Annotated in this window: 59 protein-coding genes, 2 tRNA genes and 1 riboswitch (2 of these 62 cut by a window edge); of the genes, 25 read left to right on the top strand and 36 right to left on the bottom strand. The window is 62.4% G+C overall.

Annotated features, from left to right (window positions below; genetic code table 11):
* Both DS839_RS28850 and DS839_RS28845 read right to left on the bottom strand, forming a co-directional pair.
* On the bottom strand, nt 1-552 hold the 5' portion of the coding sequence (locus tag DS839_RS28850) for an ABC transporter ATP-binding protein (protein ID WP_368911977.1). Its footprint begins 168 nt before the window's first position; 552 of the gene's 720 nt are visible here — the first part of the coding sequence; the start codon lies at nt 550-552; the stop codon falls past the left edge of the window.
* A gap of 33 nt (nt 553-585) precedes the next feature.
* The gene (locus DS839_RS28845) at nt 586-1,755 is read right to left on the bottom strand and encodes an ABC transporter substrate-binding protein (RefSeq protein WP_119273973.1); all 1,170 of its coding nucleotides are present in this window, start codon (nt 1,753-1,755) and stop codon (nt 586-588) included.
* A 207-nt stretch (nt 1,756-1,962) separates the two neighbouring features.
* Here DS839_RS28845 and DS839_RS28840 point away from each other — a divergent pair, with 207 nt between their 5' ends.
* From DS839_RS28840 to DS839_RS28820, 4 genes are all read left to right on the top strand, one after another.
* Nucleotides 1,963-2,430, top strand: coding sequence for a hypothetical protein (locus tag DS839_RS28840; RefSeq protein ID WP_119273972.1), 468 nt, complete (start codon nt 1,963-1,965; stop codon nt 2,428-2,430).
* 8 nt (nt 2,431-2,438) lie between these two features.
* Nucleotides 2,439-2,945 carry a GNAT family N-acetyltransferase gene (locus DS839_RS28835; protein ID WP_119273971.1) on the top strand — a complete coding sequence of 169 codons (507 nt, stop codon included), beginning with the start codon at nt 2,439-2,441 and terminating at the stop codon, nt 2,943-2,945.
* Nucleotides 2,946-3,016: 71 nt separating this feature from the next.
* Nucleotides 3,017-3,090 (top strand) — tRNA-Gln (locus tag DS839_RS28830).
* 1,569 nt (nt 3,091-4,659) lie between these two features.
* The gene (locus tag DS839_RS28820; protein WP_119273969.1) at nt 4,660-5,166 is read left to right on the top strand and encodes a hypothetical protein; all 507 of its coding nucleotides are present in this window, start codon (nt 4,660-4,662) and stop codon (nt 5,164-5,166) included.
* A 251-nt stretch (nt 5,167-5,417) separates the two neighbouring features.
* Here the strand turns inward: DS839_RS28820 and minE are convergent, their stop codons facing one another.
* The 4 genes from minE to DS839_RS28800 form a co-directional block, all read right to left on the bottom strand.
* On the bottom strand, nt 5,418-5,690 hold the full coding sequence (gene minE / locus DS839_RS28815; RefSeq protein WP_119273968.1) for a cell division topological specificity factor MinE: 273 nt from the start codon (nt 5,688-5,690) through the stop codon (nt 5,418-5,420).
* A complete protein-coding gene (gene minD / locus DS839_RS28810; RefSeq protein WP_119273967.1) occupies nt 5,687-6,502 on the bottom strand; it encodes a septum site-determining protein MinD in 816 nt (271 codons plus the stop codon). Before minD ends, minE begins: the two co-directional genes overlap by 4 nt.
* A 21-nt stretch (nt 6,503-6,523) precedes the next feature.
* Nucleotides 6,524-7,183 carry a septum site-determining protein MinC gene (gene minC / locus DS839_RS28805; RefSeq protein WP_368911976.1) on the bottom strand — a complete coding sequence of 220 codons (660 nt, stop codon included), beginning with the start codon at nt 7,181-7,183 and terminating at the stop codon, nt 6,524-6,526.
* A 195-nt stretch (nt 7,184-7,378) separates the two neighbouring features.
* Nucleotides 7,379-7,765 carry a cupin domain-containing protein gene (locus tag DS839_RS28800; protein ID WP_368911975.1) on the bottom strand — a complete coding sequence of 129 codons (387 nt, stop codon included), beginning with the start codon at nt 7,763-7,765 and terminating at the stop codon, nt 7,379-7,381.
* A gap of 271 nt (nt 7,766-8,036) precedes the next feature.
* Here DS839_RS28800 and DS839_RS28795 point away from each other — a divergent pair, with 271 nt between their 5' ends.
* Nucleotides 8,037-8,726, top strand: coding sequence for an MT-A70 family methyltransferase (locus DS839_RS28795; protein ID WP_119274049.1), 690 nt, complete (start codon nt 8,037-8,039; stop codon nt 8,724-8,726).
* Here the strand turns inward: DS839_RS28795 and DS839_RS28790 are convergent.
* Nucleotides 8,704-9,498, bottom strand: coding sequence for a BglII/BstYI family type II restriction endonuclease (locus DS839_RS28790; RefSeq protein WP_119273965.1), 795 nt, complete (start codon nt 9,496-9,498; stop codon nt 8,704-8,706). The genes DS839_RS28795 and DS839_RS28790 overlap by 23 nt on opposite strands.
* A gap of 124 nt (nt 9,499-9,622) precedes the next feature.
* Nucleotides 9,623-9,707 (bottom strand) — tRNA-Leu (locus DS839_RS28785).
* 101 nt (nt 9,708-9,808) lie between these two features.
* Between DS839_RS28785 and lipB the strand changes: the two genes are divergently transcribed.
* Nucleotides 9,809-10,486, top strand: a complete 678-nt coding sequence (gene lipB / locus DS839_RS28780) for a lipoyl(octanoyl) transferase LipB (protein WP_119273964.1) — start codon at nt 9,809-9,811, stop codon at nt 10,484-10,486.
* A 170-nt stretch (nt 10,487-10,656) separates the two neighbouring features.
* On the opposite strand, the gene DS839_RS28775 is transcribed toward lipB, so the two are convergent.
* Together DS839_RS28775 and DS839_RS28770 are read right to left on the bottom strand one after the other, a co-directional pair.
* Nucleotides 10,657-10,935: an acylphosphatase gene (locus DS839_RS28775; protein WP_119273963.1), complete on the bottom strand. Its 279-nt coding sequence runs from the start codon at nt 10,933-10,935 to the stop codon at nt 10,657-10,659.
* Nucleotides 10,932-12,929, bottom strand: a complete 1,998-nt coding sequence (locus DS839_RS28770; RefSeq protein ID WP_119273962.1) for an acetyl-CoA carboxylase biotin carboxylase subunit — start codon at nt 12,927-12,929, stop codon at nt 10,932-10,934. Before DS839_RS28770 ends, DS839_RS28775 begins: the two co-directional genes overlap by 4 nt.
* Nucleotides 12,930-13,049: 120 nt before the next feature.
* On the opposite strand from DS839_RS28770, the gene trmFO reads away from it, so the two are divergent.
* A complete protein-coding gene (trmFO, locus tag DS839_RS28765) occupies nt 13,050-14,459 on the top strand; it encodes a methylenetetrahydrofolate--tRNA-(uracil(54)-C(5))-methyltransferase (FADH(2)-oxidizing) TrmFO (protein ID WP_119273961.1) in 1,410 nt (469 codons plus the stop codon).
* Here trmFO and DS839_RS28760 read toward each other — a convergent pair.
* From DS839_RS28760 to yajC, 7 genes are all read right to left on the bottom strand, one after another.
* Nucleotides 14,443-16,203, bottom strand: coding sequence for a DUF4153 domain-containing protein (locus DS839_RS28760; protein ID WP_119273960.1), 1,761 nt, complete (start codon nt 16,201-16,203; stop codon nt 14,443-14,445). The genes trmFO and DS839_RS28760 overlap by 17 nt on opposite strands.
* 49 nt (nt 16,204-16,252) lie before the next feature.
* Entirely contained in the window at nt 16,253-17,086 is an 834-nt protein-coding gene (locus DS839_RS28755) for a phytoene/squalene synthase family protein (RefSeq protein ID WP_119273959.1), read from the bottom strand.
* Nucleotides 17,083-17,490: an Mth938-like domain-containing protein gene (locus tag DS839_RS28750; protein WP_119273958.1), complete on the bottom strand. Its 408-nt coding sequence runs from the start codon at nt 17,488-17,490 to the stop codon at nt 17,083-17,085. Before DS839_RS28750 ends, DS839_RS28755 begins: the two co-directional genes overlap by 4 nt.
* Entirely contained in the window at nt 17,490-18,449 is a 960-nt protein-coding gene (gene secF, locus DS839_RS28745) for a protein translocase subunit SecF (RefSeq protein WP_119273957.1), read from the bottom strand. Before secF ends, DS839_RS28750 begins: the two co-directional genes overlap by 1 nt.
* A 12-nt stretch (nt 18,450-18,461) precedes the next feature.
* A complete protein-coding gene (gene secD, locus DS839_RS28740; protein ID WP_162918871.1) occupies nt 18,462-20,066 on the bottom strand; it encodes a protein translocase subunit SecD in 1,605 nt (534 codons plus the stop codon).
* A gap of 1 nt (nt 20,067) precedes the next feature.
* Nucleotides 20,068-20,976, bottom strand: a complete 909-nt coding sequence (locus tag DS839_RS28735) for a preprotein translocase subunit SecD (protein ID WP_162918870.1) — start codon at nt 20,974-20,976, stop codon at nt 20,068-20,070.
* A 132-nt stretch (nt 20,977-21,108) separates the two neighbouring features.
* Nucleotides 21,109-21,453 (bottom strand): preprotein translocase subunit YajC, encoded by a 345-nt coding sequence (gene yajC / locus DS839_RS28730; RefSeq protein ID WP_119273954.1) that lies wholly within the window; start codon nt 21,451-21,453, stop codon nt 21,109-21,111.
* 160 nt (nt 21,454-21,613) lie between these two features.
* Here yajC and DS839_RS28725 point away from each other — a divergent pair, with 160 nt between their 5' ends.
* Nucleotides 21,614-22,489: an ATP-binding protein gene (locus tag DS839_RS28725; protein ID WP_119273953.1), complete on the top strand. Its 876-nt coding sequence runs from the start codon at nt 21,614-21,616 to the stop codon at nt 22,487-22,489.
* Nucleotides 22,490-22,508: 19 nt separating this feature from the next.
* On the opposite strand, the gene DS839_RS28720 is transcribed toward DS839_RS28725, so the two are convergent.
* From DS839_RS28720 to DS839_RS28705, 4 genes are all read right to left on the bottom strand, one after another.
* On the bottom strand, nt 22,509-23,219 hold the full coding sequence (locus tag DS839_RS28720) for a HEAT repeat domain-containing protein (protein ID WP_119273952.1): 711 nt from the start codon (nt 23,217-23,219) through the stop codon (nt 22,509-22,511).
* 12 nt (nt 23,220-23,231) lie between these two features.
* Nucleotides 23,232-23,894 carry a glutathione S-transferase family protein gene (locus DS839_RS28715; RefSeq protein WP_162918869.1) on the bottom strand — a complete coding sequence of 221 codons (663 nt, stop codon included), beginning with the start codon at nt 23,892-23,894 and terminating at the stop codon, nt 23,232-23,234.
* Nucleotides 23,895-24,125: 231 nt separating this feature from the next.
* Entirely contained in the window at nt 24,126-25,499 is a 1,374-nt protein-coding gene (locus DS839_RS28710) for a peptidoglycan DD-metalloendopeptidase family protein (RefSeq protein ID WP_119273950.1), read from the bottom strand.
* Between the two features lie 132 nt (nt 25,500-25,631).
* Nucleotides 25,632-25,889: a hypothetical protein gene (locus DS839_RS28705; protein ID WP_162918868.1), complete on the bottom strand. Its 258-nt coding sequence runs from the start codon at nt 25,887-25,889 to the stop codon at nt 25,632-25,634.
* A gap of 140 nt (nt 25,890-26,029) precedes the next feature.
* Between DS839_RS28705 and DS839_RS28700 the strand changes: the two genes are divergently transcribed.
* The gene (locus DS839_RS28700) at nt 26,030-27,460 is read left to right on the top strand and encodes a homospermidine synthase (protein ID WP_119273948.1); all 1,431 of its coding nucleotides are present in this window, start codon (nt 26,030-26,032) and stop codon (nt 27,458-27,460) included.
* Nucleotides 27,461-27,533: 73 nt separating this feature from the next.
* Here DS839_RS28700 and DS839_RS28695 read toward each other — a convergent pair whose 3' ends face one another.
* The 8 genes from DS839_RS28695 to DS839_RS28660 form a co-directional block, all read right to left on the bottom strand.
* Entirely contained in the window at nt 27,534-27,869 is a 336-nt protein-coding gene (locus DS839_RS28695; protein WP_162918867.1) for a hypothetical protein, read from the bottom strand.
* Between the two features lie 76 nt (nt 27,870-27,945).
* Nucleotides 27,946-28,221, bottom strand: coding sequence for a cupin domain-containing protein (locus tag DS839_RS28690; RefSeq protein WP_368911983.1), 276 nt, complete (start codon nt 28,219-28,221; stop codon nt 27,946-27,948).
* Between the two features lie 98 nt (nt 28,222-28,319).
* A complete protein-coding gene (locus DS839_RS28685; protein WP_119273945.1) occupies nt 28,320-28,685 on the bottom strand; it encodes a cupin domain-containing protein in 366 nt (121 codons plus the stop codon).
* A complete protein-coding gene (locus DS839_RS28680) occupies nt 28,685-30,064 on the bottom strand; it encodes a glycosyltransferase (protein ID WP_119273944.1) in 1,380 nt (459 codons plus the stop codon). Before DS839_RS28680 ends, DS839_RS28685 begins: the two co-directional genes overlap by 1 nt.
* Before the next feature lie 35 nt (nt 30,065-30,099).
* Nucleotides 30,100-30,864 carry an ABC transporter permease gene (locus DS839_RS28675; RefSeq protein WP_119273943.1) on the bottom strand — a complete coding sequence of 255 codons (765 nt, stop codon included), beginning with the start codon at nt 30,862-30,864 and terminating at the stop codon, nt 30,100-30,102.
* Nucleotides 30,857-31,687: an ABC transporter permease gene (locus DS839_RS28670; RefSeq protein WP_119274048.1), complete on the bottom strand. Its 831-nt coding sequence runs from the start codon at nt 31,685-31,687 to the stop codon at nt 30,857-30,859. Before DS839_RS28670 ends, DS839_RS28675 begins: the two co-directional genes overlap by 8 nt.
* A gap of 88 nt (nt 31,688-31,775) precedes the next feature.
* Nucleotides 31,776-32,822 carry a polyamine ABC transporter substrate-binding protein gene (locus tag DS839_RS28665; protein ID WP_162918866.1) on the bottom strand — a complete coding sequence of 349 codons (1,047 nt, stop codon included), beginning with the start codon at nt 32,820-32,822 and terminating at the stop codon, nt 31,776-31,778.
* Between the two features lie 88 nt (nt 32,823-32,910).
* A complete protein-coding gene (locus DS839_RS28660; RefSeq protein WP_119273941.1) occupies nt 32,911-34,119 on the bottom strand; it encodes an aromatic ring-hydroxylating oxygenase subunit alpha in 1,209 nt (402 codons plus the stop codon).
* Between the two features lie 139 nt (nt 34,120-34,258).
* A riboswitch (cobalamin riboswitch) is annotated at nt 34,259-34,443 on the top strand.
* Nucleotides 34,444-34,499: 56 nt separating this feature from the next.
* Here DS839_RS28660 and DS839_RS28655 point away from each other — a divergent pair.
* From DS839_RS28655 to cobO, 5 genes are read left to right on the top strand one after another with little or no spacing between them, the layout of a single operon-like run.
* On the top strand, nt 34,500-34,676 hold the full coding sequence (locus tag DS839_RS28655) for a CbtB domain-containing protein (RefSeq protein ID WP_119273940.1): 177 nt from the start codon (nt 34,500-34,502) through the stop codon (nt 34,674-34,676).
* A gap of 17 nt (nt 34,677-34,693) precedes the next feature.
* On the top strand, nt 34,694-35,419 hold the full coding sequence (locus DS839_RS28650; RefSeq protein WP_119273939.1) for a CbtA family protein: 726 nt from the start codon (nt 34,694-34,696) through the stop codon (nt 35,417-35,419).
* Between the two features lie 2 nt (nt 35,420-35,421).
* On the top strand, nt 35,422-36,459 hold the full coding sequence (gene cobW, locus DS839_RS28645; protein ID WP_119273938.1) for a cobalamin biosynthesis protein CobW: 1,038 nt from the start codon (nt 35,422-35,424) through the stop codon (nt 36,457-36,459).
* A complete protein-coding gene (cobN, locus tag DS839_RS28640) occupies nt 36,459-40,175 on the top strand; it encodes a cobaltochelatase subunit CobN (RefSeq protein WP_119273937.1) in 3,717 nt (1,238 codons plus the stop codon). Before cobW ends, cobN begins: the two co-directional genes overlap by 1 nt.
* On the top strand, nt 40,172-40,777 hold the full coding sequence (gene cobO, locus DS839_RS28635; RefSeq protein ID WP_119273936.1) for a cob(I)yrinic acid a,c-diamide adenosyltransferase: 606 nt from the start codon (nt 40,172-40,174) through the stop codon (nt 40,775-40,777). Before cobN ends, cobO begins: the two co-directional genes overlap by 4 nt.
* On the opposite strand, the gene DS839_RS28630 is transcribed toward cobO, so the two are convergent.
* Nucleotides 40,778-41,767 (bottom strand): methyltransferase, encoded by a 990-nt coding sequence (locus DS839_RS28630; RefSeq protein ID WP_119273935.1) that lies wholly within the window; start codon nt 41,765-41,767, stop codon nt 40,778-40,780.
* Between the two features lie 321 nt (nt 41,768-42,088).
* Between DS839_RS28630 and DS839_RS28625 the strand changes: the two genes are divergently transcribed.
* The gene (locus DS839_RS28625) at nt 42,089-42,562 is read left to right on the top strand and encodes a hypothetical protein (protein WP_119273934.1); all 474 of its coding nucleotides are present in this window, start codon (nt 42,089-42,091) and stop codon (nt 42,560-42,562) included.
* A gap of 74 nt (nt 42,563-42,636) precedes the next feature.
* Here the strand turns inward: DS839_RS28625 and nthB are convergent, their stop codons facing one another.
* From nthB to DS839_RS28605, 4 genes are read right to left on the bottom strand one after another with little or no spacing between them, the layout of a single operon-like run.
* Complete coding sequence (gene nthB / locus DS839_RS28620) at nt 42,637-43,272, bottom strand: nitrile hydratase subunit beta (protein ID WP_119273933.1); 636 nt, start codon at nt 43,270-43,272, stop codon at nt 42,637-42,639.
* Nucleotides 43,269-43,895, bottom strand: coding sequence for a nitrile hydratase subunit alpha (gene nthA / locus DS839_RS28615; RefSeq protein WP_119273932.1), 627 nt, complete (start codon nt 43,893-43,895; stop codon nt 43,269-43,271). Before nthA ends, nthB begins: the two co-directional genes overlap by 4 nt.
* A gap of 33 nt (nt 43,896-43,928) precedes the next feature.
* Nucleotides 43,929-44,426: a hypothetical protein gene (locus DS839_RS28610; protein WP_119273931.1), complete on the bottom strand. Its 498-nt coding sequence runs from the start codon at nt 44,424-44,426 to the stop codon at nt 43,929-43,931.
* Nucleotides 44,427-45,239: a hypothetical protein gene (locus tag DS839_RS28605; protein WP_119273930.1), complete on the bottom strand. Its 813-nt coding sequence runs from the start codon at nt 45,237-45,239 to the stop codon at nt 44,427-44,429.
* Nucleotides 45,240-45,540: 301 nt separating this feature from the next.
* Here DS839_RS28605 and DS839_RS28600 point away from each other — a divergent pair, with 301 nt between their 5' ends.
* The 10 genes from DS839_RS28600 (at nt 45,541) to DS839_RS28555 (ending at nt 53,915) form a co-directional block, all read left to right on the top strand.
* Complete coding sequence (locus tag DS839_RS28600; RefSeq protein WP_119273929.1) at nt 45,541-46,605, top strand: sirohydrochlorin chelatase; 1,065 nt, start codon at nt 45,541-45,543, stop codon at nt 46,603-46,605.
* Nucleotides 46,602-47,231: a precorrin-8X methylmutase gene (locus DS839_RS28595; protein ID WP_119273928.1), complete on the top strand. Its 630-nt coding sequence runs from the start codon at nt 46,602-46,604 to the stop codon at nt 47,229-47,231. Before DS839_RS28600 ends, DS839_RS28595 begins: the two co-directional genes overlap by 4 nt.
* Nucleotides 47,228-48,433, top strand: a complete 1,206-nt coding sequence (gene cbiE / locus DS839_RS28590) for a precorrin-6y C5,15-methyltransferase (decarboxylating) subunit CbiE (RefSeq protein WP_119273927.1) — start codon at nt 47,228-47,230, stop codon at nt 48,431-48,433. Before DS839_RS28595 ends, cbiE begins: the two co-directional genes overlap by 4 nt.
* Nucleotides 48,430-49,131: a precorrin-2 C(20)-methyltransferase gene (gene cobI, locus DS839_RS28585; RefSeq protein ID WP_368911973.1), complete on the top strand. Its 702-nt coding sequence runs from the start codon at nt 48,430-48,432 to the stop codon at nt 49,129-49,131. Before cbiE ends, cobI begins: the two co-directional genes overlap by 4 nt.
* Entirely contained in the window at nt 49,125-50,894 is a 1,770-nt protein-coding gene (cobJ, locus tag DS839_RS28580) for a precorrin-3B C(17)-methyltransferase (protein WP_119273925.1), read from the top strand. The genes cobI and cobJ overlap by 7 nt, the downstream gene beginning before the upstream one ends.
* Nucleotides 50,891-51,664 (top strand): precorrin-4 C(11)-methyltransferase, encoded by a 774-nt coding sequence (gene cobM / locus DS839_RS28575; protein ID WP_119273924.1) that lies wholly within the window; start codon nt 50,891-50,893, stop codon nt 51,662-51,664. Before cobJ ends, cobM begins: the two co-directional genes overlap by 4 nt.
* Nucleotides 51,665-51,784: 120 nt before the next feature.
* On the top strand, nt 51,785-52,063 hold the full coding sequence (locus DS839_RS28570; RefSeq protein WP_162918865.1) for a hypothetical protein: 279 nt from the start codon (nt 51,785-51,787) through the stop codon (nt 52,061-52,063).
* A 15-nt stretch (nt 52,064-52,078) separates the two neighbouring features.
* On the top strand, nt 52,079-52,495 hold the full coding sequence (locus tag DS839_RS28565; RefSeq protein WP_162918864.1) for a hypothetical protein: 417 nt from the start codon (nt 52,079-52,081) through the stop codon (nt 52,493-52,495).
* A gap of 231 nt (nt 52,496-52,726) precedes the next feature.
* Nucleotides 52,727-53,020 carry a hypothetical protein gene (locus tag DS839_RS28560; protein WP_119273921.1) on the top strand — a complete coding sequence of 98 codons (294 nt, stop codon included), beginning with the start codon at nt 52,727-52,729 and terminating at the stop codon, nt 53,018-53,020.
* Nucleotides 53,021-53,219: 199 nt separating this feature from the next.
* Nucleotides 53,220-53,915, top strand: a complete 696-nt coding sequence (locus DS839_RS28555) for a Crp/Fnr family transcriptional regulator (protein WP_119273920.1) — start codon at nt 53,220-53,222, stop codon at nt 53,913-53,915.
* 9 nt (nt 53,916-53,924) lie between these two features.
* On the opposite strand, the gene DS839_RS28550 is transcribed toward DS839_RS28555, so the two are convergent.
* Together DS839_RS28550 and DS839_RS28545 are read right to left on the bottom strand one after the other, a co-directional pair.
* The gene (locus DS839_RS28550) at nt 53,925-54,473 is read right to left on the bottom strand and encodes a methylated-DNA--[protein]-cysteine S-methyltransferase (RefSeq protein WP_119273919.1); all 549 of its coding nucleotides are present in this window, start codon (nt 54,471-54,473) and stop codon (nt 53,925-53,927) included.
* A gap of 70 nt (nt 54,474-54,543) precedes the next feature.
* A protein-coding gene (locus DS839_RS28545; RefSeq protein WP_119273918.1) for a protein-L-isoaspartate(D-aspartate) O-methyltransferase crosses the window boundary here: on the bottom strand, nt 54,544-54,920 show its 3' portion. The gene runs 265 nt beyond the window's last position; the window shows 377 of its 642 coding nt (coding positions 266-642); the start codon falls outside the window, past its right edge; the stop codon is at nt 54,544-54,546.

Below are 54,920 nucleotides of genomic sequence, written 5' to 3'. Positions count from 1 at the left end.
ACGGTCGCGGATCGCGATGATCGAGCGCTTCAGCTTCTCGGCCTCGGCACTGGCCAGTCCGGCCGCCGGCTCGTCCAGCAGCAGGAAGCGCGGCTCGAGGGCAAGGGCGCGCGCCAGTCCGACGCGCCGCTCCTCGCCATAGCTCAAGGCGCTCGCCGTCAGAGCGGCACAGTGCTGGAGCTCGAGATCGGCCAGCATCGCAAGGGCCTCCCGCCTCGCTGCAGTACGGCGCATGCCCCGCGCTACCAGGCCGACCTCGACATTCTCGGCGACCGTAAGCCTTGGGAACAACCGCACCGCCTGGAAGGTGCGCACGATGCCGGCTTGCGCGAAGGCCGCCGGCTTGAGCCCGGTCATGTCGCGTCCGGCGAGTCTGACCGAGCCCGCATGCGGGCGCTGGAATCCCGACAGGATGTTGACCAGCGTGGTCTTGCCCGCGCCATTGGGCCCGATGAGGCCCAGGACTTCGCCTGGCGCCACGGCGAGCGACACGTCCTCATTCGCCATCAGGCCGCCGAAGCGGACCGAAACACGCTCGGCCGCGAGGTCCAAGACGCTACCTCCCCTTGAGCCGTGTGCCGCCGGTCAGAATTTCGGGAACTTCTCGACCGAGAAGCGCCCTTCGGCGGCGAATTTGCCGCCCTGGACCCCGATGATCGCCATCGGACGAGTGGTCGCAATATGGAGATCGCTCGTAAAGGTCGTCGGTCCGATCGCCAGCGGCTCCTTGTCGAAGGTGTTGAGCACCGCCGCCACCTTGTCGCCGTCGAGCGAGCCCGCCTTGTTGGCCGCCTTGGCCCAGGCCTGAACGGCGGAATAGCCGCGCAGGCCATAGGAGACGTCGGCCTTCTTACCGTATTTCTTCTCGAAGCGCTCGAAGAAGGCATTCACTTCCGGATCCGGATCGTCGCCATATTTGGAGCCGTAATTCACGACGTAGAAATTGCTCAAGCCCGGCACGCTGCCGATCCAGTAGTCGCCATCCATCGATTCGCCGGTGAGCACGGCGGCCTCGATGCCGGCGGCGCGCATCTGGCGGATCGCGCTTGGCCCACCCGGCGCATAGGAGCAGAGAAAGACGAGGTCGGGCTTTTCGGCGAGCCCCGTGATGCGCGACACCTGTGCCGTGATCGAGGCGTCGCCGTTGAGGAAGGTGTCATCGCCGAGGAGAGCATCGGCGCCGGCGATTTCCTTCCAGCGCTCGGCGAAGCTGCCGCACAGCGACTTGGTGTAGGAGATCGTGTTGTCGAGCAGCACATAGGCTTTCTTCCAGCCCTTTTTGTTGTAGGCCCATTCGGCCATCAAGGCGCCCTGCGCCTGGCCGGCATTGGAGATCGAATAGGCCAAGGGGCCTACGCCCTGGACGCCGAATTTCGGATCGGACGCCGCCGAGAAGGCAATGACGTTCTTCTGCTGGGCGACGAAGGCGCCCGGCGCGCCGAAGTCGAAATCCGACGGGAAGAGGATCGCCTTGGCGCCCTTGGCTATCACATCGATCGCGCCATCGGCGCCGAGCGGCGGCTCCGACTTGTTGTCGAACTCGACGAGCTCGATCGGCTGGCCGAGCACGCCGCCTGCCGCGTTGATGTCATCGACCGCGAGCTTGGCGCCGGCAATGGTGTCGGCATCGATCGGCTGGAACCAGCCGCTGAAGGACATGACCAGTCCGAAGACCGGCTTGTCCTGTGCCCATGCCGAAACTGAAAACAACGATAGCGCGACCATGCCGGCCGCGAGCAGACCCTGCCTTCCCATGCTGAGCTCCCTTTATCCCCAGTGTTTCTTCCTGTTGGACCCGAAAGTGGCGTCTTGGTTTGCCCCGGATCAAAACGGAATGGTATTCACTTTTGGGCGGACTGCAAGTCTGTTTTCGCGCGTAGTCATGTTGTCGGTCGTCCGCCGTTGCACTCTCTTGCTTTGCCGCCATGTCGGGCGCACCATCCCCATCGAGGGGAAAAGGGGTTGGCGGAGATGGCGAATATCTTGCGGGTCGTCGGTGCGGTCGCAATCGCAGTGGCGCTCATTCTCGTAGCTTTGGCGCTGATGCCGCTCGTGACAGGAGAATCGTTTTCGTTCTCCGCGTCGTTCTTTCTGAACCTGGCGGTCGCCGCGATCGTGATCGGCATCCTTGCCCTGGGGTTCGGACAGCTCATCGCCGTCAATCAGCGCGTGGCCGACAACATCGAAGGTCTCGCCGCCTATATCAGGGACCAGGATGAACAAGGCGCGCCCGCAGCCGGCTCTCAGCGTGACATCTTCGCCAATGTCCCCGATTACAGTCCGCGCCGCGATCCTCCGATCGTCAAGGAAGGGACCTACCGCGACCACACCGTCCTCACCCTTGAAGACGGGACTGTGGCGATCCAGACGACCTCGGGCTGGAAGCGGTTTCGCCGGATCCGCGATTTCGATCGTCTGCTGCCGGCCTGAGCGCGGCGTTGAGAGTCCGCACGGCCTCGCTTGATGATGCAGCCGAGATCGGCAGGCTTCTGAAGCGGGCCTTTCCCACATTGATGGCTTCGGCCTACGGTCCGGAAAGCCTGGCCGCGGCCCTGCCGGTCGTGACCAAGGTCAACACCGACTTGCTGAAGTCCGGCACCTACTATGTCGCGGAAGAGGAAGGCTCGGGCTGCATGCTCGGATGCGGCGGCTGGACGCTCGAACGCCCCGGCACGACGGAGATCACACCCGGCCTGGCTCACCTGAGGCATTTCGCGACCGACCCGGCCTTTGCGCGCAAGGGGGTCGGGCGCGCCATCTTTGGTGAATGCGCGCGGGCGGCGGCGAAAGCCGGAGCCAAGATGTTCCAGGCCTATTCGAGCTTCAACGCAGAGCCGTTCTATAAGGGCATCGGATTGGTTCCGGTGGGCTGGATCGAGCTTCCGCTCGCCCCGGACATCTCATTGCCTGCGGTCGTGATGGAAGGACCGATACGGACGGGATGAGGCAAGCGCCCGCAATTTCCTGCCGGCGATTGACGATGGCTTGCCGGTGGCCCATTTACAGCCCGGCTCCTTGGGAGATCGTCTAACGGTAGGACAGCGGACTTTGACTCCGTCAATCTAGGTTCGATTCCTAGTCTCCCAGCCATCCTGCTTCGCGCTGCGCGCTTCGCAGGATTGGCGATCCTCTTCCTACGAAGCAGGATGCCCTCCGAAGCTTTAGCGAAGGAGGGCCTTTCACAGTCTCCAGCGATCCTGCCTCGCGCTGCGCGCTTCGCAGGATTGGCGATTTTCTCCCACGAAGCAGGGTGCCCTCCGACCACCCTTCGCCCCGACGGGCTTCGGGTGCCGAGCCGTGCCCTCCGAAGCCTTTGGCGAAGGAGGGAGCTTTAGCGAAGGAGGGCTGGTTCAGACACTGCCTTAAGTTGCGCTACGCAATAGTGTATTCGATTGACCGACAGACACGCCGAAGCAAACTGTAGCAATCATTGGGTCTGCCGGCAGAAATGAAAAGCCCGCATGGGCTGGCCATGCGGGCCTTCAACTTGTTGTCGATCCGTCAGCAAATTCCGATACACAGTGGCGGCCAGATACGTATGCCTACATAGGACCCGCGATAGTGCCGATGATACCGGCGATAGTGCCTATGCTTATACTTCCTATAATGAACCTGAGCCAGATTGCCGTTGATTGTCGCATCGATCTTTACCGGCGCAGCCTGGGGCATGGCCTGGCTTGGCGCTGGCATAGCAAAAACGACACCTGCCGAAACGGCTGTGGCCACGGCTAATACTTTGATGTTAAACACGATAGATCCTCCTTTTTTCATTGAGGAGTCAGGCGCCCGGCCCACGCCGGCGCATCACCGGATACATGGCGCCTCGACAAAACCAACGTTCGGCGGGAAGGATCGTTCCTAGATCCAGCGGGTCTTGCCTTCTTTCGCTAAAACTCAGATGGCCTGATCAAAGACACATCATTGGACCTAGCGCGTATCCCGGCGAAGTGGAATCACTTCGCCGAAAAGGATTCGCAGCAAATCAATATCCTGGAGCAAATCCTTATCGCCAAAGTCTTCAACTTTGGCGGGATTTGCTCTAGGGGCACTGCCTATCGCAATCAGGGTGCGGACATGCCAAACTGCCCTGGACTTGCCCTAGCGAGGAGGCCCCTTGCCGTGATCAACTTCAGGATATTGGCCATCGCCGCCGCTGTTTTGATCAGCGCTGTTTTTACCGTCCCAACCTCGAGCCAGGCCATGCCACAAACCGGACCGGTGAAGATCGATGCCGCAAGCAACGGCAATCTTGTCCAGGTCCACTACCGGCGCTATTGCCGGGACGGTCGCTGCGAGGCCCGATACCGACGCTACCGCGAGCACCTTCGGTCGTCCTACCCTTGTCCACCCTACTATGGATATTATCTGCCCCGTTACGGCTCTGATCGGCCCTGTAAGAGCACCTATCGGCCGTATTACCGCTCATCTCCTTATTCCGGACATTACAAACGGTGGTGGCTCTTCGACTGACGCTCTGCCGGCATGTGCCCGGGCAATCCGCCTCGCCGCTCGATCCCGCTTGGCAATCGCCGGCCATTGGCGCAACACTGCGGCTTATGGCGACGAAGGCGACGATCACGCGGCCGGGCTTGCGGCGGCATTCGTGAAAAATCGCGTTGATCCCGAAAGAATTGAGACACGAATAACGAGGGGCTCGAAATGCGCAAACTCCTGGCCTTGATGGTGTTGTTCTGCGGCACGGCAGGCGCTGACGCCGCCGAGACGCTGAAATGGTGTTCGGAAGGCGCGCAGTTGTTGCTCTCTCAGGGGGATGACAGCTGGATATTGAGGGTCGAGGGCAAGCCCGATGAACGCCTGACTGACCGGCGTGACATAACCGGTGTCGACTTGATCCTCTACGACGACAGTACCGAACAACGCCAAAACGATCTGGTCTACACGCGGGGCCGAATCTTTCGGCCCTGCAAAGCAAAAACGAGCGCCCCTGAGAAAGGAAGCGAGCGCGAGGCCGAGCTGGAGGCGGCCATCGAAAAAACCCGCGCGGACACTTCGAAGCTCGAAGCGGCCATCGAAAAAGCCCGCGCGGAGACTGCGAAGCTTGAGGCGGCCATCGAAAAAATCCGCGCGGAGACTGCAAAGCAGAAGCAGACATTGCCGAAGCTGCGCCGCGCCATTACGCTCATCCTGCAGGACGTGAAACGCTAGTCCAGGATGAGTTTAGATCCGCCTCACAACCCTCACCCTGAGGTGGCCGCGAAGCGGCCCTCGAAGGGTGGCAAGCGGCAAGATCGTCGTCCCTGGATCATGCTTCGAGGCTCCCCCGGCTCAAGGCCGGGGTCGCGCCTCAGCATGAGGGTGTTTCGGCGGGCCGACTCTTTTTCAAGTCATCACGCACTAACGCCGCGGTGGCGACACCTGCAAACCCAAGGATCTGGTAGCGAGGTTCGAGGATACCCCTAAGCGGCTCCCATCTTCGGCAGGTCGAACTTGTTGGGGATCTCGATATCCACCTCGAGGACCGAGACGGGGTCGCCGCGATCCATCCTGATCTGCACCCTGTCCGGCTCGAGCGAGACATGCTTGGCAACGACGGCGAGGATTTCCTCGCGCAGGACGTTGAGCAAGTCGGGCTGGTTCGACGCCTTGCGTTCGTGGGCGAGCAGGATCTGCAGACGCTCGCGCGCCACCGGCGCCGAACCGCCTCTGCGAAAGAACTTGAACACGTTCATGCGGCCCTCCGTCCGAAGAGTTTGTCGAACAGTCCCCGTTTTTGGGAGGGAACGGTCATCGAGACGCTTTCGCCCTGGAGCCGTCTCGCGGCCTCCATATAGGCGCGGGCGGGCGCGCTCAGCCGGCTGCTGAGGGTGACCGGCGAGCCGACATTGGAGGCGCGCAGCACATCCTGGCTCTCCGGGATGATGCCGAGCAGCGGGGTCGAGAGAATTTCGAGCACATCGTCGATCGAGAGCATCTCGCCTCGCGCCGCGCGCGCCGAGTCATAGCGCGTGATGAGCAGATGCTTGTCGATGCGCTCGCCGCTTTCGGCCCGCATGGTCTTCGAATCGAGCATCCCGATGATGCGGTCGGAATCGCGAACCGACGATACTTCCGGATTGGTGACGATGACGGCGGCATCGGCATAGCGCATCGCCAGGATGGCGCCGCGCTCGATGCCGGCCGGGCTGTCGCAGATCACCCAGTCGAATTTCTCCTTGAGCTCGCCGATGACGCGCCCTACCCCTTCCTCGGTCAGCGCGTCCTTGTCGCGCGTCTGCGAGGCGGGCAGCAGCCACAGGCTCTCGAGCCGCTTGTCGCGAATGAGCGCCTGCGACAGCTTGGCGACGCCCTGGATGACGTTGATCAGGTCGAAGACGACGCGCCGTTCGGCGCCCATGACCAGGTCAAGGTTGCGAAGCCCCACGTCGAAATCGACGACGACGACCGTTTCACCCGTCTGCGCAAGCGCGGCGCCAAGTGACGCCGTCGTGGTGGTCTTTCCCACGCCCCCCTTGCCAGACGTCACGACCAGGACTTTTCCCATTCTAACTCCTCCTAAAAACCCTCAATTCAGCGCCGTGATCATCATCACATTGTCGTTCAGCCAGGCCTGCATCGGCCGGCCGCGGAGGCCGGCGTCGATTTCCTCGGCAGTGCGGTAATAGCCGTTGATCGCCAGGAGCTCGGCTTCGATCTTCTGGCAGAAGATGCGCGCGCGGGCGTTGCCCATATGACCCGCCATGGCGCGGCCGCGCAGCGTCCCGTAAATGTGGATCGACCCGCCGGCCACGACCTCGGCGCCCGATCCGACCGAGCCCAGCACGCTCACATCCCCTTCCGGGAAGATGATCGACTGGCCGGAGCGCACCGGACGATCGATCAGCAACGATGCGACTTGTGGTTTCGGAGCCGGCACCGGTGCCTTCGTCGGCTCGGGCCGCGACAGCGCAATGACCTCATGGCCGTTTACGGGACGGCCGGAAAGGAGCGGCGGCAGATCGGGTCCAAGCTGCGCCGGATCGGCGCTTTCGAGGCCGATGACGCGGATGTCGCGCTCGAGCAGACAGGAGACCAGATGAGCTATGCCCGGCCTGTGCAGCTTCACATTCGCCAGGTCGAGCACGACCGGCCGGCCGCCGAAGAATCCGGGCTGGCGCGCCAGCCAGCCATCCAGCTGCGCGAGCCAGTCGATGAGGGGTTCTTCGGGAGTAAAAACGAACGCCATGTATGATCGCCCAAGAAAGCGCATCGTGCGTTGGTTTGCGATCGGCATGGCGAGTACAATTCCTGCGTCGTTCAGATTTCATTAACCTGTATCGATATGGTTAATGGAGCCTTAACGATCGCGCGTTGTCCTCGCACAAATTTTGAATCGTGCAGCAGAAGCCCAAAGGGCGAAGGTGGGCCTGTTTTCCGCCATCTACGACTCGGCAAGCCAGTGCCGCACTGGCGCATCCACGCCTTCGACCGAGGCTTCGAAGATCGGCGACGACAGCACGGCATGCATATGCAAGATGCCAGTGCCGGCATTGCGGAAGCCATGCTTTCTGTGCGCCGGGATCAACAAGGACTGGCCGGCTTTCAAGACGGCATGCTGGTCGTCGATCCACATGGCGGCCTCGCCCACGAGAACGGTCAGCACCTCCTCCACCGGATGGGAATGAACAGGTGTTCCCTTGGTCGGTGCCACCCATTGCTCGAAGATGCACAGTTGCGTCGCGCCGGTCAGGGCCGAGACCAGCATCCTGGTTTCGACGCCAGGGCGCCATTCTTCGCGCGGCTGAACGTCGGCGGTGACGACCTGCATGGCTACGATCTCCTCATGCCCCCAGGTGGGTGTTATTTCGAGCCCGACGTACGAAGCCGTTCAAAGCCTGCCAATTAATCTATTTAAGGTAGCGTCATCGCATACATGCTATTGACAGTAGTTGCGACATCACATAGAACATACACGGAACATGTGAGTCGCCATAGTCGAGGTTCCTACGAATAAACAGGAACGTGGATAGCGTCCATCTATGCCTATGTGGCGGGAGAACCGTATGCTTGAATCTGAGAGAATCAATTGGAATGCGTCAATGACGAAAGCAACGCCGGACCCGTCAGTTGGACAAAGTTTGCTACAGGCGGTTGGAGATTTGCGGTTTGGCACTATATTGGCCGATCCGCCGTGGCAATTTCAAAACAAGACAGGCAAGGTTGCACCGGAACATCGCCGGCTTAATCGTTACTCGACGATGACGTTGCAGGAGATATGCGACATACCGGTCTCTCAGATTGCGGCACCACGGTCACACCTCTATCTGTGGGTCCCGAACGCCCTATTGCCTGAAGGTTTGGCGGTAATGAAAGCCTGGGGCTTTGCGTATAAGAGCAACATCGTATGGCATAAAGTCCGCAAGGATGGTGGCTCTGACGGGCGCGGCGTTGGTTTCTACTTCCGCAATGTAACGGAACTGCTCTTATTTGGGGTGAAGGGCAAGAACGCCAGAACACTCCGACCAGGTCGCCGACAAGTCAACTTCCTGAAGAACGGCCAAGAGGATCATGATGAGTTGTTCGCTACTCGCAAACGGGAGCATAGCCGAAAGCCGGATGAACAATACCAGATTATAGAAGGTTGCTCTTGGGGGCCTTACTTAGAAATGTTCGCTAGGGGTACCCGGCCAGATTGGGTCGTATGGGGTAATCAGGCAGACGACACCTATCGACCGACCTGGGACACCTACGCCCATCATTCCCAGGCTAATCGGATTCCTGCTGAGTAGCTTCGGCTTCGGCTATCAATTCCTTTATAGCTTCGGCGGGCTCTCCAAAGGTCACGGTGGAGTCGGGCAATCCTACGAGGACAAGCGGACAAGGATTCCCGACGCCGCGCTGGACACGGTCTTCCAACTTTCTCCAATGGGTAGTTGATGCGCCGTATTTATCGGAAACGAACAAGTCAGCCCAAGCCTCACCAAAAACTGCGCCGCGCTTAACCCTGCCTAGGATTGCCGCTACTTGCCGGCTTGTAGGATTCAATCCGACATTCCTCAAATGATCAATGTCACCAAGTTTCCTATCGCCCGCAAAACGCCGCACCAGCGGCCGCATATTATCTTGGAGCGACAGTCCCCGCGTTACGATGATGCCGACCGAGATTGCGCCCTCGGCGTGGAGTCGTTTGAAGTTCTCCAGGTCCCGGTCAAAGAACGGGTCCTTGTTATTCCACTCGATTTCAAGAGCGACAATGCCTTTGTCGAAGCGCTTCACGTGATCGATTTCGTGCGACTGTGATTCCTTCTTCTCGCCGTCCACGATCTTTTCAATCACAAAATTATGCTTTAGCCAGCCGTGTTCGGCCAAGGCTTTTCGCAATCTTTGCGTCCCTTTCGTTTCACCACCTCCTGATCCGACTATTTCCTCAATCGGAATGGTGACGTTAGCCAACACCGCCTCTAGCTGGCCCGATGCATCGGGAAAGTCACCGCTGAGAATGGCTTGCGCGTGGGAGTGAAACTCAACCTGAAAGCCCTTTTTTGTGAGCGCTTCAAACATCGAATCCTCGCCTTAGCTAGCAATCTGCGAAGGGGCGCGTTCGGCTTTTTCAGCCTACACAATGAAGCTAAACAAGCAACTCCGTTACTCGTCTAACCTCCTGAAATGTATTGATTTTACTGCATGGTGCGGCCGAGAGGACTCGAACCTCCACGATGTTACTCGCTAGCACCTCAAGCTAGTGCGTCTACCAATTCCGCCACGGCCGCAAATCATTGGAAGCGGGCGGTGTGTATCAGGCAGATTTGGCGAAATCAACCCCCGTGAACGGGCCCTTTTCTCGAGGTCGCCCGGGGACTATCTAAGGCCCATGCGCCCGCGCTCGAGCCTCGCTTTAGCCCTCAAAACAGGCCTCCCGGCACGCTGGGAAACCTCATCCGGGCTCGTGTCTTACGAGGACGCCTTGGCCCGCATGGAGCGTGAGACGCTGGCCATCGCCAAAAGCGAGGCGCCCGAGCTCGTCTGGCTGCTCGAGCACCCGCCCCTCTATACCGCCGGCACCAGCGCCAAGGACGGCGATCTCGTGGCCCCCGACCGCTTCCCGGTCCATAAAACGGGCCGTGGCGGGCAATATACCTATCATGGCCCCGGCCAGCGGGTCGCCTATGTGATGCTCGACCTGCGCCAGCGCGGCCATGACGTCAGGGCCTTCGTCGCCGGCCTCGAAAGCTGGATCATCGCCACGCTCGCCGCCTTCAATGTCAAAGGCGAGCGCCGCGAGGACCGGGTCGGAGTGTGGGTCAGGCGGCCCGAGAAAGGTCCCGGCATCGAGGACAAGATCGCCGCCATCGGGATCAGGGTGCGCCACGGCGTGAGCTTCCATGGCATCAGCCTCAATGTCGATCCGGACCTCAGCCACTTCTCCGGCATCGTCCCTTGCGGCGTCCGCGACCATGGTGTCACCAGCCTGGTCGATCTCGGTCTCCCGGTCACGATGGAAGATGCCGATCTGGCGCTCCATGGCGCCTATCGCGACATTTTCGGCTGATATTCCCTGCGCCAGTATCTGAAGGGATTCCCCTAAATTATTGATATTGCTTGGTGAGTGTCCCGTTTCGCGGCGTTTTGATCCCGCTTTTCGAGATTTACCCTGTAACTTCCCTGTATTTTCAGGGAGCCACCGACAATGGCCGGCCGGGGCAACCAGCAAGATTTCTCTCAAGCCGTCGGCAATACTGAAAAATCTTTCCAGCCTTCATCGGCGATGGCGGTGGCGACGACATTGTCCACCTTGGCCCCTCTCGGCCCCCGCCAGCATTCGTCCAGCATGCGGACCACCGCGTCCTCTTGGCCCTTGAACACCGCCTCGACTGTGCCGTCGTGCCGGTTGCGCACCCAGCCCGCGAGACCCAACCTTTCCGCCTCGGAGGCCGCCCAGGCGCGATAGCCCACTCCCTGCACCCGCCCGGTGATCTGGGCATGCAGGACCTTGGTCATGCGAATTCCATGATGACCGCATCGACGGCGAGGCTGTCACCCTTCTTGACATGGATCTTCTTGACCAGCGCATCGCGCTCGGCCCGGAGAATATTCTCCATCTTCATCGCTTCGACGATGGCGAGCGGCTCGCCCGCCTTGATCTCCTGGCCCTCGGTGACCGCGATCGAGACCACGAGGCCCGGCATCGGGCACAAGAGCTTCTTCGAGGTGTCCGCCGCCTTCTTCACCGGCATCAGCCGGGCAAGCTCCGCCTCCTTGCCGTTGAACACGAAAGCATCGACGGTGACGCCCTTATGTGACAGGCGATAGCCATTGAGGATGCGGCGCACGAGGACCGAGACGGGCTTGCCGTCGATCTCGCCGCGCCAGATCGGGTTGCCGGGCGTCCATTGACTGCGCACGAAACCGGCCTTGCCATTGTTGAGCGTGACCCCTTTCTCGTCCTCGCTGACAATACTGACGGGCAGCCAGTCATTGCCGAGACGCACCACTCTCTCAGGGCTGAACGTCACTGCCTTGCCGTCGATCTGGCCGCCGATGCGGCGCTTGCGCCGGTTCTCGATATTGTCGACGGTGACGGCGACGGCCGACAGAGTAGCCTTGAGGTCGGGTGTGAGCGCGTTGCTGGCAAAACCTTGCGGGAATTCCTCGGCGATGAAGCCGGTCGAGAGCTGGCCCGACTTCCAGCGCTCATTCTCCATGATCGCGGCGAGGAAGGGGATATTGTGCCCTATCCCCTCGACATAGAATTCATCGAGGGCGGCGCTCATGGCGGCGATGGCGGAAGCGCGGTCGGGCCCATGAGTGCAGAGCTTGGCGATCATCGGGTCGTAATAGATCGAGATCTCGCCGCCCTCGAAGACGCCGGTGTCGTTGCGCACCGTGATCCCGTCCTCAGCACTCTCCTTGGGCGGGCGATATTTGATGAGCCGGCCGGTCGAGGGGAGGAAATTGCGATAGGGATCCTCCGCATAGACGCGCGATTCCACTGCCCAGCCTTTGAGCTTCACGTCCTTCTGGGCGAGCTCGAGCCTCTCGCCCGCTGCAACCCTGATCATCTGCTCGACGAGATCGATGCCGGTGACCAGCTCGGTCACCGGATGCTCGACCTGGAGCCTGGTATTCATCTCGAGGAAATAGAAGGAGCGGTCCTGGCCGGCGACGAATTCGACGGTGCCGGCAGAATCGTAGTTCACCGCCTTGGCGAGCGCCACCGCCTGCTCGCCCATGGCTTTGCGCGTCTTCTCGTCGAGCAGCGGGGACGGCGCTTCTTCGATGACCTTCTGGTTGCGCCGCTGGATCGAGCATTCGCGCTCGCCCAGATAAATGACATTGCCATGCTTGTCGCCCAGGACCTGGATCTCGACATGGCGCGGATTGACGATGAATTTCTCGATGAAGACGCGGTCGTCGCCGAAGGATGATTTCGCTTCCGAGCGCGAGCGCGCGAAGCCGTCCTTCACTTCCGCATCCGATTGCGCGACGCGCATGCCCTTGCCGCCGCCGCCGGCCGAGGCCTTGATCATCACCGGATAGCCGATCTTCTTTGCGATCTTCACCGCCTCGGCTTCGTCCTCGATGACGCCGAGATGGCCCGGAACGGTCGACACCTTGGCCGCGGCGGCCGCCTTCTTGGATTCGATCTTGTCGCCCATGGCATCGATCGCCTGCGGATTGGGACCGATGAAGGTGATGCCGGCCTCGGCCAGAGCCTTGGGGAAAGCCGATCTCTCAGAGAGGAAGCCATAGCCCGGATGGACGGCTTGCGAGCCGGTCTTCCTGCAGGCCTCCACGATCTTCTCGATGACGAGATAGGACTGGGCCGCGGCCGGTGGGCCGATGAGGACCTTCTCATCCGCCATCTCGACATGAAGGGACGCCGCGTCAGCTTCGGAATAGACAGCGACGGTCTTGATGCCCATGCGGCGTGCCGTCTTGATGACCCGGCAGGCTATTTCGCCCCGGTTGGCGATCAGGATCTTCTTGAACATTCATCCTCCCACAGACAGTCGTCATAGCGGCTCGGGACGTGCACGTAAACGCCATGATGCCGGGGCCCATCAAACATGCTAGGTTGGAGTTTCGAGGCTCGGTGTGATAGGTCCCCGGCCATGACGATTAAGCCCATTCATATCATCGGCGGCGGCCTGGCCGGCAGCGAGGCCGCCTGGCAGGCGGCGGAAGCCCAGGTGCCGGTCGTGCTCCATGAAATGCGCCCGGTCCGGATGACCGATGCGCACAAGACCGAGGGCCTTGCCGAGCTCGTCTGCTCCAATTCCTTCCGTTCCGACGATGTCGCCACCAATGCGGTCGGCCTCCTGCATGAGGAGATGCGGCGCGCCTCATCGCTCATCATGCGCATGGGCGATCGCCACAAGGTGCCGGCGGGCGGCGCCCTTGCCGTCGATCGCGACGGCTTCTCGGCCGCCATCACCGAGACGCTCGAGCGCCATCCGCTCATCACCATCGCGCGCGGCGAAGTTGCGGGTCTGCCGCCCGAAGAGTGGGACAATGTCATCATCGCGACCGGGCCGTTGACCTCCCCTGCCCTCGCCGAGGCCATCCAGGCCCTCACCGGCGATGCGGGGCTTGCCTTCTTCGATGCCATAGCCCCCATCGTCCATCGCGACACGATCGACATGGATATCGCTTGGTACCAGTCGCGCTATGACAAGCCGGGTCCCGGCGGCACCGGCAAGGATTACATCAACTGCCCGATGACGCGCGAGCAGTATGAGGTTTTCATCCGTGCGCTGATCGAGGGCGACAAGGCCGATTTCAAGGAATGGGAGAAGTCGACGCCCTATTTCGACGGCTGCCTGCCGATCGAGGTGATGGCCGAGCGCGGCCCCGAAACCTTGCGCCATGGGCCGATGAAGCCGCGCGGCCTCACCAATGCGCATCAGCCGACCGTCAAGCCCTATGCCGTCGTGCAATTGCGCCAGGACAACAAGCTCGGCACGCTCTACAACATCGTCGGCTTCCAGACGAAGCTCAAGCATGGCGAGCAGCTGCGCGTCTTCCGCACCATTCCCGGCCTCGAGACGGCGGACTTCGCCAGGCTCGGCGGCCTCCACCGCAACACCTTCCTCAACAGCCCCAAGGTCCTCGATACGGGCTTGCGGTTGAAAGCTTGCCCGCGCCTGCGCTTCGCCGGTCAGATCACCGGCGTCGAAGGCTATGTGGAAAGTGCCGCCATGGGGCTCATGGCCGGACGCATGGCGGCCGCGGAACGGCTCGAGCGAAGCTTCGTCCCGCCGCCCGCCACCACCGCCCATGGCGCGCTCATCAACCACATCACCGGCGGCCATATCGAGACGACCGACAACAATTCAGGCTCGTTCCAGCCGATGAATGTCAATTTCGGCCTGTTCCCGCCGGTCGAGATCCCGAAAGGGACCGACGGCAAGAAGCCGCGCGGCAAGGACAAGCAGATCGCCCGCAAGCACGCCTACACCTCGCGCGCCTTGCGCGATTTCGACCAGTGGCTCGGCGCCAAGCCGGCTATTGCTGCAGAATGACCCAGAAGCCCATGCTGAGATAGGCCTGCTTGTCGTTGAGCGTGCCTTGCGTCTGGATGATGACGAGCCGTACACCGGGCTCGACGTCGTAGATGATGGGGCGCTGCTGATACATTGGAACCTGCGAGGATTTGGCGAGCTCGGCTTTGATGTGTTCCAGCAGGACCCGCACCGGGATCGACCATTTTCTTTCGCCGATCGTGATCTCCAGTGCCTCTCCCGCACTCTTCGCCCATATGTCGGACTGCAGTGTGACGGAAGTATTCGAATAGACCTGGAAAGGCCCCACGAGCCGGCCCTGCCCGCGGATGTCCTGCGCTACGGGCGTGGCGGCGCCGAAGCTCACTTGATCAGACACAGGTGTCGACTGATCGAGGGTCAGGACCGTGCGGATTTTCGTCATGGCATCCCAGCCCGTCGCGCCGCCGGCGAAGGGATCGTCTTTGCGGCCTTCAAAGAGCGGCTTCACCTTGTCGAGCCCACCCATATAGTTGAGCGCGCCCAAAGTGGCGTCGATCTCGCGCCTGCCTTGATCGCTCAGTTTGGGGATCTGCTCGACGATCTTGCCGTCAGGCGTGAGCAGCTTCTCGCTGGTGAGGAAACCCATGAGACGCCCGAACTGGCTGCCGATCGAGACACTGTTGGCGCCCCAGGGCCCCACCGAGCCCAAGAGAACGAGGAGCGCGAAACTGCCGAGGAGTACCCGCATATCGGCGCGGTTGCGGCGGATCGCCAGATAGAGGGTCACGATGGCGAGCCAGACGGCAACGATCGCGATGCCATAGCGATCCGGCGTCACGCCATAGGTCTGAACGCGCTCCCAGATCGCGATGGCGAGCAGAATGACCGGGACGATGGTGAACCAGAACCAGAAGCGCATGAAGAAGCGCAACAGCCAGGTGCCGGTATCGCGCCAGGGCCAGGCGATGAGCCAGCTCGCGGTGCCGCCCAAAGCGAAGATGGTGACCATGATGCCGATCTGGCCCCGCGGCAGGACGCCATTGAGCAGGATCTTCACGGCATAGGCATGCAGGATCAACGTGTAGATGACGGCGATCGGCACCAGCACGTAATTGACCAGCACCGAGACGCCACGTTCGATGAGCGTGTCGCGGGTATTGGCGAGGGTCACCTCCTCATCGAGCCGCGTTGGCGCCAGCGCCAGGCCATAGAATGGCGCGATAAGCGCGGCCGCGGCCGCCCAGACATGCTCATGCGCTTGCCACGGTATGTCGACATCGAACAGGAAATTGAGGCTTTCGATGATGGCGGAGACGCCGCCGGCGAAGATGAGCCCGACGACGATCGCCAGCAGCACGGCAAGGCCGAGCCTGAGGTTGAACAGCCAGAGCGCCCCTTGTTTGGCATCGGCGCGCAGGAAGCCCGCGATCATCAGGAGCGGCACCAGGCCGGCGAAGAGGAAAAGATGCGAGGTCCTGAGGCCCAGATCCCAATAGGCCAGGATCCCGGCCACGAGGCCCGCTATGCCAGCGAGAACGATCTCGGTGAGCTTCGGCAGGTTCCGGCTCTGGGCGAAGTAATGCGCTGCACCCGCGGCGAGAAAGGCGGCAGCACCTCCCAGATAGACATGATTGCCGGACTGGCCGCCATCGCTCACGACATCGGCGATATCGAGCTGGGCATAGATGAAGACGAGAACGGAAATCAGCGCGGGAGCGGGAAAGCGCGCCAAGGTCTCGGAAAGATCGGGGACAAGGCGGCTCAGGCGGCCGGCAAGACTCATGAAGGCTCCGTGGCGTTAGGCCAACGAGTGTGACAGAGCGATTGTGGCGCTACAATGTCTGGGCGCGGGCGTTGCGGTAGAGCGCCCATTGCCGGCGCCATTGAGCGACATCGGCGATCTCGCTGAGGCTTCGGGCGCCAAGCTTGGCCAGACGCGCCAGATAGAGGCTGGTGAGGCTCGCGGGCAAATATGCGGGGAATGTTTCGGCCGTTATGGCCTTTGCCCTGGCTTCCGTGAGCCTCTTCTCGGCGTGGGCGCGAAGTTCGGCCAGCACTTTCGCGACCGTTTCGGTGTCGCGGCCGGCCAGCAGATGCGCCGGCGACAGGCCGTGGCGCTCGAGCATGTCCTTGGGAATGAAACATTGGCCGCGCGCGCGGGCAAGCGGCAGTGAGCGCAGGAGCCCGGTTATGCCCATGGCGACGCCGGCGAGGCCTGAGACATCGCCGAGCGCCTGCGCGGCGTTCCGGTCGAGGATCAAGGCGGCAAGCTGGATGAGCATGGACGAGGTCTCGCCGAGATAGCCCTCGAGCGCGCCGAGGCTCGGCATCGGATCGTCATAGAGGTCGAACTGGCGGGCCTCGATCATGTTGATGAAGGCCTGTTTCGGGAGATTGGCTTCGGTGATCACAGGGGCGAGCGCCTCGGTGACCGGATGGCCCGCCGGTTCGCCGGCATAGAGGCCTTCGATGGCGTCATGCCACCATTTGAGGCGGATCTCGCCCAGCGTCGCCTCGCTCACCGTCTCACGGATGCGGGCGACCTCGATATTGAAGGCATAGAGCGCCAGGAGACTGGGCCTCAGATGATCCGGCGCGAAGAGCGCGGACAGATAGCGGTCCTTGTCGCCGGCGCGGACGAGGTCGTGGCAGTAATCGAGGCTCATCGGACCGCCTCGACGGCGATCAGAGCGGCCGTGACGTCGCGCTTCTCGGCGAGGAGGATGTTATAGGTGCGCACCGCCGCACCGGTCGTCATGGCTTCGAGCGCGACTTGGGCCTCGGCGAAGGCTTTCCTGAGTTCGGCTGAAGGAAAATGCATCTCGCTCCCCGTCCCGAAGAGCAGGAAGGCCGGGCGCTTGTCGCCTGAGAGGACGGCGGCGAAGTCCTCCTTGGTGACGTCGGAGAACCGGCCGGGACGCCAGGCATGCATGCCATTGGCCAGGATCAGCAGCGAACCCTGGTGCGACATGGCGGCAAAGCGGAAACCGCCATTGCCATAGGAATCGATGGGCGCGCGTTCGGGGAGAAAGCGGTCTCCCTCACCCGGCGGATGAGGGTCGCTCGTCATCAGGGCCGCGCCGCCGCCGTCTTCTTCTCCACTTTGCTGCCGCTCGGCTGGATCTGGATGGCATCGCGGTTGACGCCCAGGATCGCCAGCAGCGACGCAGCCGAGAAGATCGACGAATAGGTGGCGATGATCACGCCCCAGATCATGGCGAGCGTGAAGCCCTTCAGCACCTCGCCGCCGAAGATATAGAGCGCGAAGAGGGCGAGAAGCGTCGTCACCGAGGTCAGCAGCGTTCTCGGCAGCACGCTGTTGATCGAGAAGTCGATCAAGTCGGCGAGCGGCATCTGCTTGTACTTGCGCAGATATTCCCGGACGCGGTCGAACACGACGACGGTGTCGTTGAGCGAATAGCCGACGATGGTCAGCAGCGCCGCGATGATCTGCAAATTGAATTCGAGCCGGATCAGCACGAAGAATCCGATCGACAGCATGATGTCATGCAGAAGCGACATAACCGTCGCAATGGCGAACTGCCATTCGAATCTGAACCAGATATAAATAAGAATTCCAATGATCGCGACGAGCATGGCCACGATACCCTGTTGGGCATACTCACCGGATACTTTGGGACCGACGACATCGATGGACAGATATTCGATCCCGGCGCCCAATACCTGCTTGACCTTGTCTTGAACGGTCCTTTGGACGTCCTCGCCGCCCTCGATCGTCGGCAGGCGGATCAGCACTTCATGCCCCGAGCCGCCGAAATCCTGCAATTCGGCATCGCCGAAGCCGAGACTGTTCACCTTGCTGCGAAGCTCGTCGAGATTGGCAGGCTGCTCGGTGCGGATGACGAAGACTGTGCCGCCCTTGAAATCGACGCCGTAATTGAGGCCGACGAAGACGAAGAGCAGGAGGGAGGCGAGGCAGGCAAGACCGGATGCAAAGTAGCCGTAACGGCTCCAGAACATGAACTTGATCTTGGTGTCGTCCGGTATGAACCGAATGGGCTTGAACATGTGAATATCCGCTTAGAGCGGGACCTCTTTGGGTTTCGTCGTTCGCACCCACCACGAGACGATGAGGCGGGTGAAAGTGAAGGCGGTGAACATGGTGGTGAGGATGCCGATGGCATGGGCGATGGCGAAGCCGCGCACCGGACCCGAGCCGACGCCGAACAGCACCACGGCGGCGATGAAGGAGGTGATGTTCGAGTCGAGCACCGTCGCCAGCGCCGCCCGGAAACCGGTCTCGATCGAGTTGAGCGCGGTGCGCCCGTGACGCCATTCCTCACGGATGCGCTCATAGACCAGCACGTTGGAATCGACCGCGATGCCCATGGTGAGCACGATGCCGGCGATGCCCGGCAAGGTCAGCGTGAAGCCCGCGACCGACATGATGCCGATCAACAGGATGAGGTTCACGATGAGCGCGAAATTGGCGAATATGCCGAACAGGCCATAAGCGATCAGCATGAAGATCATGACCGCGACCAAGGCGATGACCGAGGCGACGGCGCCGGCCCTGATCGAGTCCGATCCGAGGCTCGGCCCCACGGTGCGCTGCTCGACCGGGATCAGCCGCGCCGGCAAGGCGCCCGAGCGCAGCACGATGGCGAGGCTGTTGGCTTCCTCGACCGTGAAATTGCCGGAGATCTGGCCCGAGCCGCCAAGGATCGGCTCGTTGATGCGCGGATAGCTGATGACCTGGTTGTCGAGCACGATGGCGAAGGGCTTGCCGACATTGTCGGTGGTGAGCTTGCCGAAGCGCAGCGCGCCCTTCTGGTTGAAGCGGAAATTGACGATCGGCTCGTTGTTGCGCGAATCGAAACCGGCCTGCGCGTCGTTGAGGTCGGCGCCATCCACGGTCGCCGCACTCGATGTCTGCACCCACAAATTCTGCTGCGGGTTTTCCTTCAACGGATAGGACGCGCAATCCTGGGGCGGATTGTCGGTCGCCGAATTGGGCTGGCTTTCGCAGACGAGCTGGAAGGTGAGCTTCGCCGTCTGGCCGATCATCTTGACGACCTGGTCGGGATCGCCGACGCCCGGCAGCTGGATCACGATGCGGTCCCTGCCCTGGCGCTGGATCGAGGCCTCGGCGATGCCGGTGCCGTTGACGCGGTTCTCGATGATGCGCAGCGACTGCTCCACCGCCCGGCTCACACGCGCTTCGAGGCCGGCCTCGGAGAAGCTGAAAGTGAATTGCTGGCCGGAGCGCTCGAGATTGAAAATATGATTGGCCACGCCGGTACCGAACATGCCGGTGTCGATCGGCTGCGTCAGCCCGCGCAGGACCTCGTTCGCCTTGTCGGCATCGGCGGCCTCGGTGATCTGCACGATGACGCCGTTCGGCGTGCGGTTGAGCTTGTAGCCGATGCGGGCGGTGCGCAGAGCCGCGCGGACATCGCCCATCTGCTGGACGATCAGCGTGTTGACGAGCTCCTTGCGGTCGACCTCCATGAGGACGTTGGAGCCGCCCTGCAAATCGAGGCCGAGCGTCACCGGGCGCAGGATCGTGTACTGGTGCAAGGTGTCCTGCATGTTCTTGGGCAGGATGTTGGGCAGCGCAAAGAGGATGCCGGCGAGCACCGAAAGCAGGATGGCCACGACTTTCCAGCGGGAGAAATAAAGCATCTTAAGGATCTTGCTGCTTTGCCCGGGCATCAGTGCCGGGGCCGGTTGCTATGTAGTGTATTCGCGCCGGCAAAGCGCCCGAGCGCAGAGCGAGCGCCACGCTCCAGGCTTCTTCGGGCGTGAAATCCCCCGAAATCTGACCGGCGCCGCCGAGAACAGGTTCATTGATGTGCGGAGCGCTGACAACGCGCTGGTCGAGAATGATGGCAAGAGACTTGCCGACATGATCGCTCGTCAACTTGCCAAAACGTTCAGCGCCCTTCCGATTGAACTTGAAATTGATCACCGGCTTCTTGCTGGCGGGATCGATACTTGCTTCACCGTCATCGATGTCGTCCCCGCCGACCACAGCGCTCGTCGCCGTCTGAACCCAGAGTTTCTCTTGAGGAGCCTGCTTGAGCGGGTAGGCGACGCAATCCGCCGGCGGGACATCCCCTGCCTCGGCGGGCTGGCTTTCACAAACGGCCTGGAAGGCAAGCGTTCCTTTCCGGCCGATCATCCTGGCGGTCTGCACCGCGTTGGTGTTGTCCGGCAGTTCAATGAGGATGCGGCGGCGGTCCTGGCGCCGAACGGAAGCATCCGTGACGCCCAGGCGATCGAGGCGGTCATGGAGGATCTCTATCGACTGTTCCACGGCTTGATTGATCAGGGCCTCGCCCTCCGTGTCCGAGAGCGTGAAGGTGAATCGCTGCCCTGACCGCGCAAGAGTGAAGATCGGATTGCCGCTTCCATCGCGGTTCGATCGGACAAGGCCGTCCAGTATCTCTCTCGCCTTTTCGACGTCACCGGCTGCCAAAATCTCCGCCGTCAGGCCCTTGGGCGTCGCCTTGACACCGTTGTCGCTGATGCCTGCGTCCCGCAAGGCGGCGCGCACGGCGCCAGCCTGCCGGGCGATCACCGTATCCAGCAAGTCCTCGCCATCAAGCTCCGCCAGGAAACTCTCTGCCGAGACGTGGGATACGGCGAAAGTGGCGCCGGCAAGTCCTGTAGCCAGGATGGCGGTGACTTTCCAGCGGGGGAAATGAAGCATCTGACGCCGATCTTACTTCTTCGCCGCATCGTCCTTGATGGGCTCGCCCTTGGCGCGGACCTCGGCAATGGCGCTGCGCACGATGCGGACCTTCACATTCTCTCCGACTTCCACCAGGAGCTCGCGCTCGTCCACCACTTTCGACACCCGCCCGATGAGGCCGCCCGAGGTCACGATCGTATCGCCGCGGGCAACCTTGCCGATCAATTCCTGATGCTCCTTCTGCCGCTTCTGCTGCGGGCGGATCAGCAGGAACCAGAACACCACCATGATCATCACAAGTGGCAGAATCATGCCGATGAAATCACCGGTGCCGGGCGACCCCGTGGCCTGTGCAAAAGCGGGGGTTATGAACATTTCGGGGCTGTCTCCTCTGGGCGGTTGAGGCGGGTAAATAGGGCCGCCCGATTTGGGTTTAGGGGTATATAGCGCCGAAAACCACCATTGCAACCAAATGTCACCTGCCTGCCGCGGGCCTTCTTGCCCCTGGAACGTCAAGGGTTTATGGACCGGCGCCATGCCAAAAGACCTTTCCCAAGACGAACTTGCGGCCACTTTGAGCCGGATCGCCGCCGCCCTCGAAAGGCTGGCCCCTGCCCCCTTGCCGCCCGCCGACTTGGGCTCGGCCGCGGCCTTCATCTGGAACGCGCCGGCGCGGCGGCTCGAGCCTGTGGCCAAGGTCAACCGGGTCGATATGAGCCTGCTGCGCGGCATCGATCAGACCCGCGACATCCTCATCGACAATACCCGCCGCTTCGCCGCAGGGCTTCCCGCCAACAACGCGCTCCTCTGGGGCGCGCGCGGCATGGGCAAGAGCTCGCTGGTCAAGGCCGCGCACCATCTCGTCAATGAAGAGACGGGAAACCGGCTCAAGCTCGTCGAGATCCATCGCGAGGATATCGAAAGCCTGCCGCAGCTCATGACCCTGATCCGCGCCCGGCGCGACCTTTCCTTCATCGTCTTCTGCGACGATCTCTCCTTCGATGCCAATGACACGTCCTACAAGTCGCTCAAGGCGGCGCTCGAAGGCGGCATCGAGGGCAGGCCTCAGAACATGATCTTCTATGCCACCTCGAACCGCCGGCACCTCCTGCCGCGCGACATGATGGAGAATGAACGCTCGACCGCCATCAACCCGTCAGAGGCGGTGCAGGAGAAGGTCTCGCTCTCCGATCGCTTCGGCCTGTGGCTCGGTTTCCACAATTGCTCGCAGGACGAATTCTTTGAAATGATCGAGGGTTACGCCCGCCACTTCAAACTCGGGATCAAGCCGGAAGAGATGCGCGCCCAGGCCGTCGAATGGGCGACGACGCGCGGCAGCCGCTCGGGCCGCGTCGCCTGGCAGTTCGTCCAGGACCTCGCCGGTAGGCTCGGTGTCAAGATCGAGGGTTAATACATCCCCCTTGCGGAAATCAGCTGGCGAATCTGCTGCGCAAGTATCGGATCTGTCGCCGGTGATGGAGCTTCACGACGCGATATTGCTCGCGGCTGATTGCGGCTTTGATGGCCTCGATTGTCCGCTCCATATCCTGCTTCCGGACGATGTAAGCAAGCTCAGTCGAACTGGCTCTGCGAACCGACTGGTCGTCATTCTGTAAAAAAGCTAGCAGGCGATCCACGCGACGCGCATCCCAGTCAATAGTGTACAGGAAGGCCTCAGCCGCGACACCTGCTTTGCCCGGCGCCCGCGGAAGAAATCTCTTCACCGCTTTGATCGCCGTCGGTGTTTTTATCTCGGCCAAAGCCCAGACCGCTCGATCCTGCACGAGGGGATGTTTGTCCTTCAAGGCGAGGATGGAGGCCGACTCGAACGACGACAGGGCGTGTTCGGCGATGATCTCGAGGGCCTCGACCCTGACAAGCTCACCTCTGTCCACGAGCGCAATTGGAAGGGCGTCGATCAGAACCTTATCAAACCGTTTGCGCAGCTTCTGCAGCGCATCAGAGCGATGAACTTGATGGCGCGCTTTTCTCGCCAGAGAAGCGAGCCGCAGGCGGTCATGCGGCTTCGATGTAGAAAGTGCCTCTATTTCGAGGAAAACATTTGGTTTTTCTCGACTCTGTCTTGCTGCGACCGGCCGTTTCTTCTTGACGGCCTTCCTGTCTTTCTTGCTCGTTGCCATATGGGTGGCCGGTCAACCCAAAGCCTTCTCATGGGCCGTCCATTCCTCGGGGCTTCTGCCGAACTCGACCATGACCCATTTGCGATAGGCCGGACGCTGCTGCAGCGCCTCGAACCAGCGCTGGATGTGGGGCGTGTCGAGTCTCTTTTCCGCGAGATTGAAATAGCGCCAATAGAGCACGCCGAGAACAATATCGCCAAAAGAGAAGCTGTCGCCGGCGAACCATGGAGATGACGACAAAGCCTTGTCGGCGATCGGCAGCATCTTCGCCAGGTTCGCCTCGGAGTCGGCGATCACCTTGTCGTTGCGCTGGGCCCGGGGCAAACGCACCTGGTGCCAGAACATCGCCGAGATCGGCGGCACCGCATTGAGCTGCTGCCATTCCATCCACTGCTCGGCCATGGCCAGCGCCTTCGCGTCTTTCGGACGCAAAGTGCCCTCGCCATAGCGCGCCGCCAGATAGCGCACGATCGCGTTCGATTCGAACATGGTGATGTCGCCGTCCTTGAGGACGGGCACGAGTCCGTTGGGATTCATCTCGAGAAAGCCCGGCTCGCGGTTGCCGCCAAAGCCGCCGCCGACCACCTGACGGTCGAAGGGCAGGCCCAGCTCATCCAGCGCCCAGACCACTTTCTGCACATTGCTCGAACTGCGGCGGCCCCAAACCTCGATCATGAACAACTCCCTGAAAAGCAATAGCCCGGCCGCTAATGTCCCGGTTCGCAAGTTCGCTGAGCATGCCGCACCTCCGAACGAACTTGCGAACCGGGAGGACATTAGCAAACTAAATGATTCTGGCGTGCTCCTGGACGCGAAGCTCCTGTAAGTGCTTGCGGCTTGAGAACAGGAGCTTCGCGTCCAGCACGCCAGTGCCGGGCTATTGTGTCAGTCGGTATGCAGGCGTGTCTAGTTGGCGGCGGTCGAGGCGTTGAGGAAGCGCATCGGATCCATAGCGGTGGCGCCTTTACGCACCTCGAAATGCACTTGCGGGCTCGACACCGAGCCGGTCTGGCCGGCCTTGGAGATGACATCGCCGCGCTTCACCGTGTCGCCACGCTTCACGAACAGGTCCTTGTTGTGCGCATAGGCGGTGACCCAGCCGCCTTCATGGCGGATGAGCACGAGGTTGCCATAGCCTTTGAGCTCGTTGCCGGCATAGGCGACCACACCGGCTTCGGCGGCACGCACGTCCGTTCCCTCCGGAACGGCGATGTTGATGCCTTCATTGCGCAGGCCGCCCGGCTTCGAGCCATAGCCCGAAATCACCCGGCCCTTAACCGGCCAGCGGAAGCTCAGGCTGCCCGCTTCCTGCGCCGGCTGCCCATTGTCGACCACTTGCTGCTGCGGCTGCTCGATTGGCTTCGGCGCGGCGGTGGCCATGTTGTTGGCCGCCGGTTGGTCGACGGCGTCATTGTCGTTGTCGAGGCCGGCCGAGGCGCTTTTGTTCACGGCCGGAGGCGTGTGCTCGGGCTGGTGGCCGGCAACCGCTGGTGCTGTGCCCGAACCGTTCTTCGGGATACGCAACGACTGGCCCTGGCGCAGCGCCTCATTGTTGGAAAGGCCGTTCAGCCTGGCAATGGTGAAGGGATGAACGCCATAGGTGCGACCCAGCGAATAGAGGGTCTCCCCGGCACGGACGGTGTGCATGCCGCCGCCTGAAGCGAGCGTGCTGTCGGGTTTGGCATAGGCCGGCTGCGGCGCCACGGCATTGCCGCGACCCGGAATGACCAGCGTCTGGCCGACACTGACCGAATAGGGTGCGGCGAGGTTGTTGGCGCGCGCCAGTTCGCTGACATTCAGCTGGTTGGCGCGGGCGATCGAATAAAGGGTCATACCGGGCTCGACCCGGACCGTTCCGGACCTGGCCGCCATATTCGGCTGGCTATTGCTGGAAGGCTCGGCCTCAGCCGCCTGCCCGCCTTGCGGCTGATACGTCGGCTGCTTGTAAACCGGCTTGTAGGTCTGCTGGTAATTATAGCCATTGCTGGCGTAGTTCTGCCCCGCCTTGCTGGTGGCGCTGGGGGCCAGCGGCCGGCGCGAGACCGTGTCGCGGTCGTCGGACGAGGCCACGGCCGTATCCCTGTCGCCCGTATCCTCGCCGCCGCGCTGGACCTTCTTGGGTACCGAGGCGGTGTAGAGGGTGTCTTCCGAGGAAGAGGAGGATTCGGTGAAACGGTCCACCGAGCCGGAACAGGCCGAGAGCAGCACAGCAGCCGCAACGCTGATGAGAAGCGACGCTTTCGACGGGATACCGGCGGCGCGCACGGGAGAGGAACGCATACCTACACTCCAAGAACCAACTGACAGGGCAACAATGCCCCGTTTAGGTTAAGGGAGAGTTTATCGCGTCAAATCAAGGACAAGTTTTAGGGAACTTGCGGCTGAAATGCGTTTTTCGGCGGGCGGCGGCCCTCAGATGCAGCCGAGGTCGCGCCTTTCGCTGTGTATCTCGCGGCGCAGCTGACGGGCCTGCCGCAGCTCCTCGTCGACCTCTGGCCCCGGATAGTGCTTGCGACGATATCTGAGCGTCGTGTCGATGTGTTTGATGACCTGGCCTTCTTCGCGCGCCAGGCGCTCGCACTGCCGATAGCTCGGCTCGTCATGGCCATAGCGCCCGGCGCATGCGCTCAAGGCCAAGGCCGCCAAAAGAAGAATTGCTGTTTTATGCATCGGATCCCCTGCTCGACGGCTATTTCGTCATTTGTCGGGCTGGCCGTCAAGGTTTTTAACAGGGCAATTTTTTGTGTTATGCGACAAAACTCTCCGCTAAAGAGCAGCCGTCATCAACATCAACGGAGTGCTTGCATAAAATGACCCTCTGGCCACAACACGCGACCTGGAACGGCCCCATCGTGATGATCGGGTTTGGCTCGATCGGACGGGGCACCCTCCCCCTCATCTTGCGCCATATCGCCTGTGACCGGAGCAAGATCACCATCATCGATCCTGACGAGTACAATCGGCGTATCGCCGACAAGGAAGGCATCGCCTTCATCAAGGAAGGGCTCACCAGGCAGAATTACAAATCCGTGCTGACGCCCCTTGTCACCGCGGGGCCTGGCCAGGCTTTCATCGTCAATCTCTCCGTCGATGTGTCATCCGTCGACATCCAGAAGCTGGCACAGGCGACCGGCTCCCTTTACATCGACACCGTCGTCGAGCCGTGGCCCGGCTTCTACTACAACAGCAAGCTCGATAATTCGGCGCGCACCAATTACGCCATGCGCGAGCACGTCCTCGAGCTCAAGGAGAAGTACAAGGGTGGACATACCTCCGTCTCCTGCTGCGGCGCCAATCCCGGCATGGTGTCGTGGTTCGTCAAGCAGGCGCTACTCGATATCGCCGAGGCCACCAAGGTAAAGGTCAAGGAGCCGAAGACGCGGGAAGACTGGGGCAAGCTCATGAAGCGCCTCGGCATCAAGGGCATCCATATCGCCGAGCGCGACACGCAGCGCGCCAAGAAGCCGAAGCCGCTCGACACCTTCGTCAACACCTGGTCGGTGGAAGGCTTCATCTCCGAGGGCCTGCAGCCGGCCGAGCTCGGCTGGGGCACGAACGAGAAGAAGCTGCCGCCCGGCGGCAGGAAGCACAAGACGGGCTGCGGCGCCGCGATCTATATCACGACCCCGGGCGCCAATACGCGGGTCAGGTCATGGACGCCGACGCCCGGCCCGCAATATGGCTTCCTCGTCACACACAATGAGGCGATCTCGATCGCCGACTATTTTACCGTTCGCGAGGGTCGCAAGGTCACCTACCGGCCGACCTGCCACTATGCCTACCACCCGTCCAACGACGCGGTCCTGTCGCTGCACGAGATGTTCGGCAGCGGCGGCAAGAAGCAGTCGCATATCCACATCCTCGATGAGGATGAGATCGTCGACGGGCGCGACGAATTGGGCGTGCTGCTCTATGGCCACAAGAAGAACGCCTATTGGTATGGCTCGCAACTCACCATCGAGGAGGCGCGCAAGCTTGCGCCCTACCAGAATGCCACCGGCCTCCAGGTGACGAGCGCCGTGCTCGCCGGAATGGTCTGGGCGATCGAGAATCCCAAGGCCGGCGTCGTCGAGACGGACGAGATGGATTTCCGCCGCTGTCTCGACGTGCAATTGCCCTATCTCGGCCAGATGACCGGCGTCTATACCGACTGGACTCCGCTCACCGACCGCCAGACGCTCTTCGCCGAGGAGATCGACAAGCGCGATCCCTGGCAGTTCACCAACATCATCGTGAAGTAAGTGCACTAATTCCCCTCTCCCCCAACGGGGGAGAGGGCCGAAAGACGCAGCGCCTGCGAGTGGATTGTGTGATTCAATGGCCGCCCTCCACCCACGGCACGCCGGCGTGTCGGAAGGCTTCCGCCAGCGCAGGCTCAAGCTCAACGGCTTCCCAGCGGCGTAACGGGTTGAAATGCTCGAAGAGTTGGGGAAGCAAGCGGAGCCCGAACCGGTTCACGTACCGGCTCGCCTTGTAGCCGGTCTTGTGTTGATCGAAGCGGAGGTCGGGGTCGAGTGACGTCTCGCCAACATAGAGACCCCACCGACCCATGCGGCGGGTGTCTTTGAGGAGCACGACATAGAGCGCATGACGCGCACCCCTGGCACCCGTCGTCGTCACGCGCAGCTGCCGTGCCGCGCGCTCGGCCATCGGCATCCAGTCCGGCAAGTAGAGTGCACCAGGCATCGCACCACGATCACACGCTAAACCGTGCTCATACCGTAGCCTATCGGATCATATAAACCTTGCGGATCGTTTCATGCACCCGGCAGGTGCCTTTCCAGTCCTTGGGAAAGAAGGCCGTCGTGTCGGGTGTGATCTCGATGACGTCGCCCGACTCATGCGTATAGGTGCAGCGGCCGAGAAGGAAATGGCAGAACTCGTCCTTGGTGACATGGCAGTTCCAGAAGCCTGGCGTGCAGATCCAGATGCCGGTCTCGCTCTGGCCTTCCGGTCCCTTATGCAGGACGATGCCTGAGGTGTGCGATTGCCCCTCGATCATGGTCGGGATCACACCCCAGTCCTTGAACGGGCCCGGGTAGCGCGCCGGATCGACGATATGGGGCGCTGACGACTGCAGGTTGGTCGGCATCTCTTCTCCTAACTCAGCATATAAACATTGCGCATGGTCTCATGGACCACGCAGATCCCGGTCCAGCCGGCCGGGAACAGCACGGCCGTGCCCGGCACGATCTCGATCGTCTCACCCGATTGATGCGTGTAAGTGGCGCGTCCGGAGACGAAGTAGCACAATTCGTCGCGCGGAATCGAGAGCGGCCAGGTGCCGGGCGTGCATTGCCACAAGCCCGATTCCGGCTGCCCGTTCGGCCCCTTGTGCAAGAGCACGCCGTCGCTCTTGGAATGGCCGGCGATGGGATCGGGCTGATGGCCCCAATCCTTGAGCGGCCCCGCATAGTGCGCGGGATCCGCGATATGAGGGGCGGTGGAGCTAAGGCCCTTGCCCATCACGCGGCCTTCTTGCGGCGCAGGAGCCCGTCGATGACCTTGGCCGCCTTGGCCGGCCCCTTCTTGCTTCGCATGGCCTTCGACGTCTTCTTGAGCTTCGCCTTCATCTTCTTGTCGGTGAGCATCCTCTCGATCCGATCGGCCATGTCGGCATCCGTCCACTCATAGCGGTCGAGCTTGAAGCCGTGGCCCGTCTCCTCAACGCGGGTCGCATTGTCATGGCCGTCCCAGACATAGGGCATGATGATGGCGGGCTTGCCGAAATAGAGGCATTCGGTGAAGGAGTTGTTGCCGCCGTGATGGATGACGGCATCGACTTGCGGGATCACCGAAGGCTGCGGGTACCACGTGGCGATATGCATATTGGGCGGCACATCCGTATATTGATCGATGTAATCGCCGACATTGACCAGCGCCCGGACCGGCAATCTGCCGAGCGTCACGATAAGGCGTTTCAGAAGATCAACATCGCCCGAGCCCAGCGAGCCGAAGCTCACATAGAGTAAAGGCTTGTCATTGTTCTTCTTGAACTTCGGCACCTTGTACGGTACCTCCTTGCGTACGCAGCCTTCGAGATACTGAAACTGCTTGGGCGGCAGCTTGTGGCGGCGCTTGAACTTCACGGCTGTTGGATAGAGCAGCAGATTCATATGCGGGGAGGCTTCGAAGAATTGTCCAAGGGGGTATTTCTCTTCGCCGACGCTCTTCAGAAACTCGGTGAAGTTGTCATGAATGGGCTTGATTACTTCGTTGAAGCGCTTGCGAAAGCGGGCGAAGCCCTCCTTGTCTTTCTCACCTAGGCCGGAGAGATGCGGCGGGATATCCGGATCCTCGATCTCGTTTTCCGAGCATGAGATGATCCTGACCCAGGGCTTGTCGTTATCGCGGGCATAGCGCTTGATCGCCGGAAACAGGATGACATTGTCGACGCAGACGACGTCCGGCTTCACGGTGGCGAGGACGCCGGGCAAATCCTTCTCGGCCCATTTTGCGGTCTCGACGATCATCTCCCAGCAGCCCTTCACGTAATTGTCGATCTGGTCGTAGGGGCTCTTGCGGAAATTGGGGATGTGGCCGTTGATGAAATCGACCCAGAATTTCGCCATCTCCTCGGGCGGCAGAGGCTCCGACAGGTTCACGGCGTGGGCCTCGAAACCATAACCCTTATAGACATCGAGGAAGCCCGGATCGGAGAGGAAGACCACCTTGTGGCCGAGTTTCTCCAATGCCTGGCCGATGCCGACCGAGTTCAGTGCCGGGCCGAAGGCCGCCTCCGGAAACAGCGCGATGACCTTCTTCGGTTTCTTGGCCGCCTTGCGTGCGGCTTTCTTCTTGGCCGGCTTCTTCGCCGCCTTCTTCTTCACTGCCTTCTTTGCCATAAGGTGACCCCTTTCGTCTCTCTCCTAGCAGATTATCACGTGCCCGGCATGCTGGCGCGGTTGAAGCGCTGCGCCAGCAGCACCAGGATGAAGCTCATGAGCAATATGATCGTCGCCATCGCATTGATCTCGGGCGTGACCCCGAAGCGGATCATGGCATAGATCTGCATCGGCAGAGTGGTCGAGCCCTGCCCGGCGCCGGCGGTGAAATAGGCGATGATGAATTCATCGATCGACAAAGTGAAAGCGAGCAAGGCCGCCGCGACCACCGCCGGCCAGATGAGCGGAAAGGTCACATGCCGGAAGGTCGCGAGCGCCGTGGCGCCGAGATCGCGCGAGGCCTCGGTCAGGGACCAGTCGAAGCTCTTGAGCCTGGCGCGCACCACGGCGCAGACGAAAGCGATGTTGAAGACGACATGCGCCAGGATGATGGAATGAAGGCCCAGGGTGAATTTCACCAGCGTGAAGAAGGAAAGCAGCGCGATCGCCAGCACGATATCGGGGATGATCATCGGCATGAAGAGCAGCGCATCGAGCCCGGACGAGGCCTTGCGCCGCTCGACGCCGAGAGCAAGGAGCGTGCCGATCGCCGTCGCGATGAGGGTCGAAGCCACGGCGACGATCAGCGAATTCCTGGCCGCGGCGATGATCTTGGGGCTTTCCAGAAGCCGCCCGTACCACTCGGTCGAAAAGCCGGTCCAGGCGGTTGGCAGGCCCGCCTTGTTGAAGGAAAGCACCATCAGCACGACGATCGGCGTATAGAGAAAGACATAGACGAGAGCGAGATAGGCCTTACGCATGGCTCTTGCCTTCCCCCCGTGCCCGGTTGGCTGCCACCGCCTGGGCAAAGAGCAGCACGAGCATGATGGCGATGAGGATGACCGAGAGTGCCGAGCCGAAGGGCCAGTCGCGGGCGGTGAGGAACTGGTCATAGATGAGATTGCCGACCATTTGCAATTTGCCGCCGCCCAGGAGGTCGGGCGTCACGAAATTGCCGATGGAGAGCACGAAGACGAAGACCGCGCCCGCGGCGACGCCCGGCGCCGTCAGCGGCAGGGTGATGCGCCAGAAGGTGGTGGCCGCCGTGGCGCCCAGATCGCGCGAGGCCTCGGCATAGGACGGATCGAGGCGCTGCAGCGCCGAATAGACCGCGAGGATCACGAAGGGCACGTAATTATAGACGAGGCCCAGGATGACGGCGAATTCATTATAGAGGATCGGCAGCGGCGAATGGATCAGGCCGAGCCATTGCAGGAAATTGTTGGCGAGGCCGGAGGGATTGAGAAGAACGATCCAGGCATAGGTGCGGATGAGGTAATTCGTCCAGAAGGGCAGCATGGCGAGGAACAGGAGCGCCGTCTGGCGCTCGGGCGCCGCCCTGGAGATCGCATAGGCCGCCGGATAGCCGACGAGCAGCGCGAAGAAGGCGGCGAGACCGGCGATGCGCGCCGAATCGAGGAAGATCGAGAGATAGAGCCATTCGCCGGCGCGCACGAAATTGCCGAAGGTCGCGACCGACCAGTCGACGCCGCCATAGATGCCGCGCTCATAGAAGGCGGTGACGAGGATGATGGCGCACGGCACCACCATCAGGATGCCCAGCCACAGAAGGCCGGGAAGCATCAGTAAGAGAGACGCCAGTCTTTGCGGCATGACACCCGTGAAAGCCGAGCGATGCGGTTGGGTCCGCATCGCTCCGCCGGGTTGAACCTTATTTCGCGGAAGTGATTTCGGTGACCACCTTCGAGAAGACTTTCATGCCGTCGCCCAGGTCGCGCAATTGCTCATATTTGAGGAGATCCGCGGGGGCGATCGCCATGTTCGGATACTTCTCCAGCATGGACTTGTCGATCGCCTCCATGCCGGCCTTGTTGGGCGTCTTGTACATGATGTTCTCGACCACCCATTTTCCGGTATCGGCCTTCAAAATATAGTCGAGGAATTTATAGGCGGCGTCTTTGTTCTTCGATCCTTCCACGAGCACCATCGTGTCGACCCAGAGGTCGGAGCCTTCCTTCGGGATCACATATTTGATCTCCGGCTTCTCGGCGATGCCGTAATTGCACCAGCCATCCCAGGCCTGCACCAGAGAGGCTTCGCCCGAGACAAGCTTGGAAAAGAATGTCGTGTCGTCATAAGCGAGAAGCGTCTTCTTCGTTTCGATCAGCAGCGCCTTCACCTGGTCGAGCTTGGCCGGGTCGATCTCGTTGACCGACATGCCGAGTGCCAATTCGCCCGCCGCCATCAACCAGCGATCGGTCGAGAGCATGGTGATCTTGCCCTTGAGGTCATCGGCGGGCTTCAGGAGATCGTTCCAGCTCGTCGGCGCGGCCTTCACCACGTCCGAGCGGTAGCACAGGCCGGTGGTGCCCCAGGCATAGGGGATCGAGAAGCTGTTGCCCGGATCATGCTTGAGCTGGGCCGCTTCCGGATAAAGATTGGCGATATTGGGAATCTTGCCGTGGTCGAGCTTGGCGGCGATGCCGAGCTTGCTCAGGGCCTCGGCGAAGGGCGAGGAGACGAAGAGCACATCATAGCCCTCGCCTTTCGAGGCGACGACCTTGCCCATGATCTCTTCATTGGTCGCATGCACCGCGACCTCGACCTCGATGCCGGTCTCCGCCTTGAATTTCTCCGGCAGGTCCTTCGGCATGTAGCCGTCCCAATTGGAAATCACGAGCTTGTCGGAGGCCTGCGCCAGGCTGGCCGCAAGCAGCATCGTCGCGCCGGCGGCGAGCGCGGCGGACATCCAGTTCATGGTTCTCACTTTTCCCTCCCTTAGGGCTTTTTTGTTAGGACATGACTGTGCCATGCCCGGCTTTCGGCCTGCAAGGGGGGCGTGCCGCTCAATTGCGCTGGGCGGCGAGCAGCGTCTGGTTGATCGTCTCGACCTGGCCCTTGGCCGGCTCGTCGGTCAAGGCCGACACCGGGATCTTCCGGCGCAGCATGTCGTGATAGTCGCGCACACCGGCCTCGAGATCGGACAGGATCATGGTGCTGAAGCCCGAGGACTGCATCGATTCCCAGGACCATTTGATGAGCTGCGCATCCTCGGCACCGGTGACGCGGTCGATGCGGTGGGCGAGATAGCGCGCCACCTTGGCTTCGCGGCTGTCGGCCACAGGCGCGTAATAGGCCATGCGCTGCACCGTCTTGCCCACTTCCACCGGCAATTCCTGATAGAAGCCGATGAGGTCGGGATAGAGCATGATGACCAGATTGGGGAACATGCCGAGATAGACCCAGCGCCCCCTTGCCTCTTCCGGCAGATGCTCCATCACCGGGCGGTGCTTCACATAGTTGCGCACACTCCAGAAGCGCGGCGACACGCCGGTGATGCGACCTTCCGAGCGCGACACGCCGGCCGAAGGCCTGCCATCCTTATATTGCTGGCCATAGAGGTCGTGGAGGGCGGGATGGGCGATCGGCACGTGATAGCCTTCATTGTCGACGTCGCGTACCGCCTTCCAGTTCACTTCGAGGACGTCGCGGGTCTGCGGCGCGTAGGGCCTGATGTCGGTGAGCCTGTAGGCAGAGGCCTCCGCCTCATGCGGTGCCATCAGCTCGGCGACCGAGCCCTGCGGGCCCGGCTTGAAGCGGACGAACACGAAACCGTGCCAGATCTCGTGCTCGACCGGCACCAGGCCATGGGTCACGGGATCGAGCTTGGGGAAGGTCTTGGCCTTCGGCACCGCGCGCAGCGTGCCATCGAGATTATAGGACCAGCCATGGAACGGGCAGACCATGGCGCTCTTGCAGCGCCCGCTCTCGCCCGCCACCACGCGCGAGCCCCGATGCCGGCACACATTGTGGAAAGCGCGCACGACATTGTCCTTGCCGCGCACGATGAGCGCGCGCTCGCCGGCGATGTCGAAGGTCGTCCAGTCGCCTTCCTTGGGGATGTCGCTCACATGGCAGGCGAGCTGCCAGTGGCGGCGGAACAGCTCCTCCTGCTCGATCAGGAAGAGCTCCTTGTTGAAATAGGTCCAGGGCGGAAGGCCCGCGCGCTCATCGTCGGTCAGACGGTTCGGCGTCACGAAATCGATCGCGTTCATTGTGGGCCTCCTTTTCTAATTGAACGTTCAGTCAATATACCCCACGGAAGGAGCTGAAAGCAATAGGAAGAGACTGCTGTGGAAGGTCAGAAAAAGCTGAGCCTTGACGGGCGCTTATGGCCGTGGCACGCATGACGAACGCGGTGTTTCGATGCCCAAAGGCTAGAAACCGAACAGGGAACACGGTGCGGACGACCCAATCGGGGCCAAAACCGTGACTGCCCCCGCAACTGTGAGCGGCGAGGACGTACGCAGAATTGGCCACTGGGCAACCGGGAAGGCCGCGTGCATCCGCCCGAGCCGCAAGTCAGGAGACCTGCCGCGCCAACCGAGGGCCCTGCCCTCACATTATTGTTGAGCACACGGAGGGTGTTACGCTCATGACCACGGATCGGATTTCCACTTCTTCTCTCACCATGTCGCAGCGCGTGGCCGCGGGCCTCAGCGCGATGGCCTTTGGCCTCCTGCTGATTGCCGGCGTCGGGCTTGCCCATGCCGACAAGCTGCACAATGCGGCGCATGACACGCGTCACTCGATCGGCTTCCCCTGCCACTAAGCTAAGCAGGTTTTTCCATGATCGGGCGAGTGATTCTCGCCGCGCTCCTTGCCGGGATCGCGGCCGGCTTGTTCTATGGCGCGGTCCAGCATGTGCGGCTCACGCCATTGATTCTCGAAGCTGAGAAATATGAAAATGCCGGCGACGGTCATACGCATGACCATGCCGCCGCTGCAACGACAACGACCGAACAGGCGCCAGCTCCTGCAGCCGAGCCTGCGGCTGAAGAAGAGGCCTGGGCGCCCCAGGATGGCGCCGAGCGCACCTTCTACACCTTCCTGGCCAGCATCGTCGCCGGCGCCGGCTTCGCCGCCGTGCTGGCCGGCATCAGCCTCCTGTCGGGGGTGAGGATCACGCCACGCAACGGCGTGCTCTGGGGCCTGGCGGGGTTCCTCGCCGTGCACCTGGCGCCCGCAGCGGGCCTGGCACCTGAATTGCCCGGCATGCCGGCCGCCGATCTCGCGGCGCGGCAGATCTGGTGGATCGGCACGATCATCGCGACCGGTGTCGCCATCTGGCTCTTCACCCAGAGAAGCGAGACGTGGGCGAAGGTTTTGGCCGTCATCCTGGTGGCTTTGCCCCATATCATCGGCGCGCCGCAGCCGCCGACCCATGAAAGTGGCGTGCCTGCCGGCCTTTCGGCCGAGTTCGCGGCCAACACGCTGGCCGCGGCGGCCCTGCTCTGGCTTGCCGTTGGCGGCTTTCTCGGTCTCGCCATGGACCGCTTCGTCAAGGAGGCCTGATCATGGCGCTCGAGAAAATCCCTGCCACCGTCATCACCGGCTTCCTCGGCGCCGGCAAGACGACATTGATCCGCCATCTCCTGCAGAACGCCAAGGGACGGCGGATCGCCCTCGTCATCAACGAGTTCGGCGACATCGGCGTCGACGGCGAGATCCTCAAAGGTTGCGGCGACGATGTCTGCCGCGAAGAGGACGTGGTCGAGCTCGCCAATGGCTGCATCTGCTGCACGGTCGCCGATGATTTCATCCCGACCATGCGCAAGCTCCTCGACCGCGATCGGCCGCCCGAGCATATCGTGATTGAGACCTCGGGCCTCGCTCTGCCCCAGCCTTTGGTGCGCGCCTTCAACTGGCCCGAGATCAAGTCGCGTGTGACGGTCGACGGCGTGGTGACCGTCGTCGATGCCAAGGCGCTGGCCGAGGGCCGCTTCGCCGATGACGAGGAGGCGGTGGCGCGCCAGCGTGCCGCCGATCCCAATCTCGATCACGAGAATCCGATCGAGGAGTTGTTCGAGGATCAGCTCAATTGCGCCGACATGATCATCCTCAACAAGACCGACCTGCTTCTCGATCATGAGACCGACAAGCTCGCGGGCGATCTCAAGACGCAGATCCGAAAAGGGACCAAGCTCGTGCCGGCGCAGCATGGCGCGCTCGATGCGGCAGCGCTTCTCGGCATCGCGTCGGCCGCCGAGGACGACATGCATAACCGCCTCTCCCATCACGAGATGGAAGGCGAGGTGCAGCACGACCATGACGATTTCGTCACGTTCTCGATCCCGCTAGGCGCCATCGCCGACCGCGAGAGCCTTATCGACCGCATCCAGGATGTCATCGCCGACCATGACATTTTGCGGCTCAAGGGCTTTGCCGCGATCGACGGTGCGCCGGGGCGGTTGCTGATCCAGGCGGTCGGGCCGCGGCTCAATAGCTATTTCGACCGACCCTGGCGGGCGGACGAGAAGCGTTCGAGCGAGGTCGTCGTCATCGGATTGAAGGGACTGGACCGGGCCGTGGTCGAGTCCCGCCTCAAGGGCTGATGCATCTCCTTGCGACCCAGACGGGCGTCATAGACGGCGCGGCCGAAGCTATCGACCTTGCGCAGGAGCCGGGCGACATCGTCGTGCTCTCCGCCGCCGACAGCGAGCTTGCCGCCTTGGCGCGCGCCTGGGACGCGATCGGCAGCGACGCCGTCTCGCTGCGTCTCGCCAATCTGTTGCAGCTCCAGCACAACCTCTCTGTCGATCTCTATCTCGAAAAGACGCTGAAGCAAGCGAGGCTCATTGTCCTGCGCCTCCTTGGCGGGGCGCAATACTGGGCCTATGGCCTCGGCGAGATCGAAGCCCTGGCGCGCGAGCACGAGATCGCGCTCGCCGTTCTGCCAGGCGATGCCCATCCCGATCCCGAGCTTGCCGCACGCTCGACCTTACCCAAGGCCGATTGCGAAAGGCTCAGGCAATATCTCATTGCCGGCGGCCAGGAGAATGCCGCCGCCTTCCTCAAGCTATGCTTGCATTTCCTGGGGCAAGGTGCTGCGCCCGCCCCGCCGCGGCCGCTCGCCAAGGCCGGTCTCTACTGGCCGGGACAGGCTTGCGAAAGTCTTGAGGAGCTCAGCGCCAACTGGATCACCAATGCGCCGGCCGCGGCGCTGGTCTTCTATCGCTCGGTGCTCGAAGGGGCGCAGACGGCGCCGGTCGATGCGCTGGTCGCGGCACTTCGGCAGCGAAGGATCAATGCCCTGCCCGTCTTCGTCACGAGCCTTAAAGACGCAGCGAGCGCCGCGTTCATCACCGCCACATTCGGTGAAGCGCGTCCGGCCGTCATCCTCAATACGACTTCTTTCGCCGTATCTTCGGGCAGCATCGCCGCCGACACGCCTTTCACACCCTTTGACTGCCCGGTGCTGCAGGTCGTCTTCGCGGGCTCCGGCGAAGCGAGCTGGCAAGAGAGCGCGCAAGGTCTCGGCGCCCGCGATCTCGCGATGAATGTCGTCCTCCCCGAGCTCGACGGCCGCATCTTCTCGTGCGCCGTCTCCTTCAAGGCGGACGATCACTGGGACGAGCGGACGCAATGCCGGATCGTGACCTACCGGCCGGTCCGGGACCGCATCGACTTCGTCGCCGATCTGGCGGCGGCCTGGATCGCCCTGCGTCAGACGCCTCCCGCCGATCGGCGCATCGCCCTCCTCCTCGCCAACTATCCCAACAAGGACGGCCGTATCGGCAACGGCGTGGGCTATGACACGCCGGCGAGCACCATCGCCATCCTGCAGGCACTCGCCGATGCAGGTTATGGCATCGATGACATTCCCGCGGATGGGAATGCGCTCATCGAAAGCCTGCAACGAGGCCGCACCAATGCGCATCGCCATGGAAGCGCGACCAGGCTCGCGCTCGGCGACTATGTCCGGGATTTTGCCGCCTTGCCCGACGATGTCCGGCGCCAGATCATCGAGCGTTGGGGCGCTCCCGAACAGGATCCCTTCTTCGCGAGAGATGCCTTCGAGCTTCCCGTCCTCATTTTCGGCCATGCGGCGGTCGCGATCCAGCCGGCGCGCGGCTACAATATCGATCCCAAGGCCACCTATCACGACCCGGCGCTGGTGCCGCCGCATGGCTATCTCGCCACCTATTTCTGGCTGCGCCATCATTTCAAGGCCCAGGCGATTATCCACAATGGCAAGCACGGCAATCTCGAATGGCTGCCTGGCAAGGCGACGGCGCTGTCCTCCGCCTGCTACCCCGAGATCGCCTTCGGCCCTTTGCCGCATCTCTATCCCTTCATCGTCAACGATCCGGGCGAAGGCACGCAGGCCAAGCGCCGCTCGGGCGCCGTCATCATCGATCACCTGACGCCGCCTCTGACGCGGGCCGAGACCTATGGTCCGCTCAAGGACCTCGAGGCTCTGGTCGATGAGTATTATCTCGCCTCCGGCCTCGATCGCCGCAGGCTCGCTGCACTCAAGCGCGATATCCTCGATCTCACCAGAAGCCAGAGGCTCGATGTCGATGCCGGCTTCACCGGCGATGAGACGAGCGATCTCGTGAAGCTCGACGCCTATCTCTGCGACCTGAAGGAGGCGCAGATCCGCGACGGTCTCCATATATTGGGTTCTTCGCCGCAAGGCCGGCTCGAGACCGATCTTCTGGTGGCGCTCACCCGCGTGCCGCGCGGGCTCGGCGAGGAAAGCGATCAATCGCTGATTCGCGCTCTGGCGCAGGATCTGAGCTTTGCCGATTTCGATCCGCTCACCTGCGACATGAGCGCGCCCTGGATGGGTCCCCGCCCCGATATCCTCGCCGCCTTGAGCGCGGATAGCTGGCGATCGCAAGGCGATACGGTCGAACGTCTCGAGATACTGGCCTCGCGCTGCGTAGAGACACAGGCCGGCATTGGCGCGCAATCGGACAAGGTCATCACCGCGATCGAGACTATCGCCCGTCCGGCCTTGCGCGCCTCGGGCGAACGCGAAATCTCGAGCGTGCTCAAGGGACTCGATGGGCAATTCGTGGTGGCAGGACCTTCGGGCGCCCCGACCCGCGGACGGCTCGATGTCCTCCCCACCGGCCGCAATTTCTATTCCCTCGACAACCGCACGGTGCCGACACCTACTGCCTGGACGCTCGGGCAGAAATCGGCGGAAGACCTCATCGCCCGGCACTTCCAGGATTTCGGACGCTATCCCAAGGCGCTCGGCCTCTCCGCCTGGGGCACGTCCAATATGCGCACCGGCGGCGATGATATCGCGCAGGCGTTGGCGCTCATCGGCGCAAAGCCCGTCTGGGAACCGTCGAGCTGGCGCGTGACCGGCTATGAGGTGATCCCGCTCGCGAAGCTCGGGCGCCCCCGCATCGACGTCACCTTGCGCATCTCGGGCTTCTTCCGCGACGCCTTCCCGGCCCAGATCGAGCTCTTCGACAAGGCGATCCGCGCCGTCGGCCGGCTCGACGAGCCGGAAGGCGACAATCCGATCGCCGCCCGCATGCTGAGCGAAACGAGGACGCTCACCGCGGCCGGGCTTGCCGCCGCCGAAGCCGAACATGCCGCCGGCTACCGCATCTTCGGATCGAAGCCCGGCGCCTATGGGGCGGGTCTCCAGGCGCTGATCGATGAGAGACTGTGGGCCGAACGCGCCGATCTCGCCCGCGCCTATATCACCTGGGGCGCCTATGCCTATGGCGCGCGCGACGCTGGCGCCCATGACGAGCGCGCATTCGGCGAACGTCTCAAGCGCATCGAAGCCGTGGTGCATAACCAGGACAATCGCGAGCACGATCTGCTCGATTCCGACGATTACTATCAGTTCGAAGGCGGGATGAGTGCTGCCGTCGAGGCGATGTCGGGTCAGAGGCCGCGCGTCTATCACAACGACCATTCGCGCCCGGAGCGGCCGGTCATCCGCACGCTCGAGGAAGAGGTAGGCCGCGTCGTGCGCTCGCGCGTCGTCAATCCGAAATGGATCACCGGCGTCAAACGCCATGGCTATAAGGGCGCCTTCGAGATCGCGGCGACGGTCGACTACATGTTCGCCTTCGCGGCGACGACGGGTGCGGTGCAGAGCCATCATTTCGACCTCGCTTATGACGCCTTTCTCGCCGATGAGGAAACGCGCGACTTCATCGCCCGCAACAACCCCTCAGCGCTCGTCGAGATATCGGAGCGGCTCGAGGAAGCGATCGCGCGCGGCCTTTGGACGCCGCGCTCCAACTCGGCCTATGGTCAATTGAAGCTTCTCAAGGAAGGACGTGCCCCATGAGTGAAGACGAAAATGTCCGCCATCACGACAAGATGCAGAAGAAGAAGGCGGCGCGCGACAAGATCATGGCCGGCAAGACGATCGAGAAAGGCCTGATCATCGTCCATACCGGCAAGGGCAAAGGCAAGTCGACCGCGGCCTTCGGCATGGTGTTCCGCTGCATCGGCCACGGTATGAAAGCGGGCGTCGTGCAGTTCGTCAAAGGCGCCTGGGCGACGGGCGAGCGCACGGTGCTGGAGAAATTCCCGGATCTGGTGACGATCAAGGCCATGGGCGAAGGCTTTACCTGGGAAACCCAGGACCGCGAGCGCGACATCGCCCATGCGCGCGCCGGCTGGGAAGAAGCCAAGCGCATGATCGCCGACCCGCAATACGAGCTCGTGCTGCTCGATGAGCTCAATATCGTGCTGCGCTACGACTACCTGCCGACCGAAGAGGTCGTCGAGACCTTGCGCAACAAGCCCGCCGACAAGCATGTGATCGTCACCGGCCGCAACGCCAAGGACGAACTGATCGAAATCGCCGACCTCGTCACCGAGATGGAGCAGATCAAGCATCCCTTCCGCTCGGGGATCAAGGCGCAGAAGGGCATTGAATACTAGCTAGACCGCAGACGCCTCAAGAATGGAAATCGGTCCTCGCGTCGGGATCACCCGTTCAAGCTTTAGCCCCGCGGCGTCTAACAGGCTTGCATACTGAGCTTTCGTCCTCTCCAGGCCACCAGTAACGGCTAGCATGACAACGTCGATTTGCTTGATCTGATCAGGTTCGTCTCCTGACGGCACGAGCGTCTCGGCCACAAGCACCTTCCCGCCTGGCAGCATCGCCTTGCGGCAATTTCGTAGAATTGCCTTGGCACGCTCATCATCCCAGTCGTGGATCACTTTCTTAACGACGTAGACATCGCCGATAGGAACGCTCTCAAAGAAATCACCGGCGACAAATTCAGTGCGCGGCAGGTGGCCGCCTGCACCCTGTTGTGCGGCAGCGACGCCTGAAGGGAGATCAAAGAGCACGCCACTCAGATGGAGATTGCGAACCAGGATTTCGGCGAGAAGCTGACCATGTCCGCCACCGAGGTCGACGACACGCGTGAACGGCCTGAAGTCATAGGCATCGGCAACCGCCTCGTTGCTGCCTTGACTCAAGGCCACCATGGCACGCTGAAACAAAGCAGCCTGCTCGGGATGTTCCGACAGCCAGTCGAATCTTGGACTTCCGAACACCTTGTCAAAAGCCGGCTTGCCGGTGTGAACAGAATGCATGAGCTGCCCGAAGGCAAGGTAGGCTTCGCTGTTGATCATATGGATGAAGTCACGGGGACCGGGGCGATCGGAGCGCAGCACGGTACCCATCTCCGTCAGCTCGAAATGACGGGGCAGCACCTCCCTGAAGACTCCTTCGGCTGCAAGAAGCCGCATCACACGATAAAGCGCGTCGGCATTCGACCGAGTGGCGGCCGCCAATTCAGCTACTGATGACTTGCCGGCGGCCAGAAGATCCGGAATGCCGAGTTCGATAATGACGCGCAGCGCCTGTGACACGGCGAACCCAAATCCAAGCCTCATAACCTGTTGCGTCGGCTTAACCATGGTGTCTCCGAGGGTGTCCACGGATACTTATCAGAATGGACCGAACTTAATCCAGCTATTCCCGCACAACGGGTTCAGCACTGCCAGCCCCCTTTCCGAGCGCAGCGACGCCGGCCGGGAAGAGGCCAAGTGCATGAGCGCGGATTCGCAATGCAAGCTCGTGCTCCTCAACGAGCCCAATATTGTGCTCCATTGTTGTAGGCGATGATTTGAGATAGAACATTCCAACCATCTAGCTCTGGTGCCATCGTGCATAGATTGGTGGCCGCAACATTGTTGAGTGCGTGTTTGGCTGGTGCCCCCGCACTTGCAGCCGACAGAATGGAGAAATTGCCTCCTCCCGTTCTGGCCTTTGCCCAGCAATTTGACAAGGAGTGCCGAGACAACGGCCTCGGGCGGCTGACGGTGAGCGAAAACTACTCTGATGATGGTCGCGGTGAGGCCGATGTCAACGCGGACGGTCAGAAGGATTACTTTGTCTACAAGTGCATGTTCGGGTGCAGTCGGGACCCATTTGCGTTCACAGGAAAATCGAGCCCATGCCCGTGGGGCAGTCTGTTGTTGTCCAAGCCAGAGGGCTACGATCAAGTATTCCTGCCCGGAAGGGTAAGCCGGCTTGCTGCCGGCTTGCCCGTCAAGATTTCGATCAAGCGCCCGAGAGCGCTGCGGGATTTCTGCGAAGATCCGAGCTATGACCCGGAATATGTTTATCAGCTGAAGGAAGGTCGCTTCCAGTTGTTGGGAATGTGCTCACCGAACGCCACAACCGATTGTCTCGCGTCATCCGGACTTTAGAGTCCGGCATTCTGCGTGTTTCGAATAGCGAGGCGAAGCGGCGATCTCGGTGGGAAGCTTGCCCGGATCGATCGTCATGCCGGCTCCAGATAGTCGCCCCAGAGATCGAGATAGAGCTTGTCCTGGGCCGCGGCCTCTTCTCCCCACAGTTCGCGCGCGGTGAAGGCGACCGCATAGAGGTGATGTGGCTGCGGTCCGTCACCCCTGGCATTGCTGTCGGCAAAGCTGAAGACGCCGTGATTGCGTGCAACCGTTCCGGTCTTGCCCCTCGCGTAGCGCGGGAGACGCGTATGACCGGTCGGATGGATATTGCGCGCTTTCACCCGATCGCCGACCGCGAAGCGCGGCACGATTCTTTCCGCCGGCATCCGGGTCGAGGCGCCGCGCTGAATGGCGCTGTCGACCTCGTTGGCCTTGATCGACGCTCCCGCCGGTTTGAATGGCGCTGATGCCGACACGCCGTGCTCCTCCAGAAGGCGGCTGATCGCATGAAGCCAATAGGCGTAATAGGGAAGCCGAAGATAATCGGCGGGCGGGATACGCTCGATCTCGCGGCGCAAATGATCATCGGCATAAGGCACGGTAAAGGGAAGGGCCGAGGCGATGGCGAACATGCGGCGCTCCCAGTCGGCGTGGAAGACCGGCTCGTTCGCTTCGGCGACGACCGGACCGAATCCATCCATGCCGCCCAGGTCATGCATCGAGTTCATGGCCGTGCCGTTCCGATCATGCAGTCGCGCGTCACCAGGGACGCCAGATCTTCTTCACTCATGCCTTCGGTGCCTTGCGGCCGCATCGGCAGGACCATGTAGCGGATCTCGGCGCTCGAGTCCCAGACTCTGATCTCGATCTCGGGATCGATCTTCAGGCCGAACTCGGCCAGGACGCCACGCGGATCTTTCACGACGCGCGAGCGGTAAGGGGCGCTTTTGTACCAGACCGGCGGCAGGCCGAGCACCGGCCATGGATAGCAGGAGCACAAGGTGCAGACGATGACGTTGTGGATGGCCTTCGTATTTTCGACGACCACCATGTTCTCGCCCTGAAGGCCTCCATAGCCAAGCTCAGCGATCGCCGGTGTGGCGTTGTCCAGCAGGCGCTCTCTGAAGGCAGGATCGATCCATGCCCGCGCGACGACGCGTGCGCCATTGCGCGGTCCGATCGATTTTTCATAAGTCTCCACGAACTTGTCGAGCGCCTCACGGTCAAGGAGGCCCTTTTCGATGAGCAATGACTCCAGCGCCTTGACGCGCAAGGCGATCCCGCGCTCCTCGCCGCCGTCATGATGCGGGCCGTCATGATCTTCATGGTCATGAGAGTGAAGTTTCGTCAAACGCTGCCTCCCTATCCTGCAAGGCACTTCAGCCTAGCACTGCCAGCCCTTCCCGGAGCGCAGGGATTTCGCCACATGCGCGACGACGGGATCGAACTCGGCCTTGCGGGCGGCAGGATATTCCAGCCGGACATGATTGGCGATATCGCCGTTGCAGGCCTTGATGATCTTCTCATAGAAGATGCGATCCGCCTTGCTGCCGGAAAAGGCGAACCAGTCCTCCCTGCCGGCCGAGTAGCTCACGTTCCAGCCATCATCCACAGCATAGGAGACGAGACGCTTGGCATAGTCCGTGAAACTCTCTTCATTGACGGTCGCCAGAGCGCCCCAGACCGCGATCGTCGCACCGCCTTCGGGCGAGGTGAAGCTTAAGCCATCATCATTCGCCGGCGGCTCGCCGGCTTTGTAGCCTGCGGGGATATCGGCGGTGGCGCCGAAGCGGTCGTTCACATAGGTCGTCCAATCCGACGCGGCCGCGGTCGTCGCGAGCGCGGCCAGCAAGAGCCACAAGACACACAAAAATCTCGGCATTCAATCCCTTCCGGTCTGGCTCTGCTTGAGGCTGCGGATGATGTTGCTCAGATCCTGCTGCGTCTGCTGCGGAACGCCCGTTGCGGGACGCGCGGCCTGGCGTTTCTGCACCGGCGCGGCCGGCCCGGGCTCGGTCCGCGTCTGTGGCTGCGGGCCGGTGAGGTTTGTCACATAGACGGGCGCCGGCGGCACGGCGCGGATCGGCGCCATGGCGATGTTGAGCGTGTGCGTGTCCTCGCGGCTGGCGGCAAGACCGGCACTGCCGCCCAGCTCGTAATCGCCGACGCGGATGATGGCGAAGCCCGGATCGAGGCCGGCGCCGGCTTCGATGCCAAATTCGATGATGTAGCCGAGCCCGTCGGTCGCTTGAGCGATGCCGGCGGCATCGATCGCCTCGGCCGCGCGGCTGATCCAGGTCTTGAGGCCGAGATTGCCTTTGAGAAGCGGCTCCAGCCCCTGCCCCGGCACATGATGAGCGCATTCCGCCTGGCCGAGGCTCGCAAGCGCGGTCGAGAAAGTCACCGAGGCGACGCTTTGCGCCTTGGCACGGCGGCGCGCATCGGCGCCCAGGCGGAAACTGTCGGTCACATGGATCGGCACCAGGATCTGGGCCGAGGCGCCGCCGCTGCGCGCTTCCGTCACATCGAGAGTGAGCTCGACGCCGGCCGCCCAGTTGCGCAGCCACGGGAAGCGCACGCTATTCTCGCGATAGGCTGTGGCGAGCTCGCATTTCACATTGCGCAGGATGTCGACGACGCCGACGCCCTTTTCATAGGGCAGGCTCGGCACCGAGGCGCAGGCCGCCACCGCCATCAGCCCTCCCAGTGCCCAGAAATTGCGAATCAGCAGGATTGTTTCCTCACGTCATCTCCTCCTATCAGCCCCGTGACGCCTTTGCATCATCGCTGGTCGCGTCGGCGATTGACCGGTCAGGCTCGCCCCGGTAGGTGTGGACGCAAGCAAGACGAGCAGCGTTCCTCCAGGAACTGAAAGCAAGTCCGGTGCGGCTGACCCAAATCGGGGGCCAATGCCGGAGCTGCGGAAAAGCCAAGGCAAGGGAATCCCCATGCCTGGAACCCTGTCCTTTCTTGCAGCGAATAAGAGGCAGGGACCCATGCAGACAAAAACCGGTGTGATGTTGTGCGGCCATGGCAGCCGCGATGAGGATGCTGTGCAGGAATTCGCCGTCCTCGCCCAGCATCTGAAGCAGCGCTTTCCCGGTCAGCCGGTCGAATTCGGCTATCTCGAATTCGCCACCCCCATCATCCGCGACGGTCTCGACAGGCTCCGGGCGGAGGGCGTCGACCAGGTGCTCGCCGTCCCCGGCATGCTCTTCGCCGCCGGCCACGCCAAGAACGACATACCCTCGGTTCTCAACACCTATGCCGTCAAGAACGGCGTCAGGATCGACTACGGCAAGGAGCTCGGCATCGATCCCAAGATGATGCGCGCCGCCGCCGACCGCGTCGAGGAAGCCCTCGCCGGTGCGCCGGGCGACATCGGCCGGCATGAGACCTTGCTGGTCGTCGTCGGGCGGGGTGCATCCGATCCCGACGCCAATTCGAACGTGTCGAAGGTCACCCGGCTCCTGTGGGAAGGTTTCGGCTTCGGCTGGGCCGAGACCGCTTATTCGGGCGTGACCTTCCCGCTGGTCGAGCCGGCGCTCGAGCATGCGGCACGGCTCAACTACCGGCGCATCATTGTCTTCCCGTATTTCCTGTTCACCGGGATACTGGTTCAGCGCATCTATGATGCGACCGACGCGGTGGCCAAGCGCCATCCCGGCATCCAGTTCATCAAGGCGCCCTATCTCAACGACCATCCGGCGGTGATCGACACCTTCGTCGAGCGGATCGAGCAGATCACAACGGGCGAAACCGCGATGAATTGCCAGATGTGCAAGTTCCGCACTCAGGTTTTAGGCTTCGAAGCCGAAGTCGGCGCGCCGCAAGAGAGCCACCATCATCATGTGGAAGGGATCGGCACCGGCAAGGCCCGCGATCATCACCATGATCATGACCACCACCATGACCATAATCACGGCCACGATCACCATCATCACGATCATGACCACCATCATCACCACCACGATCATGACGGGCACGATCACGGGCATCATCATCACCCCTACCCGCATGCCGATCACCCGCTCGGGCCTCGGAGCATGAAAAAGCGGTGAGAGACTATTTGAACGATCCGGCCGAGATCTACCGGCAGTCCTTTGCCGCGATCCGCGCCATGGCCGACCTGTCGGGCTTGCCGGCATCCGTCCATGGCATCGCCGAGCGCGTGATCCATTCCTGCGGCATGACCGATATCGTCGCGGATCTGCGGATCTCGGCCGATCTGCCGGGAGCGATCGCCGAGGCCCTGAAGGACCGGAAACCCATCTTCACCGACAGCGAGATGGTCCGCCACGGTATCATCGCCCGCATGCTGCCGGCGGGCGTCGAGATCGTCTGTACCCTGAATGATGAGAAGGCCCGCGAGCTCGGCCTTGCGCGCAAGATCACAAGGTCGGCGGCGGCGGTTTCCTTGTGGCTGCCGCGTCTCAGAGGCGCCGTGGTCGTCATCGGCAATGCGCCGACGGCGCTGTTCGCGCTGCTCGAGGCGCTCGACGCCGGGGCCGATCGGCCCGCCGCCATTGTCGGCTTCCCGGTCGGCTTCATCGGCGCCAGCGAATCCAAGGATGAGCTGGCGGAAAACCCGCGCGCTGTCCCCTTCGCCACGCTTCTCGGCCGGCGTGGTGGATCGGCCATGGCCTCTTCGGTCGTCAATGCGGTAACGGCGGATATGACCATATGACCAGATGGCTCAGCATCATCGGCATGGGCGAGGACGGCCTCGGCGGCCTCTCGCCGCGTGCCAGCTCCTTGCTCCTCGATGCCGAGGTCATCGTCGGCTCGAACCGCCTCCTGGCGCTCATTGGCGAGACCAAGGCGGAGCGGCATGAATGGCCCCAGCCCTTCAGCGCCGTCATCGACCGCATCAAGCCTCTGCGCGGCCGCCGGACGGTCGTGCTGGCGACCGGCGATCCGCTCAATTACGGCGTCGCCCGCAAGCTCCTGGAGATCGTGCCGTTCGAGGAGATGGAGATCGTCCCTCATCTTTCCTCCTTCAGCCTTGCCGCCGCGCGCATGGGCTGGCCGCTCGGCGATTGCGACATGATCACCTTGCATGGCCGGCCCGCCGCCAATCTCGAAGCTTTCATCCAGCCCGATGTGCGTCTCCTGGCGCTCACCGCCGATGGCTCGACCATCGCCGAGGTTGCCCGCCGCCTTGTCGCGCGCGGCTATGGTCCGAGCGAAATGACCGTGCTCGAGAATATGGGCGGCCCGCGCGAGAACAGCGTACGGTTCCGGGCCGATGATTTTGTCGAGCGCTCTTTCTCCGATCTCAACACGCTCGCCATCTGGTGCCGGCCCAAGTCCGGCGCCGCCTTGCTGCCGCGCGTTCCCGGCCTTCCCGATGAAGCTTTCATCCATGACGGCCAGCTCACCAAGCGCGAGGTGCGCGCCGCGACGCTTGCCGCTTTGGCCCCCTATCCCGATGCGCTCCTGTGGGACGTCGGCGCGGGGTGCGGCTCGATCGCCATCGAATGGATGCGCGCGGCACGGGGCGCGCGGGCCATCGCTTTCGAACAGGATGCGGAACGCCTGCGCATGATCGGCGAGAATGCCGATCGCCTGGGCACACCGCGCCTCAAGGTCATCGCCGGCGAAGCGCCGCCGAGCCTTGCCGGCCAGGAGACGCCCGATGCCGTCTTCATCGGTGGCGGCATGGGGATTCCCGGCGTGTTCGAGGCGGGCTGGGCGGCGCTCAAGTCGCAAGGGCGCATGGTGGCCAATGTCGTTACCCTCGAGGGCGAATTGCATCTGGTCGACCTGCAGGAGAAATATGGCGGCGACCTGGTCCGTCTCGATGTCTCCTATCTCGCGCGCATCGGGCCGCTCAGGGCGCTCAAGCCCCGCATGGCGGTGCTGCAATGGCGAGCGGTCAAGCCATGAGCGGCACATTCTATGGGCTGGGCGTCGGACCCGGCGATCCCGAGCTCATCACGCTCAAGGCCTGGCGCCTCATCTCGCAAGTCCCGGTCATCGCCTATCCGGCGGCGAACGGCAATGACAGCCTGGCACGGAGCATTGCCGCGCCCTTCATCCCGGAAGACGTGATCGAGCTCGCCATCGACGTGCCGATGCGGCGCGAGAGAGCGCCGGCGCAGGAAGCCTATGACGCCGCTGCGCAGGCGATCGCCAGCCACCTCGATCAAGGACGCGACGTCGCCTTTCTCTGCGAGGGCGATCCCTTGTTCTATGGCAGCTTCGCTTATCTCCTGACGCGGCTGGCGCAGAATTATCTGACGCAGGTCGTGCCGGGCATCAGCTCGATCACCGCCTGCGCCGCCGCCATCAACCGGCCGCTCGCGGCGCGCAACGATATATTGAAGGTGCTGCCGGGAACGCTCGACGCTTCGCGCCTCAAGCAGGAGATCATCTCCTCCGATGCGATTGCCATCATGAAGGTCGGCCAGCATTTCGATAAGATCCGCGGCGTGCTGAGCGAGCTGGGCCTCGCCGGCCAGGCGATCATCATCGAAAAGGCGACGCTCGATGACGAGAAAGTCACACGGCTCGCCGATGTGCCGGAGGGCGAGCGGCCCTATTTCTCGACCATCCTCGTCTATAAGGGCGGCGAGTCGTGGTGAAGGCGCCCGCCATTTTCATCCTGGGAAGCTCCGCGTTGCCCCTGGCGCAGAAGCTCAAGGACCTGCTTGAGGCCGAGATCCACGGACCGCGCTGCGTGAGCGGACCGGATCGAGCCTATGAGAAGGCGACAGTGGCGCTGCAAGAGCTTTTCCGCGATGGCCGGCCGATTATTGCGCTCTGCGCCTCCGGCATCGTCATCCGCGCCCTGGCGCCGGTGCTCGACGACAAGCGCCAGGAACCGCCTGTCCTGGCGCTGGCGGAAGACGGCAGCTCCGTCATACCGTTGCTCGGTGGACATCACGGCGCCAATGATCTGGCGCGAAGGATCGCCAAGATCACCGGCGGCCATGCGGCGGTCACGACCGCCAGCGATCTGCGCTTCGGTGCTGCGCTTGATGATCCTCCACCAGGCTGGGTATTGGCCAATCCCGAGGACATGAAGGCTTTTGCCGCGCGTCTCCTGGCCGGTGAAAGCGTCAGGACCAGCGGCCAGATGCCCTGGCTCGATCTCCCGACGTCTGCGGCCGCGGCGCTCGAGATCACCGCGACCCATGAGGATCTGACCGGCTCGCCGTCGCACCTCGTTTATCACCCCAAGGTGCTCACCTTGGGCGTCGGCGGCGAACGCGGCGTCGCGGCGGACGAACTTGTGACCCTCGTGGACGACACCCTCGCCCGGCATCGCCTGTCCCGGAACGCCCTGGCCGCCATCGCCTCTCTCGACCTCAAGGAAGATGAGGCGGCGATCCATGCCCTGGCGCGGCATCTGGGCCTCCCGCTCCGCGTGTTCACGGCGGCCGAGCTCAATGCCGAAGCCTCCAGGCTCAAGACGCCCTCCCCTCTGGTGATGAAGGAAGTAGGCTGTCCGGGCGTCGCCGAAGGGGCCGCCCTGGCGGCGGCGGGGCAGGAAGCCCGCCTGATCGTGCCCAAGACCAAATCGCGACGCGCCACCTGCGCCGTGGCGCTGGCCCCTGCCCCTGTCCTCGAGCCGCGCGGCCGCGCGCAAGGCAGGATCAGCCTCGTCGGACTTGGCCCCGGCGACCATTCCTCGCGCAGCCCGGCGGCGAGCGCGGCCTTGCGCCAGGCGACCGACTGGGTCGGTTACGATCTCTATCTCGATCTCGCCCGGGATCTGAAAGGCGCGCAGCAGGAGCACCGTTTTCCGCTTGGCGCCGAAGAGACGCGGGTGCGCCATGCCATCGCGCTTGCCAAGGAGGGTCGTCAGGTCGCCCTCATCTGCTCGGGCGATCCCGGCATCTATGCCATGGCGGCGCTTGCCTTCGAGCTCATCGATCTGGCGCCTGAGCGCATCGCCGTCGAGGTGCTGCCCGGTATTTCCGCCTTCCAGGCGGCGGCGGCACGCGCCGGCGCCATGATCGGCCATGATTTCTGCTGCATCTCGCTCTCCGATCTACTCACCCCCTGGGAGATCATCGAGAACAGGCTCAAGGCCGCCGCGCAGGGCGATTTCGTCACCGCCTTCTACAATCCGCGTTCGCTCAAACGCCGCGATCAGCTGGAAAAGGCGATCGCCATCCTGAAGTCCTATCGGCCGGAAGACACGCCGGTGATCGTCGCGAGCAATCTCGGCCGCGCCGAAGAGAAGGTGCGCATCGTTCCGCTCAAGGATTTCGATCCGGACGTGGTCGACATGCTGACGCTGGTGATGGTGGGCTCATCGCAGTCGAAATCCTTTCAGCGCGGCGATGGCCGGACCTATGCCTATACGCCGCGCGGCTATGCCAAGAAGAGAAAAGCATGACGGTTCATTTCATCGGCGCCGGGCCAGGCGCGCCCGATCTCATCACGCTGCGCGGCTTGCGGCTCATTCAGAGCTGCCCGGTCTGCCTCTATGCGGGCTCGCTGGTGCCCGAAGAGATCGTCACGGCCGCGCCCGAAGGGGCTCGCGTCATCGACACGGCGCCTCTTCATCTCGACGAAATCATCGCCGAGATCGAAGCCGCGCATCGTACCGGCAAAGACGTCGCGCGCGTGCATTCCGGCGATCCCTCGATCTACGGCGCCATTGCCGAACAGATGCGCCGGCTCGATGCACTCGGCATTCCCTATGATGTGACGCCCGGCGTTCCGGCCTTCGCGGCGACGGCGGCGGCCCTCAAGACCGAGTTCACTTTGCCCGAAATCGCCCAGACGATCATCCTGACCCGCACCGCGATGCAAGCCTCGCCGATGCCGGAAATGGAGCGGCTCGAGGAGCTGGGCCGCGCCAGGGCGACGCTCGTCATCCATCTCTCGGTGCGCAATCTGGGCTATGTGGAGCGCGCCTTGACCCCGTATTACGGGCCCGACTGCCCGGTCGTCGTCGGCTATCGGGTGAGCTGGCCCGACGAGCAGATCATCCATGGCACGCTCGCGACCATCGCCAGGAAGGTTCGCTCGGCCAAGCTCACCCGCACGGCCCTGGTGATCGTGGGGCCTGTGCTCACTGCCCATGATTTTCGCGATTCTGCCCTTTACGACGCCGGCCACGAACATGTCCTGCGCAACCGGAAGACGCCAAAAAGCGCTTGAATCCGGCCTTTTTCGACTGTGAGTTTCCCCACAGACGCTAACCTGCCGTCTCACTAAGCTCTCCTGCATCAAATCGAATCCGGTCGTCCAGAAGCCGGAAAGCAGCACAGGAGAGAGACTATGAATGCTCACGCACATCGTCCGCTCACTCGCCGCCCTTCGAGCCCTAAGCCGCTCGGGAGATTTGCCGCCTGGGTGAACACGAAATGGCGGGCCCGCCGCGCCCGCCGTCTCGAGGAGGAAACCATGGCGTGCCTGAGCGCCATGGACGCCAAGCTTCTCAACGATATCGGTATGGATATCGGCAAGCTCGGCGACCTCGCTGACGAGCCCGCACCGGCGAATCCGGTAACCGCGTTTCCACCATCGCAGCATTCGAACCGGCACAAGCGGTCATAAATCGGGGGCATGGTCATGGGGGCTCAAGTGTCGCAATCGAGGTCGCCGCGCAGCTTTCATCTGCATCGCGGACGCTTTCTCGCCGCTTTCGTGCTTGTTGCGATCCTGCTGGTCGCCGCTCATGCGTTCTTCACGCTCAGCGCCGACAGCATGACGATTGCCGGCCTTCTTCTTTCCCTCCCGCTGGTGCTCATCGCGGCACTCAGCGTGGGGCGCGGGCTCCTAACGCCCTCTCTCAAGGAGCTCGCGTTCTATTTCTTCGCCCTCATGGCCGCCGGCGTGATCTGGCCCGGCGCTCATCTGGCGATCGCCACCTACAAGGACGCGGGGTTCATCGCGCTCGCCGCCTTCATGATCTTCGTCTTCGTGCTCGCCGTCGCGCTTGCCGTGCTGTCGGCCTACCTGCTCGCAGGCCGCGACGACGAGACCTGAGATCTCCCCACCTCTGGATCTTCCTCCGGAGGCAACTCCCCCCATTCCGGTTCCGACGCCCGGGGTGGGGGTTCTTTTTTCGTTGAAGCCGCTTCCCCTCACTCCGCAAGCGTTTCTCCCTTCCCTTCGGTGAGTTTACTCACAGACATGGTTCGCGCCTGGCCATTAAACTTTGCGCCACAGTTCGAGAGTGCCTCCAAATCGAAGCCGATCGCGACAAAGGAGAGAACCATGAACACTCAAGCAGAGCGCCTGGTCAGCCGTGATACTACGCGTCTCTTCGGCTCCACCCGCCTGAGCAAGCTTGCGGCCTGGATGAGGTCGAAGCACGAGGCCTACCGGACGCGCAGACGCGAAATCGAGGCGCTGGAAGCGCTGAAGGCGATGAGCCCTGAGCTCCTGGATGACATAGGAGTCGTCATAGACAGGTCCGGCAAGCCAGTGCCGCAGGCCGCGAATCAGCATCCTTATGTCGTCGCCGCCGAAGTCCTTACGCTGTCGCCCAGATATCACGATCCGTCCTGAAGCCTTCATCGATCCGTGCTCGTCCGAGCATCGGGTGCGGAACGCGAGCCCTCAAGCCCCCACTTCGAAGGGCCTCGCGTTCTTGCCCGCGGCGGCCCGGCCGACCGTTCAAGGATGAGGTAATATCACCATTGCCGCGGCGCGGCTTTGGTGTTCTTAATCATGGTCGACGGCTCCACCGCCTTACCGACATTGGGACATGAGCAAGCAACATTTGGACGCATTGAGGTCGATCGCCTATTTCAAATCCCTGGATGAGGCCGCTTTTGCCGAGGTCGTCAAGCATTGCGCGATCCGCGAATATGGCGCGCAAGAGCTCATCATGGGCCATACGGACCTGACCTTCGATGTTCTGTTTCTGCTCGAGGGGCAGGCGCGGGTCAGCATCTATTCGGCCGACGGGCAGCGTGTCGGCTTCAGGGACGTTGCCGCCGGCACGATCGTCGGCGAGTTGTCGGCCCTCGACAGCCAGCCTCGATCTGCGAGCGTCGAATGCGTCGAGCGTTGCGTCGCGGCGGTGATGCGGCAGCCGCATTTCCACGCCGCTATTGCCAATCATCCGCAGTTCACCATGGCCGTGCTGAAGCACCTGACAGGACAGGTGCGTGTGCTCACGACGCGCATCTTTGAATTCAGCACCATGGCGGTTCGCCAGAGGCTGCGGGCGGAGTTGCTGCGTCTGGCGGAGGCAGCCGCACGAGACAAGGAACAGGCTGTCCTGTCGCCGGCGCCGAAACACGCCGAGTTCGCAGCCCGCATCAGCACGCATCGGGAAGCCGTCAGCCGCGAGTTCGCCTGGCTCGAAGCCCAGGGCTATGTCCTCAAGGACGGCCGGGCCCTGAAGATACCGAGCCTCGAGCGCTTGCGCGATCTGGTCCACGCCGAATGGCAGTAGGACTCTTGGTCATGCATCAAAGAGATCGTTCTGCCGATCGACCCGGCCGTTGCGGATCGGCACCCCTTCATGATTGAGGAGCCAGGTCTTGCGCGGCAGGCCGCCGCCATAGCCGGTGAGCGTCCCGTCCGAGCCGATCACGCGATGGCACGGCACCACGACCGAGATCGGATTGCGGCCATTGGCGAGGCCCACGGCGCGCATCGCATTCTTGTCGCCGAGGCGGGTCGCGAGCTCGCCATAGGAGATGGTCGTGCCGACCGGAATGCGCCGCAGCTCGGCCCAGACGCGTTCCTGGAACGGCGTGCCGCCACCCTTCGCCGGCAAACCGTCGACGGCTGCGACATCGCCCGCATAATAGGCCCGCAGATGATCCGAGAAGCCGCACGGATTGGCAGTCTCCCGCATCACATGTTCGGGGTAGCGGCGTTTGATGTCCTTCATGTAGCGCTCGGGCTGATCGTCGAACTCAAGCCCGATCATCACGTCGTCCTCGACCATCAGGATCATGGGACCGATGGGCGTCTCGACGTGATCGGTCAGAATGGTCGTGCTCATCACGGCACCTCGTCAATCGCATTTGTCTCGACAATAGTCGCCCTGTTGGAGCGGAACCACCCGAAAACGACTAGCTTTCCCGGGCGATTCCTTCCACCAGGGGCACGAACCTCACCGGCAGCAGGCGCTCATGGGCGAGACCCCGCTCGTCGCGGGTGATGCGCACGAGTTCCTGGCTCATCGGCCCCGACTGCAGCGGGATGATCATGATGCCGCCCACGGCCAGCTGATCGCCCAGCGCCTGCGGCACCTCGGCTGCCGCCGCGGTGACGATGATGCGGTCGAAGGGCGCCAGTTTCGGCCAGCCTTTATGGCCATCGCCCACCATTTGCGTGACATTGGAAAGGCCCAGCGCCTTGAAGCGCTCGCCGGCCTCTTTCGCCAGCGTGCGGTAGCGCTCGATCGTATAGACCCGGCGGCAGAGCGGCGAGAGGATGGCGGTCTGGT

The sequence above is a fragment of the Taklimakanibacter deserti genome, from assembly GCA_003574785.1.
The sequence above is the reverse complement of the archived record's forward strand: the minus strand, read 5'-3'. Positions and strand labels throughout refer to the sequence as shown.

What these genes read in the sequence shown, in the direction of transcription:
- DS839_RS28845 (WP_119273973.1), bottom strand. Translation starts at nt 1,755, where the DNA reads ATGGGAAGGCAGGGTCTGCTCGCGGCCGGCATGGTCGCGCTATCGTTG.
- DS839_RS28820 (WP_119273969.1), top strand. Translation starts at nt 4,660, where the DNA reads ATGCGCAAACTCCTGGCCTTGATGGTGTTGTTCTGCGGCACGGCAGGC.
- minE (WP_119273968.1), bottom strand. Translation starts at nt 5,690, where the DNA reads ATGAACGTGTTCAAGTTCTTTCGCAGAGGCGGTTCGGCGCCGGTGGCG.
- minD (WP_119273967.1), bottom strand. Translation starts at nt 6,502, where the DNA reads ATGGGAAAAGTCCTGGTCGTGACGTCTGGCAAGGGGGGCGTGGGAAAG.
- minC (WP_368911976.1), bottom strand. Translation starts at nt 7,183, where the DNA reads ATGGCGTTCGTTTTTACTCCCGAAGAACCCCTCATCGACTGGCTCGCG.
- DS839_RS28800 (WP_368911975.1), bottom strand. Translation starts at nt 7,765, where the DNA reads ATGCAGGTCGTCACCGCCGACGTTCAGCCGCGCGAAGAATGGCGCCCT.
- DS839_RS28795 (WP_119274049.1), top strand. Translation starts at nt 8,037, where the DNA reads ATGACGAAAGCAACGCCGGACCCGTCAGTTGGACAAAGTTTGCTACAG.
- DS839_RS28790 (WP_119273965.1), bottom strand. Translation starts at nt 9,498, where the DNA reads ATGTTTGAAGCGCTCACAAAAAAGGGCTTTCAGGTTGAGTTTCACTCC.
- lipB (WP_119273964.1), top strand. Translation starts at nt 9,809, where the DNA reads ATGCGCCCGCGCTCGAGCCTCGCTTTAGCCCTCAAAACAGGCCTCCCG.
- DS839_RS28775 (WP_119273963.1), bottom strand. Translation starts at nt 10,935, where the DNA reads ATGACCAAGGTCCTGCATGCCCAGATCACCGGGCGGGTGCAGGGAGTG.
- DS839_RS28770 (WP_119273962.1), bottom strand. Translation starts at nt 12,929, where the DNA reads ATGTTCAAGAAGATCCTGATCGCCAACCGGGGCGAAATAGCCTGCCGG.
- trmFO (WP_119273961.1), top strand. Translation starts at nt 13,050, where the DNA reads ATGACGATTAAGCCCATTCATATCATCGGCGGCGGCCTGGCCGGCAGC.
- DS839_RS28760 (WP_119273960.1), bottom strand. Translation starts at nt 16,203, where the DNA reads ATGAGTCTTGCCGGCCGCCTGAGCCGCCTTGTCCCCGATCTTTCCGAG.
- DS839_RS28755 (WP_119273959.1), bottom strand. Translation starts at nt 17,086, where the DNA reads ATGAGCCTCGATTACTGCCACGACCTCGTCCGCGCCGGCGACAAGGAC.
- DS839_RS28750 (WP_119273958.1), bottom strand. Translation starts at nt 17,490, where the DNA reads ATGACGAGCGACCCTCATCCGCCGGGTGAGGGAGACCGCTTTCTCCCC.
- secF (WP_119273957.1), bottom strand. Translation starts at nt 18,449, where the DNA reads ATGTTCAAGCCCATTCGGTTCATACCGGACGACACCAAGATCAAGTTC.
- secD (WP_162918871.1), bottom strand. Translation starts at nt 20,066, where the DNA reads ATGCTTTATTTCTCCCGCTGGAAAGTCGTGGCCATCCTGCTTTCGGTG.
- yajC (WP_119273954.1), bottom strand. Translation starts at nt 21,453, where the DNA reads ATGTTCATAACCCCCGCTTTTGCACAGGCCACGGGGTCGCCCGGCACC.
- DS839_RS28725 (WP_119273953.1), top strand. Translation starts at nt 21,614, where the DNA reads ATGCCAAAAGACCTTTCCCAAGACGAACTTGCGGCCACTTTGAGCCGG.
- DS839_RS28720 (WP_119273952.1), bottom strand. Translation starts at nt 23,219, where the DNA reads ATGGCAACGAGCAAGAAAGACAGGAAGGCCGTCAAGAAGAAACGGCCG.
- DS839_RS28715 (WP_162918869.1), bottom strand. Translation starts at nt 23,894, where the DNA reads ATGATCGAGGTTTGGGGCCGCCGCAGTTCGAGCAATGTGCAGAAAGTG.
- DS839_RS28710 (WP_119273950.1), bottom strand. Translation starts at nt 25,499, where the DNA reads ATGCGTTCCTCTCCCGTGCGCGCCGCCGGTATCCCGTCGAAAGCGTCG.
- DS839_RS28705 (WP_162918868.1), bottom strand. Translation starts at nt 25,889, where the DNA reads ATGCATAAAACAGCAATTCTTCTTTTGGCGGCCTTGGCCTTGAGCGCA.
- DS839_RS28700 (WP_119273948.1), top strand. Translation starts at nt 26,030, where the DNA reads ATGACCCTCTGGCCACAACACGCGACCTGGAACGGCCCCATCGTGATG.
- DS839_RS28695 (WP_162918867.1), bottom strand. Translation starts at nt 27,869, where the DNA reads ATGGCCGAGCGCGCGGCACGGCAGCTGCGCGTGACGACGACGGGTGCC.
- DS839_RS28690 (WP_368911983.1), bottom strand. Translation starts at nt 28,221, where the DNA reads ATGATCGAGGGGCAATCGCACACCTCAGGCATCGTCCTGCATAAGGGA.
- DS839_RS28685 (WP_119273945.1), bottom strand. Translation starts at nt 28,685, where the DNA reads ATGGGCAAGGGCCTTAGCTCCACCGCCCCTCATATCGCGGATCCCGCG.
- DS839_RS28680 (WP_119273944.1), bottom strand. Translation starts at nt 30,064, where the DNA reads ATGGCAAAGAAGGCAGTGAAGAAGAAGGCGGCGAAGAAGCCGGCCAAG.
- DS839_RS28675 (WP_119273943.1), bottom strand. Translation starts at nt 30,864, where the DNA reads ATGCGTAAGGCCTATCTCGCTCTCGTCTATGTCTTTCTCTATACGCCG.
- DS839_RS28670 (WP_119274048.1), bottom strand. Translation starts at nt 31,687, where the DNA reads ATGCTTCCCGGCCTTCTGTGGCTGGGCATCCTGATGGTGGTGCCGTGC.
- DS839_RS28665 (WP_162918866.1), bottom strand. Translation starts at nt 32,822, where the DNA reads ATGAACTGGATGTCCGCCGCGCTCGCCGCCGGCGCGACGATGCTGCTT.
- DS839_RS28660 (WP_119273941.1), bottom strand. Translation starts at nt 34,119, where the DNA reads ATGAACGCGATCGATTTCGTGACGCCGAACCGTCTGACCGACGATGAG.
- DS839_RS28655 (WP_119273940.1), top strand. Translation starts at nt 34,500, where the DNA reads ATGACCACGGATCGGATTTCCACTTCTTCTCTCACCATGTCGCAGCGC.
- DS839_RS28650 (WP_119273939.1), top strand. Translation starts at nt 34,694, where the DNA reads ATGATCGGGCGAGTGATTCTCGCCGCGCTCCTTGCCGGGATCGCGGCC.
- cobW (WP_119273938.1), top strand. Translation starts at nt 35,422, where the DNA reads ATGGCGCTCGAGAAAATCCCTGCCACCGTCATCACCGGCTTCCTCGGC.
- cobN (WP_119273937.1), top strand. Translation starts at nt 36,459, where the DNA reads ATGCATCTCCTTGCGACCCAGACGGGCGTCATAGACGGCGCGGCCGAA.
- cobO (WP_119273936.1), top strand. Translation starts at nt 40,172, where the DNA reads ATGAGTGAAGACGAAAATGTCCGCCATCACGACAAGATGCAGAAGAAG.
- DS839_RS28630 (WP_119273935.1), bottom strand. Translation starts at nt 41,767, where the DNA reads ATGGTTAAGCCGACGCAACAGGTTATGAGGCTTGGATTTGGGTTCGCC.
- DS839_RS28625 (WP_119273934.1), top strand. Translation starts at nt 42,089, where the DNA reads ATGGAGAAATTGCCTCCTCCCGTTCTGGCCTTTGCCCAGCAATTTGAC.
- nthB (WP_119273933.1), bottom strand. Translation starts at nt 43,272, where the DNA reads ATGAACTCGATGCATGACCTGGGCGGCATGGATGGATTCGGTCCGGTC.
- DS839_RS28610 (WP_119273931.1), bottom strand. Translation starts at nt 44,426, where the DNA reads ATGCCGAGATTTTTGTGTGTCTTGTGGCTCTTGCTGGCCGCGCTCGCG.
- DS839_RS28605 (WP_119273930.1), bottom strand. Translation starts at nt 45,239, where the DNA reads ATGGCGGTGGCGGCCTGCGCCTCGGTGCCGAGCCTGCCCTATGAAAAG.
- DS839_RS28600 (WP_119273929.1), top strand. Translation starts at nt 45,541, where the DNA reads ATGCAGACAAAAACCGGTGTGATGTTGTGCGGCCATGGCAGCCGCGAT.
- cbiE (WP_119273927.1), top strand. Translation starts at nt 47,228, where the DNA reads ATGACCAGATGGCTCAGCATCATCGGCATGGGCGAGGACGGCCTCGGC.
- cobI (WP_368911973.1), top strand. Translation starts at nt 48,430, where the DNA reads ATGAGCGGCACATTCTATGGGCTGGGCGTCGGACCCGGCGATCCCGAG.
- cobM (WP_119273924.1), top strand. Translation starts at nt 50,891, where the DNA reads ATGACGGTTCATTTCATCGGCGCCGGGCCAGGCGCGCCCGATCTCATC.
- DS839_RS28570 (WP_162918865.1), top strand. Translation starts at nt 51,785, where the DNA reads ATGAATGCTCACGCACATCGTCCGCTCACTCGCCGCCCTTCGAGCCCT.
- DS839_RS28565 (WP_162918864.1), top strand. Translation starts at nt 52,079, where the DNA reads ATGGGGGCTCAAGTGTCGCAATCGAGGTCGCCGCGCAGCTTTCATCTG.
- DS839_RS28560 (WP_119273921.1), top strand. Translation starts at nt 52,727, where the DNA reads ATGAACACTCAAGCAGAGCGCCTGGTCAGCCGTGATACTACGCGTCTC.
- DS839_RS28555 (WP_119273920.1), top strand. Translation starts at nt 53,220, where the DNA reads ATGAGCAAGCAACATTTGGACGCATTGAGGTCGATCGCCTATTTCAAA.
- DS839_RS28550 (WP_119273919.1), bottom strand. Translation starts at nt 54,473, where the DNA reads ATGAGCACGACCATTCTGACCGATCACGTCGAGACGCCCATCGGTCCC.